The following is a 57671-nucleotide window of genomic DNA, read 5'->3' on the forward strand; positions in this document are numbered from 1 at the left end:
GTCCCATCCCGAACCCGGAAGCTAAGACCCACAGCGCCGATGGTACTGCACCCGGGAGGGTGTGGGAGAGTAGGTCACCGCCGGAACACCATTAACGGTCGAGGACCCCCACCACACGTGGGGGTCCTCCCGCATTTAACCCCCCTCTCCGGCAGGGCCGGGACCCCGGCCCCGGAGCCCGGGCCCACGGCCAGCTGCCCCCGGGGGATCGGCCGCCCGCCAGCCCCCGGGCCGGGCCGGTACACGCCCTGCCATAACAGCGGCCCCGGGCCCGCCACGAGCGCCCCACATCCCCGGGCAGCCGGCAGGGCATCCAAGGCCGGTGCCGGCGTCGCCCCGCCAAGGCATCCCCTCACTGCCCGCCAGGATGCTTCTAAAGTCGTCAAGCCGGGTTCTGATAGCGCAACCAGCGCAGCGGAAGGACAAACCAGCTCCTTGGAACTGGCCCCGCTACGTATTAAGTTCCTGGCGTTGTGCAAGTATGAGTCCACTGACCTTGGGGGGTGTCCGGTGATGATGACAGGCAAGTTCAAGTACGCCGCAACTGCCACAATGCTGGGGCTGATCTGCGTCCTAACAGCCTGTGGCATGGAGGTGCAGCAGTCCTCGAATGCCCAGTCTTCACAGTCCCCGCAGCATACGGAATTCGGCTCTATCGAGGAAGCCCGCCGAGCCGTTGCCGATGTCATTGGCTGCGAGGAAGCGCCCAAGACGGACCCCATCATCAATCCGGAGCCGGCCGGTTACACGGCCGAATACGCCGTCTGTTCAAAGCGTGTCCAGGTCGAGTGGTTCGAGACCGAAGAGGCCCGAAATGCTGAGCAGCAGCTGTATGCGCACAGCACCCAGCCTTTAGCCATCGTGGAGGGTAAAAGCTGGATGGTCGTGGACATGTCCGAGGCACTTCAGGAGTCTCCGAGCGGTAAGGACCTAAAGGGCCTGGCGCAAGAGCTCGGCGGCCAGTTCAAATCCGTGAATGGTGCCAAGCCGTCTTAGAACGCCAAGAGTTAGGCCTCATCAGTACGTGGGAGATTCCTCTCGGAGGCAATATCATGGGTGAGCCACGCCCAAGCCCGGCCACAGCACCAGACTGCCGGCCACTCACAGAGCAGCCGGGTAAAGACTTACAGACCATGGGACGGGTCAGCAGCGGGCAGCGCCCGGGGTGGCTACCTGGCGGCACAAAGTACGTCGGCGGGGACCGCGGCGGAACTCGGTGAAACGGCGCCGACGAGGGGGCTTCCGCTCTCGGCGCAATTTGACGGCGATCGGCGCCCGATTCCAGTGATTTTCCCCAAAAAAGGCCGAAAACACGCGGAATTTGCCACCTCTGAGGCGCCAAGCTGGTAAGTTTTCGAACAGTGGTTTGTACGCATGCCGTGTGCAGGCTCCAAAAATCGTGACCGTCCAGGAGGACATAAATGGCTAAGAACCGTAGTGAACTTGTTGCAGAGGTAGCAGGCAAGGCCGGCACCAGCCAGGCAGCAGTCAACTCCGTGCTCGACGCACTGTTCGAGGTCTTCGAGACCTCCGTCGCCGCGGGCGAGAAGATCACCATCCCGGGCTGGCTCGCCGTAGAGCGCACCGACCGTGCAGCTCGCACCGGCCGCAACCCGCAGACCGGCGAGACCATCCAGATTGCCGCTGGCCACAGCGTCAAGCTGACCGCCGGCTCCAAGCTGAAGGCTGCAGTCGCCAAGAAGAAGTAGTCTTCTTCGCAGGCTTGAAAGGAGCGGCAACCCTCGGGTTGCCGCTCCTTTTGCGTCCCCGGCCAGTCCCTAACCCGGTCCCTAATCGGTCTTAGCCCGGCCGGGCGGCCTTCCCGACCAATCCGCAGTCCTTTGAGGGCCGGGCCGGCTGGGCGGATCCCCAGAGGCCCAGCCGCCGGCGCCGATTCGCTGAGCTAGGCGGCGTAGCGGACAATGGAGGTGTGCCTTCCGCAGTAAATCCCACGCCCACAACCGCAGCGCCCGTTCCCCCCGGGGACGCACGCGGCCCTGGCTCCGGTCCCGCCGGGATTGCCCGGCCTTGGCTGATCGCAGGCCTTGGCGCGTTGTTTATTGGCCTGGTAGCGGCACTTATCTTCTCCGGCGCAGCAGCCGCCCGCGAGGTCTCAGATCCCGGGGCGCTGGTGCGCTGGGGGCTTCCGGTGAGCAAAGCGATCCACAACGTCGCTGTCGCCACCGTGATCGGCGGCCTCATCTTCGCCGTCGGCATCCTGCCGCGAAACAGGAACGGCTCCCGGTCCAAGGAGCAGGACGCCCCGGAACATCCGGCCTTCACCCGGGCGCTGGCCGTGGCAGCGGCCGCCGGCGCCGTCTGGACGCTGTCCGCGATCACCGTGCTGGTCCTGGGCTACGCGGACATTGCGGGGCAGGGCATCTCCGGGGATCCGGAATTCACCCGCTCCCTCGTTTACTTCATGACGGACATCGAAACCGGACGCGCGTGGCTGGCTGTCGTAATCATCGCCGCCGTCGTTACCACCGCCCTGTTCGGAGTGCGCTCCCGCGGCGGCCTGGCACTGACACTGGTCCTTTCGCTGATCGGTCTGGTTCCCGCTGCCCTGATCGGACACTCCTCCAGCTCCAGCGACCACGAGGGCGCCATCAATTCGCTCGGCCTGCACCTGGTCGGCGTATCGGCCTGGGTGGGCGGCATCATCATGCTCGCGGTCCTCTCCGGGGTCCTGGAGGGCACGGGCGCCGGCGGCCGCACCTCGGGGGCAGCTTCGGGGACTGCAGACATCACCGAGCCAACCCTGCGCCGGTTCTCATCCCTGGCCGGCTTTGCCTTCGCGCTGGTCTTCGCCTCAGGCGTGATCAACGCCAGCATCCGCCTCACCACATGGGCAGACCTCTTCGGCTCCGCCTACGGGCAACTGATCCTGGCCAAGACGGCAGCGGTCCTGGTGTTGGGCGGCATCGGGCTCATGCACCGCCGCTGGGTCATCCCGCAGCTGGGCAACCGCGCCATGGGCAGGTCCGCGCGGCGGGTGCTGTGGCAGTTGGTGATCGTGGAGCTGATCATCATGGGAGCGACGTCCGGGATCGCCGTCGCGCTGGGGCGTTCCGCCCCGCCGCAGCCCACCACTTTCGCCCCCGACGCTTCGCCGGCCTTCATCCTCTCGGGCTACGAGCTGCCGCCGGAACTGACCCCGGACCGATGGCTCACGGAGTGGCGGCTCGACTGGCTCTGGATCGCCGTCGTCGTATTTGGCCTGGTGTCCTACCTCCTCGGCGTACGAAGGGTGCTGAAGCGGGGCGACTCGTGGCCCTGGTTCCGGACGGTCAACTGGGTGATCGGACTCATGGTCCTCACCTACGTGACCTCGGGGCCGCCGTCGGTCTATGGCAGGGTGCTGTTTTCGGCGCACATGGTGGACCACATGGCCCTGACCATGGTGGCCCCCATCTTCCTGGTCCTCGGCGCCCCCGTGACGCTGGCACTGCGGGCGCTGACCCCCCGGCGCGACAGCTCCCGCGGCCCGCGCGAGTGGCTCATGATCTTCATCCACTCCAAGTTCTCGCAACTGGTGACCCACCCGCTGTTCGCGGCCGCCAACTTCGCCGGCTCGATCGTTCTTTTCTACTACTCGGACGCGTTCGGCTACGCGATGCGGGACCACGTGGGCCACGAACTCATGAACCTGCACTTCGCCCTCACCGGCTACATCTTCGTGCTCACCATGATCGGCACCGATCCGTTGCCGCGCCGCGCACCGTACCCCATGCGGCTGCTGCTCCTGTTGGCCACCATGGGCTTCCACGCGTTCTTCGGCGTCGCCATCATGGGCGGCACCGGGCTGCTGGCCGCCGACTACTTCGGCAACCTGGGGCGGACCTGGGGCCCCGCGGCCCTGCTGGACCAACAGATGGGCGGTGCCGTGGCGTGGGGGATCGGCGAAGTGCCAACCCTGCTGGTAGCGATCGGTGTCGCCGTGATGTGGTCCCGCTCCGACGCGCGCGAGTCCAAACGCACCGACCGGGCGGCGGACAGGAATAACGACGCCGATCTCACCGCTTACAACGATATGTTTGCCAAGTTGGCCGAGCGCGACGCCAGGCTTGCCGAACGCAATTCAAAGCTGGAAGGACGCTCATGACCGAAACCGTACGCACCCACCTCCGGGTCCGGGCCTCCGAACTGGTGGGCCGCAACTGGCTTAACACCGGTGGCAAGTCCCTGGACCTTGAATCCCTGCGCGGCAAGATCGTGCTGCTGGACTTCTGGACGTTCTGCTGCATTAACTGCCTGCACGTCCTGGACGAACTCCGCCCGCTCGAGCAGCAGTACTCGGATGTCCTCGTGACGGTCGGCGTGCATTCGCCCAAGTTCGAGCACGAGGCCGATCCCGTGGCGCTGGCGGCCGCGGTCGAACGCTACGAGATCCGCCACCCTGTCCTTGACGACCCCGAGCTGGACACCTGGAAGGCCTATACGGCCCGGGCCTGGCCGACCCTGGTGGTCATCGATCCCGAGGGCTACATCGTGGCGCACCTCTCCGGCGAGGGCCACGCGGACGGCCTCGCCGTGCTGATCCCCGAGCTGATCGCCGAACACGAAGCCAGGGGCACCCTGCACCGGGGTGACGGCCCCTATGTGGCGCCGGAACCGACGTCGGGAACACTGCGCTTCCCGGGCAAGGCCCTGTTCCTGCCCGCCGGCCGCGGCGTCGGAGGCGCTGGCGACGGCTCATGGCTGGTGACCGACACCGGCCATCACCGGCTCGTGGAACTCTCTACCGACTTTCAGACCGTGCTGGCCACCTATGGCTCCGGCGAAAAGGGCCACGCCGACGGCAACGCCGCCACCGCCCGGTTCAACGAACCGCAGGGCCTGGTGCTGCTGCCCGATGATGTCGCCGAGGACGCCGGTTACGACGTCGTCATTGCCGACTCCGTGAATCACCGGCTCCGCGGGCTGTCCCTCACGGACGGCACCGTCCGGACGCTGGCCGGCAACGGCGTGCAGCGGCTGCTGGAAACCGGCCCGGCCCGCGTGGACGAGGAAGGCGCCGCCTACGGTACCCGGCTCGAGGCGGACCCGCTCGCGGTGTCCCTGAGCTCGCCGTGGGACGTCGTCTGGTCCACCAAGCTCAACGCCGTGGTGGTCGCGATGGCGGGAGTGCACCAGATCTTCAGCTTCGACCCGACCTCCGGGGCCGTAAAGATCATCGCCGGCAACGGCCTCGAAGGGCTCCTGGACGGCCCGGCCGCTGAAGCCTGGTTCGCCCAGTCCTCCGGCCTCGCCGAAGACGCGGACGGCAACATCTGGGTGGCTGACTCCGAGACCTCCGCCCTGCGCAAACTCGTGATTGATGACGCGGGCAGCATCACCGTCGAGTCGGCGGTGGGCAAGGGCCTGTTCGACTTCGGCTTCCGCGACGGACCCGCCGGGGAGGCGCGGCTGCAGCACCCGCTCGGCGTCACGGTGCTCCCTGACGGTTCGGTGGCCATCGCGGACACGTACAACGGCGCAGTCCGCCGCTACGACCCCGCAACGGGCACGGTCTCCACGCTGGCCCGCGGACTGTCCGAGCCCTCGGACGTGATTGTGGACCACACCCAGGTCGCCGGATCCGAACCGTTGCTGGTGGTGGTCGAGGCCAACAAGCACCAGCTCGTGTACGTGCCCATCCCGAAGGAAGCCCAGCAGGTGGACGAGGGTGCGGCGCAGACCCACCGGCCCAAGAGCCCCGTGGCGCCTGGGCCGCTCGAACTGGCGGTCCGCTTCACGGCGCCCACCGGCCAGAAGCTGGACGACCGCTGGGGCGATCCCACCCAGTTGAAGATCTCGTCCACACCCCCCGAACTGCTGGTCTCCGGCGGCGGGACGTCCGTGGGGCTCCTGCGCACCCTGGAGCTTTCCTCCGACGTCCCCGAGGGCGTCCTGCACATCACCGCCCGCGCGGCCGCGTGTGACGGGCCCGAAGACGCCGACGGCGAGATCCCGGACCATGCGGCCTGCCACCTCTACCAGCAGGACTGGGGAATCCCCGTGCTACTGCAGGCCGACGGAGACACCGAGCTGGTCCTGGACCTGCGCGGAATGGACTGAGCCGCTGCGCCAAGGCTGAGCCGAAGGCTGCCGTCCGTGACCCTGAATCACGGACAGCAGCCTTTTGGCTTTCTTCGGGCCTCCGGCCGCGGAGCCCCGGCGGGTACTAGTAGTCCAGCTGCGGCGTGAGCTTGACGGTGTCGCCGTCGATGTCCAGACGGGTCGTGAAGCTGAAATCGTGGACGGAGTCGATGTCGGACACGGCGCCCGAGAACAGATCCTGTTGGCGGGCCTTGATCCGGGCCTTGCCGTCGAGGGGCGCCACCACCCAGCGGCCGCCGAACGGCTCGATGCTGACGCTCGGGTAGTCCGTGATGCTCCAGTCGATGGTCCCGTCCATCACGCGGTTGTTGGTGGCGTGGTAGAACGGGCAGTTGGGCTGCAGCTTCTGCTGCTTGTCGGCCTCGTCCGCGCAGGAGTCCAGGAACTCCTTGACCTTGCCGCTCACGGCCTCCTTCAGGGCGCCCGTGGCCTCGGTCAGCAGGTTCAGCGGGGCCGGAGGCGCGTCCGCGGCCGACACGGTGGCGCGGGTGGCCGGGGCGGAGAAATACTGGCCGTTCAGGGTCGCCTCGTACTCGCCCGGGTAGAAGACTGCGAAGGAGTTGCGGCCGTTGGGCATGTTCACCGGCACGCCGTTGAGGGTGGCCTCGCTGGAGTTGACCACGGTGACGTCCAGGACGGGCAGCTCAGAGGGGACGAAAGACCATTTGTGGAAGAACAGCCACTCGGTGCCGGAGCGCTCCAACAGGAACTCGGTCCGCAACTTGTTGCCGTCGACTGTGTACTCCATGGGCACCATGACCTGATTGGCACCGCGCTCTTCCGCGGCGCCAAGCTTGACGTCGGAGACGCGTGCCGCCGCGGTTTGCAGGGCCGTGCCGTCGAGCATCGCCGGGTTGCTTTGTGGCACGGAGGCGCGCAACAGGCCCAGCGCCTTTTCGCCATCGCCCTTTTGCAGGGCACTCAAATATTCGCGGACTGGCTGCTGGGGCCCGGCAATGGAGTCGTTCACCAGGTTGATCGACACGATGGCCCCGGCGACGGCAAGCATGAGTCCCAGCAGCCACACTGCTGCGATTTTGACCAACGCCTGACTCATCTGCACCATTCTTACGTTACCTGCACCCCACAGGAATCCCGGTGTCACAGTCCGTATCTGTGACGCGGAGCATGGCTGAAGGCCGCCCGGCCCGCGGGCAGGGAACGTTCGGTTGGATGCCGCCGCGGTGATCCCTAGCGGCGGCGGCGTTTGGAGGAAGTGCCGAAGACGCCGCGGAGCAGTTCCCTGCCAAGCTGGGTCCCCAGCGAGCGGGCCATGCTCTGAAGGCCACCGCCCAGGGCCCCCGCGAGTTCGCCGCCGATGCCCCCGCCGCCGCCGGCCGGCGGCTGCGCCGGCCGGGGGGCACGCCGCTCGGGCACGTTGTCATCGTCGGGCATCCTGGGCGCCGGCGCGGGGCGGCTGCTGGGGCGGCCAAGGATTTCCTCCTCGATCCGCCGGGCTTCGGCGTCGATGGCGCGGGGGTCCAAACCGCCGCCCTGGGCGGATTCCTGGCTGCCGCCGTCCCGGGCGCCGCCGTGGTGTGCGGTCCCGGCCGCCGGCCCGGTCGGGGCAGCGCCTGTGCGGTCACCGCCTTCGGCGGCGATCTTCTCGTACGCTGAGATGTTGTCGACGGCGGTGCCGTACTTGGGCAGCAGGGCGGAAGCGGCGACGGTGCTGGAGATCAGCTCGTCGGTGCTGGGGCCCATCACGGACTCCGGGGCGCGGAGCCGGGTCAGCGCCACCGGGGTCGGCGCGCCCTTCTCATTCAGGACTGTGATGACGGCCTCGCCGATGCCGGCGGTAGTGAGGGTCTCCTCGAGGTCGTAGTCGCTGGTCGGGAAGGTCGAGACGGTGGCCCTGAGGGCCTTGGCGTCCTCCGGGGTATAGGCGCGGAGGGCGTGCTGCACGCGGTTTGCCAGCTGGCCGAGGACGTCGGCGGGGACGTCCTTGGGGGTCTGCGTCACGAAGAAAATTCCGACACCTTTGGACCTGATGAGCCGGACGGTGGTGGTGATCGCATCCAGGAAGGCTTTCGAGGCGCCGTTGAACAGCAAGTGGGCCTCATCGAGGAAGAAGACGAGCTTGGGCTTGTCGAGGTCACCGGCCTCGGGCAGGTCCTCGAAGAGGTCGGCCAGCAGCCACATGAGGAACGTTGAGAAGAGCATGGGCTTGGTCTGCAGCGTCGGAAGCTCCAGGCAGCTCACCACACCGCGGCCGTCCGGCGCGGTACGCAGCAGTTCGGCGGTGTCGAACTCGGGTTCGCCGAAGAACTTCTCCATACCCTGCGCCTCGAGCGTGATCAGTTCGCGCAGGATCACGCCGGCGGTTGCCTTGGAGAGGCCGCCGAGTTCCTCAAGTTCGTCCTTGCCCTCGGCCGAGGTCAGGAATTGGATCACGGCCCGCAGGTCCTTGAGGTCGATCAGCTCCAGGTCTTTCTTGTCCGCGAAATGGAAGACGAGCTGCAGGCTGGATTCCTGGGTCTCGTTCAGGTCCATGATGCGGGAGAGCAGGATGGGGCCGAAGGAGGTGATGGTGGCGCGGACCGGTATGCCCTTGCCGTCGCCGCCGAGGGCCAGGAACTCCACCGGAAAAGTCTTGCCGGACCAGGCCTGGCCGATGCTCTCCGTGCGGGCCAGGAGTTTTTCGGTGCCCGTGGCGGCGGTGGCCAGGCCCGAGAGGTCGCCCTTGATGTCGGCCAGGAACACGGGCACACCGGCGGTGGAAAGCTGTTCGGCCATCATGTGCAGCGTGACGGTCTTGCCCGTGCCTGTCGCCCCGGCCACGAGGCCGTGCCGGTTCATCATCGCGAGCGGCAGCCGGACGGAGGCTTCCTTGTGGAGTTCGCCGTCGACGATCGCCGCGCCGAGCTCGATCGTCGGGCCGTCCAAAGTGTAGCCCTGGACGATCGTGGCGACTTTGTCTGCAGTGGATTTGATGGCCATGCGGTTAGCTTAGCCGGGTCCGGGGTTCCCGGACCCGGCTAGGAGTGGCTTATTCGGCGAGGGCCTTGAGGACCTCCTTGGCCACGTCCTCGCTGGACTGCGGGTTCTGCCCGGTGATGAGGTTTCCGTCCCGCACAACGTGAGACGTCCAGGCCGCGCCGTTCTCCACTACCGCGCCCTTCTCCTTCAGGACATCCTCCACGAACCACGGTGTATTGGGTCCCGTGCCGCCACCCAGCTCCTCCTCATTGGTGAAGACGGTGAGGCGGCGTCCGGCGAAGGTGAACGCGCCGTCGTCGTCCGTGGCGCTCAACAGCCCGGCCGGGCCGTGGCAGAAGGGGGCAATGATCTTGCCGGCCGTGTTGACGGTCGTCAGCAGGCGGCCAAGGTCGGCATCCTGGTACAGGTCGGCCATGGGCCCGTGGCCGCCCGGCATCACGACGGCGTCGTAGGCGGAGGCGTCGACGTCGGCCAGCGCCAGCGGGTTGGACAGTTCGGCGTCGAGGGAATCGATGTAGCGGCGGAAGCTATCCGCACGGTCCTGCCCACCGGCGGACTCGGCCGCGAGGCTCACCTCATCCACCGTCGGCTTCTTGCCGCCAGGAGTGGCGATGTGCACGGTGTGGCCCGCGTCGAGAAGGGTCCGGTGGGAGACGACGAGCTCCTCGGCCCAGTACCCGGTGGGGTGTTCGCTGCCGTCGCGCATCGTCAGGGAATCTGCTGCCGAGACAACCATCAGAATATTTTTAGCCATGGTGCTGCTCCTGTTCTGCCGGCGGGGCCGGCGGACGGTGGATAAGGTGAAATATGGGAAGCGGCGCGGTTCAGCGGGTCGCTTTGAGTTCCGCATAGGTGGCGTCGTCGAGGACGACGCCGGCGGCGGCCAGGTTCTCTTCAAGGTGCTTGACGGAGCCGGTGCCGGGGATCGGCATCATGACGGGGGACCGGCGCAGAAGCCAGGCCAGCGCCACCTGGGAAGTCGTGGCGCCCAGCCGCTTCGCCGCCTCGTCGAGCGGTCCGCCCGGCCGGGCCAGCTCGCCAGCGGAGATCGGCGCCCACGGAATGAAGCCGATGCCGTTCTCCTCGGCGTACTCGAGGACGTCCTCGGAGCTGCGGTCGGTGAGGTTGTAGCGGTTCTGCACCGTGGAGACGGTGAAGTACTTCCCGGCTTCCTCCAGGTCCTCGACGCTGACCTGGGAGAGGCCGAGTGCCTTGACCTTGCCTTCCTTTTGCAGATCGCGAAGCACGGTGAACTGCTCGTCGCGGTCCACCTTGGGGTCGATCCGGTGCAGCTGCAGGAGGTCGAGGGAGTCGACCTTGAGTTTGCGCAGGCTCAGTTCCGTCTGCTGGCGCAGGTATTCGGGCCGGCCGACCGGAACCCAGACGTTGGGGCCGGTGCGGGTGAACCCCACCTTGGTGGCGATCTTGAGGCCGTCCCGGTAGGGATGCAGCGCCTCGGCGAGGATTTCCTCGCTGATGTTGGGGCCGTAAGAGTCTGCGGTGTCAATGAAGTCGACGCCGAGCTCCACGGCGCGGCGCACGACGGCGACCGCGGCGGCGCGGTCTGCCGGCTCGCCCCAGACGCCGTCGCCGACGATCCGCATGGCGCCAAAGCCCAGCCGGTGGACGGTTCCCAGATCCTTGAGGGCGATCGTGGCGGATTTTTCCGGATGCTGTGAATTGTCGTGGCTCATAGGAGAGTGAACATCCTCAGTCTGCTGACTATTCCAAGGCTCCCTAACGGGGCGTCCCCGCCCGTCGATGCGGGGGCGCCTGCAGGCGTGCGTTCCGGGCATTCCGGCGGCAAAACCTGCGCCGTGGCGGAATTACGCCACCGATTAGCGTTTCTGCGATTTTGCCTTAGACTGTGGCATGCCCAACTCGTTCCCGCGCATCGTGCTGGCCTTTGCCGTGACCCTCGGCCTTGTAATGCTGGGCGGAAGCCCCGCTTCGGCCGCTACGGCCAGTACCTCGGGACCCGGAATCGATGTGTCCTGGCCGCAATGCGGGAAGACCCTCCCAAAGCAGCCGGCCTTCGCGATCGTCGGCGTCAACCATGGCCTGGCCAACAACACGAACCCGTGCCTGGCAAGCCAGCTGGCCTGGGCCAAGACCGCAAAGTCCCCGGCAGCGACGGCGCAGCCGAGGGTGGCGCTGTACGTCAACACGGCCAACCCCGCCCGGCAGGGGTCCTGGTGGCCCACGTTGAACACCTACAACGGGGTGAAGGTCACAAACCCCTACGGCAACTGCGCCTTGGGGTCGCTCAAAGCCTGCTCCTATATGTATGGGTGGGCCAAGGCGTCCGACGACGCCAAGCGCCGCGGGGTCAGCAACCCGCAGTCCTACCTCTGGTGGCTGGATGTGGAAACGGAAAACACCTGGCAGGCTGACAAAGCCGCCAACGTCGCCGTCCTGGAAGGCATGGCCGCCTACTTCAAGAAGATCGGCGCCCGCGTGGGCCTCTACTCCACCGCCTACCAGTGGGGGGAGATCGCCGGAACCGTGAAGTTCGCCAGCCCGCTGGCAGGTCTGCCGAGCTGGCTCGCTGGAGCGGGATCGGCGGCCGGGGCCAAGGCGAACTGCGCCCGCCCCGGACTCACCCCGAACAGCCGCGTCTCGATGACGCAGTACATCTCCGGGGGCCTTGACTACAACTACTCGTGCCCCTGAGCCGCCTGCAGAAATATCCCGGGGGCCGCCGTCGTTGACCCCAGTGTGCCCGCGCCGGAAACCCGGTGCCACCCAGGACCGCAGTCCAAACTCCGGCCCGCACACTGCTCCGCTACGAAAGGCCGGCTTTTCCGTGACTGTTCCGCTTTCCATTCTTGATCTCGCAACCATCGGCCCGGGCCAGACGGCGGCGGAAACCTTCGCCGGCAGCGTGGCCATGGCGCAGCTCGCCGAGGACCGGGGTTACCGGCGGATCTGGTACGCCGAGCACCACAACATGTCCGCGATCGCCTCGTCCGCCACGAGTGTGCTGATCGCCCACGTCGCGGCCCACACCTCCAGCATCCGGCTCGGCGCCGGCGGCGTGATGCTGCCCAACCACTCGCCGCTGACCATCGCCGAACAGTTCGGCACGCTTGAGACCCTGCACCCGGGCAGGATCGACCTCGGCCTGGGCCGGGCGCCGGGCAGCGACCAGAACACCATGCGCGCCCTGCGCCGCGATCCGATGTCGGCAGACAGCTTCCCGCAGGACGTCCTGGAGCTCCAGGGCTACCTGAGCGGCCCCACCCGCATCCAGGGCGTGGAGGCCACCCCGGGCAAGGGCACCAACGTGCCGCTGTACATCCTGGGGTCCTCCCTGTTCGGCGCCAGGCTGGCCGCCCAGCTGGGCCTGCCCTATGCGTTCGCCTCGCACTTCGCGCCCAACGCGCTGCAGGATGCGGTGGCGGTCTACCGCCGCGAATTCCGGCCCTCCGCGCAGCTCGAGGCGCCGCACGTGATCGCCGGAGTCAATGTCATTGCCGCCGATTCGGCCGCTGAGGCGCAGGCGATGTTCCAGGCCACCAAGCGGGCCAGGGTTTCCTTGTTCTTCGGCAATGGCCGTGTGTTCAGCGACGACGAGGCGGATATGATCCTGGACTCGCCCCAGGGCCAGCAGATGGCGCAGATGATGAAGTACTCCGCGGTGGGCACCCCCGAGGCCGTCCTGGCGTACCTCGAGGAGTTCACGGCGCACGCCGACGCCGACGAACTGATCGTGGCGCACCAGAGCACCGGGACCGAACCCCGGCTCCGTTCCGTGGAACTTCTGGCCGACGCCGCCCGCCTCGTGCGGGCATAACGACCTGGGGCCTTCCGGGCTACAGTTCCCGGCGGGCGCCCTCGGACGCGGTGACGGGGAAGATGTGCGGGGCCGCGTATCCGGCCCGGGCGAAGTCGCGGGCAACGCCCGCGGCCACCGTTGCAGCGCCGTCGTTGCGGACCAGAGCAATGGCTGCGCCACCGAAACCGCCGCCGGTCATGCGCGCGCCGATGGCGCCCAATCCCTGCGCGCTGGCCACGGCGAGGTCGAGCTCAGGGGTGGAGATCTCGAAGTCGTCGCGCATGGACTCGTGCGATTCGTTGAGGAACGGCCCGATCGCGGCGGGGCCGGAGGTCCGCAGTGCCGTCACGGTGTCGAGCACCCGCTGGTTTTCCGTGATGATGTGGCGGACCCGGCGGTAGGTCTGTCCGTCGAGCTGTGCCGCGGCGCGGGGAAGATCGTCCGGGCCCAGCGCCCGCAGGCTGCCGACGCCCAGGCGGCGGGCGCCGTCCTCGCAGGAACGGCGGCGGCTGGCGTAGCCGCCGTCGGCATGGGAATGGCTGGTGCGGGTGTCGATCACGAGCAGCCCCACTCCGGCACCGGCGAAGCCGAGGGCAACCGGCTCGGTCGACAGGTTCTGGCAATCGAGCAGGATGCCATGATCGGGCTCGCCAAGGAGCGAGGCCGACTGGTCCATGATGCCGGTGGGCGCGCCGACCACCCGGTTCTCGGCCAGCTGGCCGATCCGTGCCAGTTCAGGCCTGCCCAGCCCCAAGTCCCAGAGATCGTTCAGGGCCAGGGCCACCGCGCATTCGATTGCGGCGGAGGAGGACAGCCCGGCGCCGGCCGGGACATCCGAGGTCAGCGCCAGGTCCAGGCCGGACATCCGGGACGCGACGCCGGAACCGGCTGCTGAACCGGACGCGACGTCGGGACCGGCTGCTGAACCGGACGCGACGTCGGAACCGGCGCCGGCTGCTGCCGCCCGGGACATCGCCCAGGCCACGCCGAGGGGGTACGCGGCCCAGCCGGTGAGGCTATCCGGGTCCAGGCGGTCGAGGCTTACCTCTATGACGCCGGGGAAAGAGCTGCTGGTGACCCGGAGCAGACGGTCTGCGCGGACGCGGGCCGCCACCGTGGTGCGCTTGTCGATCGCGATCGGAAACGCGAAGCCCTCGTTGTAATCCGTGTGCTCACCGATCAGGTTGACCCGCCCGGGCGCCGACCACAAGCCGTCCGGCGCGCCCCCAAACTCGCTGGAAAAGTACCCACTTTCCCGTTCAAGGACCTCGTTCATGGCTGGGCTGCTTCCTGTTCTGTTGCTGGGAGTTCTGTGCGGAATGGCTCGAGCCCTGGTGTACGCGGTGGCGGCGATGCTGCCTCCATGGCGTCGCGGAGCCGGGCGGCGGCCGTTTCCGGCGGGATGTCCGCGATGAATGCCCCCATCGCGGCTTCCGACCCTGCCAGGTACTTGAGCTTGTCCTCCTCCCGGCGGGGCGAGGTCAGCTGCAGCATGAGCCGGATGTCGTCCCGGTGGGCGTGGACGGGAGCCTGGTGCCACGCCGAAATGTACGGCGTGGGGCTGTCGTAGAGGGCATCGACGCCACGCAGGAGCTGGCGGTACAGCAGGGAGAACTCATCGCGTTCCTCGTCGGTCGTGGCGGCGAGGTCCGGGACGTGCCGGTGCGGGAGGATATGCACTTCCAGCGGCCAGCGCGCGGCAAACGGGACAAACGCCGTCCAGTGCTCGCCCTGGAGCAGCACCCGCTCGGATTTCTGCTCGAAGCTGAGGATGTCCTCGAACAGCGCGCCGCCGTAACTTTCGATCGTGCGGACCAGCTGGGCCGTGCGCGGCGTGATGTACGGGTAGGCGTAGATCTGTCCGTGCGGGTGGTGCAGCGTCACGCCGATCGCTTCGCCGCGGTTCTCGAACGGAAAGACCTGTTCGACGCCGGGCAGCGCGGACAGCGCGGCCGTCCGGTCCGCCCAGGCTTCCACGACCGTGCGCATCCGGGACAGGGGCAGGCCCGCCAGGGAGCCGGTGTGTTCCGGGGAGAAGCACACCACTTCGCACCGGCCCACGGACTGCCGGCTGCGCCCCAGCCCCACCCGGGCGAGGTCATCCAGGCCTTCCGGTGCGGCGGCCCCCGCCAGGTCCGGCCCGAAGGAGGGGGACTTGTTTTCGAAGACGGCGACGTCGTAGAGGCTCGGAATCTCCGAGGGATTCTCCGGCGACGCCGGGGCCAGCGGGTCCAGGTGCGAGGGCGGCAGGACCACCCGGTTCTGCCGGGCGGCCGCGATCGAGATCCACTCCCCGGTCAGGGCGTCCTGGCGCATGGTGGCTGTGGGCGGCCGGACCGCCGGCGCGCGGAGATCCTCGCCCCGGTGCGGGGGCAGGGCGGTATCGGCATCATCGAAGTAGATGATGTCCCGGCCGTCGGAGAGCTTGTGGGATCGTTTCGTAATCTGGCCCATGCTAGGGGTTCCTCACGGGGTGTGCGCTGTTTGCGGCTGGATAGGCGGCCGGAGCGGCGGCGGTGGCGCGGCGGACTGCCAGGAGCAGCCCGTGTTCCGGGTTCAGGACCGGCATTGGGAGCCCGGATTCGGCCAGGAAGCGTCCCGAGGCCTCGACGCCGCCCGCAAGCCACGCCGGTGGCGCCGCCTGCAGGAACGCCCGCCGGTCCCCGGCCGCCGGGTAGACCGCTTCCACCCGGTACGCGGTGTCCGGGAGCAGCCCGGGCAGGCAGACCTTCCCCGGGACTTCGGCGAACGACGTCGCCACCGAGACCAGGGCGTAGAGGGCCTCGCCGCCGTCGTGGGACACGACCCCGTGCAGCCGGAGGGCGGGATCGGGCTCATCGGCCCGCACCATGCGCCCGCTGTGCAGGAGCGGCCGGTACTGCTTGAACACTGCGATGGCCCGGGCAAGCTCGGTACGTTCGGCATCGTCGAGGCGCCGGACATCCCATTCGAGGCCGAAGTGGCCGAACATCGCCGTGATCGCCCGGAAGGAGAGATCGTGCGTTCGCGCCGTGGTGTGGCTCGTGGTGGGGCCAATGTGCGATCCGACGAGCTCCGGCGGCACCACCACGCCGGTCCAGCGCTGGATGGTCTGCCGTTCCAGGGCATCGTTGCAGTCCGAGGCCCAGATCCGGTCGGTGCGCTCCAGGATGCCGAGATCCACGCGGGCCCCGCCGGAGGAGCAGCTTTCAATCTCGACGCCGGGGTGGGCCTTGCGGAGCTCGTCCAGGAGCCGGTAGACGGCCTGAGTCTGGGCGTGCACGGACGGCCGGCCGGCGTGGCCCATCTCGGCCAGGTCCCGGTTCTGGTCCCATTTGAGGTAACTGATCCGGTATTCGCTCAACAGGGCATCGAGCCTGTCGAAGATGTATTGCCAGGCCGCCGGATTGACCAGGTCAAGGACCTGCTGGTGCCGCCATTGCATGGGCAGCCGGCCAGTCAGCCGGCCGGCCGGGCCGGCGATCCAGTCCGGGTGGGCGCGGGCCAGGTCCGAGTCTTCGTTGACCATTTCGGGTTCGACCCAGAGCCCGAATTCCATGCCGTGGCCGGTAACGGCGTCGATCAGCGGCGTCAGGCCCGCGGGCCACAGGTCCTCGTCGACGTACCAGTCGCCGAGGCCGGCGTGATCGTCGCGGCGGCCGCGGAACCAGCCGTCGTCGAGGACGAAGCGTTCCACGCCGAGCCCGGCGGCCGCTTCGGCGAGTTCGAGCAGCGGCTCGAGGCGGTGGTCGAAGTAGACCGCTTCCCAGACGTTGAGCACCACGGGACGGGCTTTGCCGGACCGCACGCCGGGGTGGTGCGGGCGCCCGCGGAACCAGCTGTAGAAGGCATCGCTGATGCCGTCCAGGCCCGCGGCGGAGTAGGCAGCGTACAGCCACGGGGTCTCGTAGCTGGCGTTCGCTTCCACGCTGATCTCGCCGGCGCCGAGCAGTTCCGAGGCGCCCAGGACGGTCCGGCCGTCCGCGGCGGCGTCAACGAAGCTCTCGTGGTTGCCGCTCCAGCCCAGATGCGCGGCCCAGACCTGCCCGTGGCGGTTCCCGAATCCGGGGGTTCCGGCCGCGAGCAGGAGCGAGGCGTCGTGGCCGGTCCGGCCGTGCCGGCCCGAGCGGACCCATGTGCCTTGGCGCAGCGGCAGGCGCTGGGGGTGGGACTCCCGGCACCAGCGGCCGGTCAGGTCCAGGATTTCTGTGGCGGCGCGGCCCACGGGCAGCACGGCGGCGAGTTCGTCGAGGCTGTACGGACCGGCGCCGTCGTTGTCGAGCCGGTGCCGGAGCTGGAGCAGGCCGCCGTCGTTGATCCTGATCTCCGTGCGGACGCTGACACCGGCCTCGGGGTCGGCCTGGGTGATGACGGCCGAGCAGTCCGCCCCGCGGGACCGCTCGCCGCTGGACAGCTCAGCACTGGAACGTTCGACACTGACAACACGCAGACGGGCCGAGAACGCCTGGCCGTTCCGGTGGCCGCGGAGGCCGGGGCGCCCGCGCCAGCCGGAGGACGCCTGCGGGATCAGTCCCAGCGTCACCGGGACGTCGAGGGCCGAGTGCGGCACGGCCTGGCCCAACAGCGAAAGATCCGGCAGGGCCGGGCCGAGGTCGGCGCCGAAGTGCAGCATGGCGGCCTCGCCCGTGCTGAAGTCGATCAGCAGGGATGTTCCGGAGCGGCGCAGGTACAACGGCTCCACCGGGGGGACGCCCACGGGGGAGAGGGTCTCGGCGGCAAGGGTGAGGTCCGGGTTGTTCACGGCAGCTCCAGGCGTAGTGGTTTGGGTGGGCGGGGGCCGAGCGGTCAGCCTGTGGCTGCTGCGGGGCTGGCTGCGCTGAGGCTCCGGGCGTCGCCGGTATGGGCCAGACGGAGGCGGCCGACGCGCTCGCCGAGGATGCGCCGGGCCTCGCTGCCCAGAAGGTCATCGCTGATGAGTTCGTCAGCGTCCTCCAGGCCGGCGATCGTGCTGATGCCGAGGGTGCCCCACTTGGTGTGGTCCGCCAGCACCACTACCCGCCGGGCCGCGGTGACGAAGGCCCGGTCGGTTTCGGCCTCGAGCACGTTGGGGGTGGTGAACCCGGCGTCGGCGTCGACACCGTGGACGCCGAGGAACAATACGTCCAGGTGCAGCTGTTTGAGCGAGGATGTGGCCAGCGGGCCTACAAGGGCGTCCGAGGGTGTGCGCTCGCCGCCGGTCAGGATCACGGTGGACGGGGAGGCGCTCTGGTGGAAGACGTCCGCGATCCGCACCGAGTTGGTGACCACCGTGATCCGCGGGCCGGCGGACAGCAGCTGGGCCAGCGCCCACGTGGTGGTGCCGGCGCTGAGCCCCACCGCCATGCCCTCGCGCACCTGCGCGGCCGCCTCCTGCGCAATCGCCATCTTCTCGTCCTTGAGCTGGGTCACCTTCAGCTCGAAGCCTGGCTCGTGGGTGCCGGCGCCGCCGGGCAACTTGGCCCCGCCGTGGATCTTCTCCACGGCGCCCGCCGCGTCGAGGGCCTCGATGTCCCGCCGCACGGTCATCAGCGAGACGCCGAGCATCTTGGCGAGGTCCGCGACACGGACGATCCGCTCACGCTGGACCTCCGCGAGGATGGCGGAATGGCGGGCTGCGGCTAGCATGTGGAGTCCTTACAGGGTTGAGTGGCTTGACTGGTTTGAGTGGCTGGCGGAGGTGCCGACCAATCGGGCGGCAGCCGAACGGACGACGGCGGCACCGCCGGCCGCGAGGCCGAGCCCGCCGTCGAGTTCGGCGCCGGTGAGCAGGTCCACGCCTTCCAGCGGCAGCCGGACGTCGTGGGCGCCGTGGTTGATGCAGAACGTCCAGTCGGTCCCGTCCTTGCTGCGCCGGACCACTTCGACGTCGGCCGGCAGGTCCGGGACGAGCGGCTGCACCCTGGCATCGGCGCAGACGACGGCGAGCAGTTCGCCCAGGCCCTCCGGCGCGAGTGACGTGGCGACATAGTAGGAGCGGCCGCTTCCGGCACGGTTACGGGTCACGGCGGGAGAACCGGCGGCCGGTCCCTCTTCCACGGCCGCGAGGACCTCGGCGGTGGTGGCATGCCCCAATTCGTTCCAGCAACTACCCGCCCCGAAGCTGCTGAGCCGGATGCTTTCGCCGCCGCGCAGCGGGAAAAACTCTTCCATCTTCACGCCCAGCAGTCCGCTGAACGCGCCGGGGTAGCTGCCAAGCCTGATGTGGTCATTTTCGTCCACGATACCGGAGAAATAGGTCACCACGAGGTGGCCGCCGGAGCGCACGTACGCGTCCAGATTCGCGGCCCCGGCATCGCTCACGAGGTACTGCATCGGCGCGACGACGAGCCGGTAGCCGGATAGGTCATCGGTGCCCTGGCGGAAGTCGGTGGGGATGCCGGCGCGGTAGAAGGCATCGTGCCAGCGCCGGGTTTCGGCGATGTTGGAGGCGTCCACGCTCGGGTGCGAATCCAGTTCCGAGGCCCAGCGGGCGTCAGTGTCGTGGAGGATCGCGACGTCCACCCGGCCGGACGCGCCCGTAACCACCGAGCCGCTGACTTCGGCCAGGCTCCGCAGCGCCTGGCCCAGCTGGACCACTTCGCGCCAAACCTTCGTGTCCGTGCCGGCGTGCGGCAGCAGCCCGGAATGGAACTTTTCGGCGCCGGCCCGCGAGGCCCGCCACTGGAAGAAGAGCGCACCGTCGGCGCCGCGGGCAACATGCTGCAGGGAGTTGCGCAGCATCTCGCCGGGCGCTTTGGCGATGTTGCGCGGCTGCCAGTTCACGGCAGAGGTCGAATGCTCCATGAGCAGCCACGGCTTGCCCTTGGCCCAGCCGCGGGTGAGGTCTGCGGTTGCCGCCAGTTCCTGGAAGTTCCGCGGATCCTCGGCAATCAGGTAGTGGTCGTTGGAGACCACATCCATCTCCTCGGACCAGCGCCAGTAGTCCACGGGCTGGTGCAGGCCCATGTTGAACCCCATGAAGTTGGTGGTCACGGGATGTCCCGAGTGCGTGCGGATGATCGCGGCCTCGGCCTTGTAGCATTCGAGCAGCTCATCGGAGGAGTAGCGGGCGAAGTCCAGCTGCTGGGTCGGGTTCACCCAGGTCCCGGAGGTGCGCGGCGGCAGGATCTGCTCCCAGGCCGAGTAGCGCTGGGACCAGAAGGCGGTGCCCCACGCGGCATTGAGGGCCTCCAGGCTGCCGTACCGGCGTTCGAGCCAGCGCCGGAAACCCGCGGCGGCACCGTCCGAGAAATCAGGCTGGTTGTGGCAGCCGTACTCGTTGTGGACATGCCACATCACGACGGCGGGGTGGTCCTTGTACCGGGTGGCGATCTGCTCGGTCAGGGCCGCGGCGGCCCGGCGGTATTCGGCACTCGACGCCGCGAAGGCCTGCCGGGAACCGTAGCTGTGCCGCACGCCGTCGGCGGTCACGGGCAGGGAGTCGGGGTACTTGTGGCTGAACCAGGGCGGCGGCGACGCCGTGGCGTTCGCCAGGTCCACCCGGATGCCGTTGGCGTGCAGCAGGTCCAGGACCCGGTCCAGCCAGCCGAACTCGTAGACGCCCTCGGACGGCTCAAGCAGGGACCAGCTGAAGATGCCCACGCTGACCAGGTTGACGCCAGCCTCGCGCATCAGCCGGACGTCCTCGTCCCAGGTCTCCTCGGGCCACTGTTCCGGGTTGTAGTCTCCGCCGAATGCCAGCATCGGGGAGCCTTCGGAGCCGAGGCGGGCGGTGATGTAGTCCATGGCGTTGTTGTGGTTGGAGCTGTTGTCCACGTTTATCCTTTGCTGGAGCCGAGGGTCAGGCCCGCCACGAAGTGGCGCTGCAGGAGCAGGTAGATGATCAGGGCCGGAACGGCCGTGATCATGGCGCCGGCGGCGATCAGGTTGTAGTTGGAGAGGAACTGGCCCTGGAGGTTGTTGATCGCGGTGGTGACCGGAAGCCGGTCTCCGCTTTGGATGAAGAGCAGGGGCCAGAAGAAGTCGTTGTAAATGAAGATCACCTCGAGCGTGCCCATGGCGGCCAGGGCCGGGCGGCACAGCGGCAGGATGATGTCCCAGTACTGGCGCCAGACGCCGGCACCGTCAACCAGGGCCGCCTCGGTCAGCTCGGGGGACAGGGCCTTCATGTAGTTCGAGAGGACGAACGTCACGAAGCCGATCTGGAAGGCGGTGTCCACGGCGATCACGCTGATGTAGGTGTTGAGCAGGTTCCCGGAATCGCTGACGGCGTAGGGAAGCTCGAAGTGCTTGAACATTTCAAAGAGCGGCGCCGCGAGCACCTGCGGCGGCAGCAGGTTTCCGGCGGTGAACATGATCAGCAGGGTGATGTTGAACTTCCAGCTCACCCGGCTCACGGCGAACGCCATCATGGAGGCGAAGAAGAGGATCAGGAACACCGAGGGGACCGTGATGAGCACGGAGTTCCAGAACAGCTGGGAAAAGCCGCCCTGTGTCCAGGCCTGGGCGAAGTTGTCGAAGTTGAAGGCGCCGCCGGTGCTGAAGTAGCCGTATTTGTCGGTGTCGGCTTTGGGCCGCAGGGCAGTGAAAATGGCCCAGGCCAGGGGTACGAGCCAGATCGCCGCCATGACGATGAGGAAGACGTGGGTGCCGTAGTGCTTCTTGCCCTGCTTGTTGTTGGCCGGCCTGCCGGGGCGGGGGCCGGTCTTGCCTGGGCCGGAGCTGCGCTGCCGGGCGTCTGCCGGGCTGCCGGCCGCGGCGGCATCGGTTGGATGGGCGATGCTCATGCCTCTTTGTCCTTTCCGAATGCGCGGGAGAGGTAAAACGTGATGGGGATCAGCGAGATGACGAGCAGGATGACGGCCAGCGCCGAGCCGATGCCGATCACCTGCCCTTCGCCCACCAGGTTCTGGATGACCAGGGCGCTGATCAGTTCCAGCCCGTTGGTGCCGCGGTTGATCACGTAGACGATGTCGAACGCCCGGAGGGATTCGATGACGGTGATGACGATGATGATGACGTTCACCGGGCGCATGGCAGGGAAGATGACTTGGAAGAAGGTCTGGACCGCGTTGGCGCCGTCGATCTGGGCCGCCTCGCGCAGGGTCGGATCCACGCCCTTGAGCCCGGCCAAGTACAGGATCATGACGTAGCCGGCGTGCCGCCAGGTGGCGGCGAAGAGGGCTGCCCAGATGTTGACACCGGAATCCCCGAACCAGTCGACGGCTTGGGGCGTGCCGGCGGTGCCAAGCAGGAAGTTCAGGAGGCCGCTGTCCCGGTTGTAGAACAGCTGCCAGATGATCCCGATCAGGGCCAGGGAGAGCATCACCGGGGCGAAGAAGATGCTCTGGTAGATCCGCGTGCCGCGGATGTTCTGGTCCAGGAGCACGGCCAGGAGCAGCCCCAGCGGGGTGGCGACGAGTGCCAGGAACGCCAGCCACAGCACGTTGTGCTGCATGGCCGGCCAAAACGGCGGGTAATCCTGGGCGATGAACTGGTAGTTCTCGACGCCGGCGGGCTTGATGTCGGTCAGCTCCAGCCCGTTCCAGCGGGTGAAGGACAGTCCGACCGACATGAGGGTGGGGATCCAGACCAGTACGAGCTGGATCAGCGTGGGGATGCCCACCATCAAGCCGAGCACCACTTTGTCGCGGCCGGACAGCCGCCGAACCCGCCGCGCGGGGGCTGCGGCTGCTTTGCGCCCCCGCGCCGACGGGTTGGTAGAGACACTCATGGAGATTCCTTGCCTTGTGAAATTCAGAGCGAAATGCAGAGTGAAATGCAGAAGAAAGAGCCGTGCTGACCGCGCGGTCACCCGCGCGGTCATCAGCGGAGTGAACTTGGAGGTATCGGCGCCCTTGGCGGTGGCGATGTTGGACGAGTCGACCGAGGCGTACACATCCTGTCCTTCCGGGGTACCGACGTAGGCCAGGAAGTCCCGGGCGGCCTGGTTCTGGCCGCCCTTCTTGGAGAGCAGCAGGCCGTCGATGGGTGCCTCGATGGCATCCTGGCCTTCCACCGCGACCTCGGGGAACGGGAAGAAGTCGATGTCGTCGGCGATTGTCTTGTCCGTGAACTGCTGGGTGAGGAAGGAGCCGAGCAGGTACATGCCGGATTTCTTGTCCGCGAGGGACTTCGCCGAGTCCTGCCAGGTCATGCCCAGCGCGTTCGGGTTCTGGAACGGGAGCAGGGCCTTCCAGGTGTCGAAGACGTCGCTGACCTTCTTCTGGTCCCAACTTTCCCGGTGCGCGGTGAGGTCCATGTGGAACTGGTAGCCGTTCAGGCGCATGTTCAGGTAGTCGAACGTGCCCATGGCGGGCCAGCCGTCCTTGTCCGCGAATTCAATCGGGATCAGGCCGTCGGCCTTCATCTTGGTGGCGAGGGTCTTCAGCTCATCGAACGTCGTGGGGACGGTGTACCCCTTTTCCGTCCAGAGGCTCTTGCGGTAGAAGAAGCCCCAGGGGTAGTTGTAGTTCGGGATCAGGTACATCTTGCCGTCGGCTCCGGTCGAGGCCTTTTTCAGGGCATCGGAGTAGTTTCCGCCGACCTTTTCCCAGACGTCATCGATCGGGGCGAGCAGTCCCTTGCCGGCGTAGTACTGCATGCGGTACCCGGCGAACCAGGTGAAAGAATCGTCGGGGCTGCCCTGGAGGTAGGTGTTGATCTTGTTCTGGAAGTCGTTGTGCGCCACCACGTTGGTGGTGACCGCGATGCCGGACTTCTTCTGGAAAGCGTCGGTCACCGCCTTGTAGGCAGCCTTGGGGACCTCGTCGGAGGACCCGGAACCGAACGTGGCCGTCTTGGCGCCGCCGCTGGCAGGTGCGCTGCCGCCCGTGCAGGCCGAGAGCAGGGGAATGCCGGCCATCGCGACTGCTCCGGCGCCGAAGGTCTTCAGCAGCGTCCTCCGGTCCCACCCGCCTCGGCTGGAGGCCCGGAGCAGTGCGTCTTCATGCATGGTCATAATTTCTCCTTTGAAATAACGCGGGTGGAGTGAAGCAGCTCACATCATTAGCTATCATAATCGCACAATAAGGAACGTCAAGTAGCAAAAAAGAACATTTTGATGCGCATGGCCGGACTCGTCCGTTGACTTAGGGCGGGACCGCTCTTAGCGTTAAGCCCCTCAGGGTGCCGATGTGGTCCGCCGGTTGGCGGTGGCGCCCGGAACCGCGGATACATGGCGAAAACCCAGGTGCACCCATGAAGATCAAGTCCACAGCCGCCGCCACGCTGCTCGTCCTGCTGTTCCTGGGAGGATTGCTCGGCGGCCCGTCCGCGTCCGCGCCGGCGTCGTCCGAGGGCGCCACGTATTACGTGAGCGCCGACGGCAGTGACGCCAACGACGGGACGTCGCCGCAATCAGCCTGGGCGACGCTCGACAAGGTCAATGCAACTGCGCTTCGGCCCGGGGACTCGGTCAGCTTTCGCCGCGGAGACATCTTCTCCGGCGGCCTTGTTGTCGGCCAGAGCGGCACCAGCCGGCTCAAGGTCACGCTGAATGCCTATGGAAGCGGCGATCCGCCCGCTGTTACGGGCGGACTGGCAGGAACGTGCGTCAGGCTCGACGGCGACTACATCGCCGTTGACGGCCTGCGGGCGGAGTCGTGCGGCTATGCGGGCTTCAGTATCTACGGCGACCACGGCACCGTGCGGAACTCCGCCGCCAGGAACAATGCCGCGGGCATCAAAGTGAGCGAGGGCTCCGACTTCGGCACCTATACCAACAACACTCTTGCCGACAACAACATCATGAACGTCAATACGCCGGGGGAGCTGTGCGGCACCGCCACGGCCCTGAAGTGCGATGACGACTCGGGCGCCTTTGGCTTCCTGATCAACGGCAGCGACAACGAGTTCGCCGGCAATACCGTCACCGGCTCCACCGCATTGTCCTACGACTTTGGCCACGACGGCAGCGCGTTCGAAATTTTCAACGGCAACCGGAACAGGATCCACCACAACGTGGCCGTCGATAACAACGTCTTCTCCGAACTGGGGCGCGGCAAGGGGGGAACTGCCGACGGCAACACGTACAGCTACAACCTGGTCCGGTCCACCTGCGGCCCCAACTGCTCCCAGGCCATGGGGCTGATCGCGCGCGGCAGGACGTCCTCCTTCGGCCCGACCAACGGCACCACGTTCGAATACAACACCGTGTGGCTGGACGGCGCGGACTCCCAGGCTCTGGTCTGCCACGCGTCGTGCCCGGCCTCCACCGTCGTCAGGGGAAACATCCTGGTGGCCGCCCGCAACGCGCTGTGGATGGACGGCGCCGGCTGGACCGAGCGGGAAAACGTCCTCAACGGGCCCACGAACATCAGTCCCAATGCCACCTCCACTACCGAGCCGGCCGACTTTGTCAACGCACCCGCCGATCTCCACCTCTCCGGCGCGAGCCCGGCCATTGACCGGGCCGGGGTCAGCCCATTCCCCCTGGATCTGGACGGGCGGCCGGCCAACCAGAAGGGCGACTGCCAGGGCGGCGGCGCGGCCGATGCGGGGACCTACGAATACAGGCCAGCCGGCTGCTGAAACGCAACGGCCCGGCGGCGCAGCAAGGAACCAGCACTGGTGCCAGGGTGTCCGGGCGGCCCGGCGGATGTTACACAGTCGCAACTGCCGGGACACCCATGCGAAATCGTCCCGGGGTCATACTTGAAGTGCGTCCTCCCGGGGACGATTCGCATGCAGGCATTGGGGACTACTCGAAGGACCGCGCCGATGCCCACACCGCTCAACCAGGCCCTGGCCGACTCTGCGCTTCTCACCAAATCCCTCCCGCTGGGCCTGCTCCGCGCTTTCGTGCAGACCAACGCGGCCGACGACGGGCTCACGCCGCAACTGCTGGCTGAGCTCAAGATCCTGGCCCGCACTCCTGGGCTGCTCGTGGCCTGCAACTACGGCGGCACGCTGTGCGCGGCAGAAGGCATTTCCACCGAGACCCTGCCTCTGGGCAGCGCGGCGATCGCGTTGAGGGCCCTGGCAGCCCTCCCGAACACGCACGCGGCCGTCATCTCCGGGCGGTCGCTGCGGGATCTGGCCGCCGTCTCACGGCTCCCCGCGGAGGTACACCTGGTCGGCTCGCACGGCGCGGAGTTCGACATGGGCTACGCCCACGGGCTGTCCCTCGCCACCGAATCAGTGCTGCAGCAGGCCAGCCAGGCACTCGCCGAAACCGTTGGCGCCTACCGGGGCATCAGCATTGAGCGCAAGCCGGTCGCCGTATCGGTGCACACCCGCCCGGCCGGCCCGGACATCGTCGCACTGGCCACCTCGAAGGCGGAGGAGATCGCCCGGGCGCACGGGCTGCATTTCGTCGTGGACGGCTCGGTGCTGGATCTCTCCGTGGTGGAACCGTCCAAGGCCTCCGCGCTGGAGCACCTGCGCTCCATGCTAGGCGTGAGTGCCGCCCTCTACGCAGGCGACGCCTCCAGCGATGAGCTGGCCATGGCGACGCTGCGCGGGCCGGACATGGCGCTGCGCGTGGGGGAGGGGCCCACCGTGGCAGCCCACACGCTCCGGGACCCGGAGTCGTTCGCCCGCGTCCTGGCGATCCTGTTCGAACTGCGGCGGGCGTGGCTGTTCGGCGAGGACGCCGTGGGGCTGGAGCGGCACTCCATGATCGGCAACGGCTCGTCCACCGCCCTGATCACCCCGGACGCGAAGATCTGCTGGATGAGCCACCCGCTGCCGGACAGCGGGTCGCTGTTTGCCCATCTGCTCGGCGGCGATGCGGCGGGGCACTTCTCCGTGGAACCGGCGAAGGCCTCGCAGGTCCTGGGCCAGCGCTACGTGGACAGCACCATGATCGTCGAAACCCGCTGGGCCGACGTCACCGTGACGGACTACCTGGAGCCGGCCCCGGACGGCATCACCAGCCTGGTCCGGGTGCTGTCCGGCACCGGCACGGCCCGGGTCGTCTTCGCCCCGCGGCCGGACTACGCGAATGCCCCGTTCAGCATGGAGGCGCGCGGAACTGAACTGCACGTCGTGGGAACCGCGGATCCGATCATTCTCCGGGCTCCCGGCGTGGCCTTTGCCATCACCTCCGACGGCCGGCACGCCACGGCCACGGGCGACGTCGATCTGCGGGACGGACCGGTGGTCCTCAACCTGCGCTGCGGCGACACGGAACCTCAGCCCGCGATGCCGGATGATGAGACCGGGCGCCGCGCCGCCGTCGCCCATCACTCCCGGCGCTGGGTCAACGAACTGCAACTGCCCGGCGTGAAGCCGTCGCTGGTCCGTCGGTCCGCGCTGGTGCTCCGGGCGCTGGTCCATGAACCCACCGGCGCTGTGCTGGCCGCGCCCACCACCTCACTGCCGGAGGGAATCGGCGGCACCCGCAACTGGGACTACCGGTACTGCTGGCTGCGGGACGGGTCCATGACCGTCAACGCGCTCGTGGACCTGGGCTCCACGGCCGAGGCCGAGGGATTCCTGGCGTGGCTGGGCCGGATCCTGGCCCACGCCCCGGGTCCGGAGTGGCTCCATCCGCTCTACTCCGTGACCGGGGCGCCGCTGTCCACCGAGGCCATCATCGAGAGCCTGCCCGGCTACGCGGGATCCCGCCCGGTGCGGATCGGGAACGCCGCCGACCACCAGGTGCAGCTGGACGTGTTCGGCCCGATCGCCGAGCTGATCCACGCCCTCAGCGCCCGCCAGGGCATGCTCTCCGACGGGCACTGGGACCTGCTGGTCCAGATGGCCGCAGCCGTGCTGGCCCGCTGGCACGAGGCCGACCATGGCATCTGGGAGGCCAGGCGGGCGCCGCGGCACCATGTCTACACGAAGGTGATGTGCTGGGTGGCGCTCGACCGGGCGCTGCGCACGGCCGTCCGGCATGGCCGGGAGCCGCTGCCGGCCTGGGAGCCCACGGCGGCGAAGATCCGGGAGGAAGTCCTGCGCGAGGGCTGGGACGAGTCGGCGTCCTCCTACACCGTGGCGTACGACAGCCCGGACCTGGACGCAGCCGTGCTGCACATCGGTCTCTCCGGCCTGCTGGACGTCAACGACCCCCGGTTCCTGGCCACCGTCATGGCGGTGGAGCGGGAACTGCGGGTGGGGCCCACAGTTTTCCGCTACAGGTACGACGACGGACTGCCGGGCCTGGAGGGCGGCTTCCACATCTGCACCACCTGGCTGATCGAGGCCTACATCGCCGTGGGCCGGATCGAGGAGGCCTGGGACCTCTTTGACCAGCTGGTGAACCTGTTCGGTCCCACGGGGCTGCTGCCCGAGGAATACGACCCCGGCACGGAAACCCACCTGGGCAACCATCCCCAGGCGTATTCGCACCTGGGCTTCATCCGCTGCGCCCGGCTCCTGCACGAGCACCAGAAGAACTGACCACCCGACCCGGGGACGGGCCGGCCGCCGCTATTCGCAGCCGACGCCGTCCCCGTCCCGGTCCAGCCTGCGGCTGTACCCCGGCTGGCCGACGCGGATGGGCGCCGCGCCGGCCGCACGGACCGCGGCACAGTTCGCGTACGCCACGCCGGCCGCCGGTGCCGGTGCGGGCGCGGGTGCTGGCGCAGGCGCTGGCGCGGGTGCTGCTTGGGCCGGAGCGGCTGCCGGCTGGGTGGCGGGGGCCAGGGCGTTCGGGCAGTTCGACAGGACCCGGGCCATGGCGTCGTGCTCGGCCTGGGTCACCCAGAGCCCATAGCTGGATTTCACCGAAATCTGGCGGGCGACGTAGTTGCAGCGGTAGGACTTGTTCGGCGGCAGCCAGGTGGCGGCGTCGCCGTCGCTCTTGCTCTGGTTGGCCGGGCCGTCCACCGCCAGCAGGTTCAGGGGATCGTTGGCGAAGGCCAGCCGCCGTGCCGGGCTGAGCTGCTGCGCGCCCTTCTGCCAGGCGTCGCTGAGGGCCACGACGTGGTCGATCTGGACGGCGGTGCTGGTGGCATTGCCGCGCAGGAAGTGGATGGCGACGGCCGTGTAGGGGTCGGCCAGGACGCCGGAGAGCACCACGCAGTCCCGCGTCCCGGGCCGGAGCGCGACAGAAGTAAGGTCGCGGCGGAGCACGTCGTTGCGGGTATCGCAACCATTGTGATCAACGTCGGACCAGGCTGGGCCGAACTGGTCGCGGGAATAGCCCGTCTTGGGGGCGCGGCCCTTGACGGGCAGCGTGGCCAGTACCGCGAGGGCCTTGCCCGCCAAGGCCGGCTGCCGGGGCGCGGCGGCCGCAACATCGGCGCCGGCAACTTCGATGCCTGAAACTTCGGCACTGGGAACTTCGGCGCCGGGAACTTCGACACCGGGGGTGGCGTCCGGATCCAGCGGAGCGCTGTCCGTGCCGGCTGACGCAGCGGCGGGGGTAGCCGTGACGACGGGGAGGATGCCGTTGCCGGCGGCCGGGGGAACAGTACCCGGGCCGGAGCACGCTGACGTCGCCACCAGTAGCAGGCCCGCCACCCCACGCACGATCCAGTCGACCGCACCGATCCTTGGGCTGCGGGCGCTCATACCTTGGGCGCCGCTGGACTGGATGTCGTTGGACTGGATGCTGCCTGATCGCGTGCTGAGCAATTTTCCCCCACCTCATGCTGGCGCGCCGGGTATCCGGGCGCATAAGACCGGCCCCAGCCTACCGGCCCACACGGCAACGCGGGGTCACATCACGCCCATGCCGGGCCCCACCATGGGCGCTATGTGACCCCGCGTTGGCTCTCCGACGGCGTCAGCGGACCCCGGGGCGGGAGGCCGAGAAGACAGCCGGCGCTCCGCCGTCGCCGGTCGCGAGGTCGGCCAGGATCCTGCCCACGACCGGCGTGAACTTGAAGCCGTGCCCGGAGAAGCCGGCGCCGATGACAACCGGCCCGATCCGGTCCAGGACAAAGTTTTCATCAACGGTGGTCGTGTAGGTGCAGCTGATGTCGGTGAGGGAGTCGGCGTCGACCCCGGGCAGCCAGTCCCGGGCGTAGCGCTGCAGGGCCGCCCGCTGCTCGGGCTCCGGCGCGAAGCTCCGCCGGTCCGGGTCCACCACCGGGCCCACCCCGTGCCATCCGGCCTTGATCCCCTCGCCCGGTGTTTGCATGCCGTAGACCGGCGAACGCCAGTACGCGTACGCGTCCCCGTGGCCGGGCATGTGGTTGAACCCCGGCCACTGGGCGCCCTCATCGGTGATGGCGAAGTGTGCGGGTTGTTCCTGCGTGACCGTCAGCCGGGGCAGGGGCGCGACCCCGGCGAGCAGTTTCGTGGTCCAGCCGCCGGCGGTGACCACTGCCTGCCTTGCGGTGAGCACCTCGCTGCGGCCGCCGGCCTCGAGCGTGAGCCGGACGCCGTCGTCGAGGACATTCAACTCGAGGACCTTCACATGATGGCGGATCTCGGCGCCGAGCCCGGCGGCGAGCCGCTGCAGCGCCGGCAGTGCGGCGTCCGGGTTCAACTGGCCGCCATCCGCCATGTGCAGCACGCGCGTATCGAAACGGATGCCCCGCCAGCGCCCGGAGGCTTCCCCGGCGGAGAGGAACTCCGCCCGGAGCCCGGCGGCAAGCAGCGCGTTCCGGATCTCGGGCAACCGCGGATCGGGGCCGTGGTTTACGACGCCGGTGCGCGCCAGCAGCCGCTCGCCGGCGTCCGCTTCGAGCTCCCGCCACAGCCCGGCCGCCTCTGCCAGCATGGCGACGTAGTCCGGATCCGCGTAGCCGGGGTTGAAGTTCCGGGTTGTGCCGTGGGAGGCGCCGTTGCGGTGGCCGGGACCGAACTGCTCCAGCAGGGTCACCTCCCGGCCGCGCCGGGCCAGCGCCCACGCGGCGGCCGAGCCCATCGCGCCGCCGCCGATGACCACAGTGTCCAGGGTTGTTTTCAAGGGTCCTCCTCCGGGTTTGGTGCCGGTCCGCCGATCCCGTTCAGCCGGGCCCGGCTGCCCGGCGAGGTCAGGCCAGCAGCAGGGCCACGCCGATCATGGCGGGCACAGCTACCACCGTAGTGATCAGCACGGTGTCCCGGGCTACCGTTACGCCGGTGCGGTAACGGCTGGCCGCGACAAACACGTTTTGGGCGGTGGGCAGGGCGGCCGTGACGACGGCGGCAAAGAGCGCCTGTTCCTGCATGCCGAGGACAAAATGGGCAAACAGGTAGGCCACCAGCGGGTGGACAACGAGCTTGAAGAAGCTCGCCAGCAGGGCGTCCAGCCGGCGTCCGGCGGCCGCCTGCAGCGGCTTGGAACCGTTCAGGCTCATGCCGAAGGCGATCAGCATGGCCGGGATCGCGGCCCCGCCAATCAAGTGGATGGGCTCCAGGATCAGCGGCGGTACCGTCCAGCCGGTTGCGGCCACGAGGAGCCCGAGTCCGGTGCCCACGATCATCGGGTTGCGCAGGATCATGAGCACGAAACTCAGGGGCGTAGTGCGGTGCGAGCTGGTGGTGGCGTCCAACGCCATGAGGAACAACGGGGTGAAGAAAGCCAGCTGGAAGATCAGTAGGGGTGCCACATAACTGGCATCACCGAGCACGAAGACGGCTATGGGAATGCCGAGGTTGGCCGAGTTGGCCAGCGACGAGCTCATGGAGGAAATGAGGGCTTCCGGCAGGGACCGCTTGAGCGCGAAGCGCACAATGCCAAAGAACAGGACCGCCGTGGTCACCGCCCCGACTGCCGTCACGAGCAGCGGCGCGGCAAAGACGTCGTGGAGTTTCGCCTTGCTGAGGGTCTCGAACAGCAGGGCGGGGCTGGCCACAAAAAACGTCAGGGCGCTCAGGACGGGGCGGGCGTTCTCGCCCAGGATATTGCGCCGGCCCACGAACATGCCGACCAGGATGATGGCCCAGACGACAAAGAATCCTGCCAGTACCCCTAGCACGCGGTTCTCCGCAGCGGGGCGGGTGGGCGGCGGGTGATGGTCACCCGTCCAGAGTAATCAGCTTTATTCCGAGGGCTGTCCTATTACGCCCGACGGCGCGCTGCCGCTAGTTGAGCGCGGCGTTGTTCAGCGAGTGCGGCGGACGCATGAGCCCGGGTGTCATGCCCTCGGCGGGGTCGTTGCCGATCTGGACAATCTTGTTGTCCTGGTCAACGTGGACCACCTTGGGGTTGTACGCCTTGGCCTCTTCCGTGGTCATCTGGGCGTAGGTGATGAGGATGACGATGTCGTTCTCATGCATCAGGTGGGCGGCGGCGCCGTTGATGCCGATCACGCCGGAACCGCGCTCGCCGGCAATCGTGTACGTCTCGAGCCGGGCGCCGTTGGTGACATCGACAATCGCCACGAGCTCCCCGGGCAGGATGTCGGCCGCCTCCAGCAGATCCAGGTCCACGGTGACGGATCCGACATAGTGCAGGTCCGCGTGCGTGACCGTCGCGCGGTGGATCTTGGATTTGAATATTGTGCGATTCATAACGACATCAGTCTAACGCGGGGCCACCGCCCGCGCTGTGGCCCACTGCACATGCCGCGGGCCGTTGCGCGCGCGGTTCCACATGCCGGAAGTCACGCGGGCCGGTCCACGGGGGCCGGACCGAGGACGCCCGCGGCCGCCGCCGGCACGATGGATGCCGCCGTCACCGCCAGGATTTCCCGGGCCGCCAGCAGTGCGGGCCGCCTGGCGCTCGAGCGCCGCACCGAGGTGAACACCGTACGGTGCGGATCCCCGGGCAGGTCCAGGAGTTGCGCGCTGGTGCCGCGGCCGGTCCACACGAGGTCGGGCATCAGGGCCACCGCATTTCCGGATTCGATCAGCCGGATCTGGGCCTGCAGGTCGGCGGTTTCAAAGCGGACGTCGGGCTCAAACCCGGCGCTCCGGCAGGCCTGCTCGGCCCAGTGCCGGGAGGCCGCTCCGCGGGGTTCCATCACCCAGGCCAGCCCTGCGGTATCGGCCAGCGTCCTGATGGGACCGCGGTCGGGCGAGGGGGGCGGAACGGCGAGCCGGATGGCGTCGCGGGTCAGGGCCACGCGGTCCAGTTCGGCGTAGTGCGGGGCGGCGTGGCCCGGGTACTGCTCGGCGATCACGAGGTCGAAGTCGCGGGCCCACGTCTCGTGCAGGGCCGTCTCCGGTTCCCGCTGGGTCATTTCGACCCGGACTTCCGGGTAGCTGGCGGTCATTCTGGTCAGGGTGTCCGGCATGAGCGCCAGCGCGGCAGACTGGAACACCGCAATCCGCACGGTGCCGGTGACCGTGGTCAGCGACGCGGCCAGGTCCGCCTCCGCCTGCTCGAGGGTCTCCAGGAGCTGGGAGGTGTGGGCCACCAGGACTTCGGCCTGCGGGGTCAGCTGCACCCGGCGCCCGGTCTTGCGGAGGAGCTCCACCCCGGCCTCTTTCTCAAGGAGGGCCAGTTGTTGCGAGACTGACGACGGGCTGTACTGAAGCGCTTCGGCCACTTCGGCCAAGGTGCCCCGGATCTTCAGTTCGCGCAACAGTCGCAAACGCCGGACGTCGAGCATCTCTATTCCTTTGTGAATCCTGACGGTTATTCATTAAGAGAATTCACTTTATCTAATGCAACCGGGCTTGCATACTGTTCTCACTCGATAAGCCCCATCACAGGGTGGAGTGATGGGCACCGCACCTAAGCAGGAGGCCCTCATGGCTACACGGGATTTGTCACAGTCGATCATGCGGCGCAAGCCCATCGACGACATCGAGGAAGAAAACAAACACAGCGGTCTGCACAGGAGCCTGGGGCTCTGGCAGTTGACGGCCATCGGCGTCGGCGGCATTATCGGCGTCGGCATCTTCTCCTTGGCGGGCCTTGTGGCCCACGGCAGCGAGTCCGAGCCCGGAGTCGGACCGGCCGTGCTCATCTCCTTCCTGATCGCCGGTCTGGCATCCGCCGCCGCGGCGCTGTCCTACGCGGAGTTCGCAGGCATGATCCCGCGGGCGGGCTCGGCCTACACCTACGGCTACGTTGCCCTCGGCGAGATCATCGGCTGGTTCATCGGGTGGGACCTGCTGCTGGAGTACATCGCCATCGTCGCCGTGGTGGCCATCGGTATTTCGGGCTATTTCGACGCGTTCCTCTCCGGTATCGGCATCCATATGCCCGCCTGGATGACCGCGACGCCGGATGAAGGCACCGGCGGCATCATCAACCTTCCCGCGATCCTCGTCTGCCTGCTCGTGACCTGGATCCTCTCCCGCGGTACCAAGACCTTCGGCCGCTTCGAACTGATCGCCGTCGGCATCAAGGTGCTGCTGATCCTGTTCATCATCGGCTTGGGCATCTTCTACGTGAACACCAACAACTACAACCCGTTCTTCCCCAGCGGTTTCGGTCCCGTGGTGGCCGGCTCCGCTACGGTGTTCTTCGCGGTGTTCGGCTACGACGCCATGAGTACCGCGGCGGAGGAGGCCACCGACGGCAAGAAGCACATGCCCAAGGCGATCATCCTCTCGCTGGTCATCGCCATGCTGCTCTATGCCGCCGCCACCCTGGTGCTCACCGGCATGCAGAACTTCACGGAGATCGACCCCAAGGCCGGCTTCGCCTCCGCCTTCAACAGCGTTGGCCTTCCGGTGATCGCGACGATCATCTCCGTGTTCGCCGTCCTGTCCATCCTCACCGTGATGCTGACCTTCCTCCTCGGCGTCACCCGCGTCTGGTTCTCAATGAGCCGCGACGGCCTGCTGCCCGGCTGGTTCTCGAAGACGGACCGGAACGGCACGCCCCAGCGCGTGACCTGGATCGCCGGCGTCGGGGCCGCAGTCCTGGCCGGAATCCTCCCGATCAAGGCCGTCGCGGACCTGACCAACATCGGCATCCTGGCCGCGTTCGTCGTCGTCTGTGTGTCGGTGATTGTGTTCCGCTACAAGAAGCCCGACGCCCCGCGGACGTTCCGGCTGCCGCTGATGCCCGTGGTTCCGGCGTTCGGCGTGTTTGCCTCGCTCTTCCTGATGTTCCAGCTGCACTGGGAGACCTGGCTGCGGTTCGTCGTCTGGCTCATCGTCGGCCTGATCATCTACTTCACGTACGGCCGCAGGCACTCGCTGATGAACCCGGACAGCCCGCGGCACGAGGAGATCGTGGAGATGCACCGCCCCCTGACCTAGCCACCCCACCCCCCGTTGCGCTATCACTTCCGGCTCCCATTCCCGGCTCTTCCCGGGTTTTAACGCCCGGAAGTGATAGCGCAACGGGTTTTTAAGCGGCAGGGGTGGTTCCCGAACGTTCGGGCGGGAACCGGAAGCGTCGGTTTTTCTAACCGGTATTGCTCAGAAAACTTCGCTTTATCTTATGAAAATCCGGTCGCATACTGTTTCGTAAGAGGTCCACATTTTGAGAAAGAACGTGTTTCAGCCATGACCAACATCTCCACGGAGCCCGGCGCCACCACCGGAAACGCCGCAGGCAACGACGCCACGCACGCCGCCGTTTCGGAAGGCTCCACGGTCCTTGAGGCCGCAGCCCTCGCCGAGGACACCATCGCGCTGGTGCGCCGCTGGCTCACCGAGGCCGCAAAGGTGCCCGTCGACGCCTCGGCCGAGCAGCTCGCCGGGGTCCTGAAGGACCCCAACGGCCTGGACTTCACCGTCGGGTTCGTCGACGGCGTCGTCCGTCCCGAAGACCTGCAGGTCGCCGCCCGCAACCTCGCCGCACTGGCCCCCAAGGTCCCGGCCTTCCTGCCCTGGTACATGCGCAGCGCGGTCCGCCTCGGCGGCACCATGGCCCCGGTCCTGCCCCAGGTGGTCATCCCGGTTGCCCGCCGGGTGCTGCGTGAAATGGTCGGCCACCTCATTGTCGACGCCACCGACGCCAAGCTCGGCCCGGCCATCGCCAAGATCCGCAAAGACGGCATCAAGCTCAACGTCAACCTCCTCGGCGAGGCCGTGCTCGGCGAACACGAGGCCTCCCGCCGGCTCGAGGGCACGCACACCCTGCTGTCCCGGCCCGACGTCGACTACGTCTCGATCAAGGTCTCCTCCACAGTGGCCCCGCACTCCGCCTGGGCCTTCGACGAGGCCGTGGAGCATGTCGTAGAGAAGCTCACTCCGCTCTTCGCCCGCGCCGCCTCCTATGCGTCCACTGGCCAGAAGGCCAAGTTCATCAACCTGGACATGGAGGAATACAAGGACCTGGACATGACCATCGCGGTCTTCACCCGGATCCTGGACAAGCCCGAGTTCAAGAACCTGGAGGCCGGCATCGTGCTCCAGGCCTACCTCCCGGATGCCCTGTCCGCCATGATCCGCCTGCAGGACTGGGCCGCCGCCCGCCGCGCCGACGGCGGCGCCGCCATCAAGGTCCGCGTCGTCAAGGGCGCCAACCTGCCGATGGAGCAGGTCGAGGCCTCCCTGCATGACTGGCCGCTCGCCACCTGGGGCACAAAGCAGGACTCGGACACCAACTACAAGCGCGTCATCAACTACTCGCTGCACCCGGACCGGATCCGCAACATCCGGATCGGCGTCGCCGGCCACAACCTCTTCGACATCGCCTTCGCCTGGCTCCTGGCCAAGCAGCGCGGCATCGCGGATACTGCAGAGCAGAGCATCGAATTCGAGATGCTGCTCGGCATGGCCCAGGGTCAGGCCGAAGCCGTCAAGAAGGACGTCGGCTCCCTCCTGCTCTATACGCCCGTGGTCCACCCTGCCGAGTTCGACGTCGCGATCGCCTACCTGATCCGCCGCCTCGAAGAGGGCGCCAGCCAGGACAACTTCATGTCCGCCGTGTTCGAACTCAGCGAAAACGAAACGTTGTTTGAGCGCGAGAAGCAGCGCTTCCTCGCCTCGCTGGCCAAGCTCGACGACGAGGTCCCGGGCCCGAACCGGCTGCAGAACCGCGCCCTTCCGGCCGCGCCGCTGCCGCACGATTCGTTCGAGAACACTGCCGACACAGATCCGTCGCTGCCCGCGAACCGCGACTGGGGCCGCGCCATCCTGGGCCGCGTCACGACGTCGACACTGGGCAACTCCTCCGTCGAGGCCGCCACGATCAACGATGCCGCGACCCTGAATGCCGTGATCGATACCGCCGTCGAGAAGGGCAAGGCCTGGGGTGCGCTCTCCGGCGCCGAGCGCGCCGAAATCCTGCACCGCGCCGGCGACGTCCTCGAGGCCCGCCGCGCGGACCTTCTTGAGGTCATGGCCTCCGAGACCGGCAAGACGATCGACCAGGGCGATCCGGAGATCAGCGAGGCGGTCGACTTCGCGCACTACTACGCCGAGTCCGCCCGCAAGCTCGACGACGTCGACGGCGCCACCTTCGTCCCGGCCAAGCTCACCGTTGTGACGCCGCCGTGGAACTTCCCGGTCGCCATCCCGGCCGGCTCCACCCTTGCGGCCCTCGCCGCCGGCTCCGCCGTCGTGGTCAAGCCCGCCAAGCAGGCCCGCCGCAGCGGCGCCGTCATGATCGAGGCCCTCTGGGAGGCCGGCGTTCCGCGCGACGTGCTCACCATGGTCCAGTTGGGCGAGCGGGAACTGGGCCAGCAGCTCATTTCCCACCCGGCCGTGGACCGCGTCATCCTGACCGGCGGCTACGAGACCGCCGAGCTGTTCCGCTCGTTCCGCAAGGACCTGCCCCTGCTGGCCGAGACCAGCGGCAAGAACGCCATCATCGTCACCCCGAGCGCGGACCTGGACCTCGCGGCCAAGGACGTCGCGTACTCCGCGTTCGGCCACGCCGGCCAGAAGTGCTCCGCCGCCTCGCTGGTGATCCTCGTCGGCTCCGTGGCGAAGTCGAAGCGTTTCCACAACCAGCTGATCGACGCCGTCACCTCGCTCAAGGTCGGCTACCCCCAGGACCCGGCGAGCCAGATGGGCCCGATCATCGAGCCCGCCAACGGCAAGCTCCTGAACGCCCTCACCACCCTCGGCGAGGGCGAGACCTGGGCCGTCGAGCCGCGGAAGCTCGATGATTCGGGCAAACTCTGGAGCCCCGGCGTGCGCTCCGGTGTCCGCCGCGGATCCTACTTCCACCTCACCGAGTTCTTCGGCCCGGTCCTGGGCGTTATGACCGCAGAGACCCTCGAGGAGGCCATCGCGATCCAGAACCAGATCGAATACGGCCTCACCGCGGGCCTGCACTCGCTGAACAGCGAGGAACTGGGGATCTGGCTGGACACCATCCAGGCCGGCAACCTCTACGTCAACCGCGGCATCACCGGCGCGATTGTCCAGCGCCAGCCCTTCGGCGGCTGGAAGAAATCCGCCGTCGGCGCCGGCACCAAGGCCGGCGGCCCGAACTACCTCGTCGGCCTCGGCGAATGGGTCAGCAAGCCCAGCACCGCCGCCGGCACCCCGGGCGCTGCTCCCGCCCACGCCGGCGTCCGCCGGATCGAGGACGCCGCCAAGGGCTTCCTGACCGCCGACGAACTCGCGCCGCTGCAGCGCGCGCTCGCCTCCGACGCCCGCGCCTGGGCCGAAGAGTTCGGCACCGCGAAGGACGTCTCCGGCCTGAGTGCGGAACGCAACGTCTTCCGCTACCGTGCTCTGCCCGTCACGGTCCGCCTCGCGGAAGGTGAGCCGCTTGCCGGCCTCGTCCGGACCGTCGCCGCCGGCGTCCTGGCCGGGTCCGTCCTGACGGTCTCCACCGCCGTCGAACTGCCCGCCCAGCTGCGCGCCGTCCTGTCCGGGCTTGGCATCGCCGCGACTGTTGAGAACGACGCCGAATGGCTCGCTTCCGCCGGCACCCTCGCCGCGGCGGGCAAGCTCTCCGGCGCCCGGATCCGGCTGATTGGCGGGGACGCCAAGGCGCTGGCCGAGGCCACGGGCGGACGCCCGGACCTGGCGGTGTATGTCCACCCCGTCACGGAAGCCGGACGCGTGGAACTGCTGCCGTTCCTGCATGAGCAGGCCATCAGCATCACGGCGCACCGCTTCGGCACGCCCAACCACATCTCGGACGCCCTGATCTAGCCCGGGGCTGCTAAAACCCCGGCTCGGGCGTGCTAAAACCCTGAAACCCAAAAAACACCGCCGCTGTGCAGGCACCATAAGGTGCGGCACGGCGGCGGCGTTTAACGGCGAAGGCGCTAAGTAGAGCCGGGGCTAGCCGAAGTACCAGCCCGGCGGGACCCAGGAAGCGGGGACCGCGTGGGCGGAGAAATCGTCGCAGCCCGAGCAGAAGTAGGTGACCTCGCCGAGCTTGCTGACCGAGCCGTCCCTCCGGTGCGTGGCCGGGACGAAGGTCTCCAGGTAAATGAACTCGTCCGTGCCGCAGCGTTCGCAGTACGGGCTGGCCACATAATCGGACTCTGCGAGGGTAGCCGGGCGGATTCCCCGTTGGCCCGGGGTGGCCGCGTGCTGGGCCGCGGCTGAGTGCTGCATTCCGGCGGTCGAGTGGTGCATGGCCGCTGCGGGGTGGGCCGGCGCGGTTACCTGACGGGCGGACTTTGTCGCGTGGGCGGCGGGGGCGGGCAATCGGGGGTGATTAATGGCTGGCATCAATGGCGGCCTATCCCGAACGTTCCGACGCCAGCCACAGGCGCCAGCGACGGACAGCGTTCGTTTTTCGAATCGTTGTCGTGGGCCACTGCTTGACCTCGAACGGTGGATCTTAAGTAGTGTCAGGATAGATGAAGTACGTGCACCGTTCAATGGTCAAGTAAGTACTGCTCGGGTCCGGGTAGTCCGCCCCGTAGGTACCGTGGCAGGATCAGCGCTGGCTGCGGGACCGCCCGCGCGTCAGGCCGGTCGCTTCAGGGTCCGGCCCACGATCGCCTGCGTCAGGGCATCGATCACCTCGGTATTGGCCAGCGGATTGCGGATGAGCGTGAAATCGACGTCGCCCACCGGCGGCAGATCGAAGCGGCGGGTGATGATTTTCAGATCCTCCGGCACCAGGGAGGAAGGCATTACCGCCACACCGATGCCGGCCCGGACGGCGGCCAGTACGCCGCTGATCTGGCGCGTGGTGCAGGTGATCCGCCAGGTGCGCCCGGTGGCCTCCAGAGCGTCGATCGCAAGCTTCCGGCTCAGGCTGGGGGAGGGGTAGGCGATCAGCGGGACAGGATCAGCCGGTTCCAGCGCGGTCTGTTCCAGGCCGACCCAGGCGAAGGCGTCCTGCTGGACCACGGTTCCGTCCTTGGCCCCGGCCACCCATTTCACAAAGACCAGATCCAGTTGCCCGGCGTTCAGGCGCTTGTAGAGCTGGTCGCTTTGCCCGACCGTCAGCTCGAGGTTGATCTGGGGATAGATCTGCCGGAACTCCCGGAGGATGCGTGGCAGCCCGGTGATGGCGAGATCATCGGCCGTGCCGAAGCGCAGGCGGCCGCGCATGGCGGAGCCGGAGAAATAGCGGGCGGCGGAGTCGTGCGCGGCGAGGATGCTGCGGGCGAAGCCGGCCATGGCATCGCCGTTGTCGGTCAGGCGTACATCCCGGGTATCCCGGGCAATCAGCACCCGCTTGGCGGCGGTCTCCAGCTTGCGGACGTGCTGGCTGACGGTGGGTTGGGCCAGGCCGAGGCGCTCGGCGGCCTTGGTGAAACTCAAGGTTTCGGCCACGGCCAGGAACGAGCGGAGCTGGGCGGGTTCGAACATGGCGGTCTCCGGATCGGGTGCCGCATACCCTGCATTGCGTTTTGTAATGCGAGTTATGCGTGGAATAGGCTTCCATAATCTCTTGGGGCCAGCCTAGCGTTAAGTCCATCCCACTCACCCGCTCTTTTGAGGACTTTTCCGTGGCACCCCCTCCGCCGCTAGAGGCGAACGCAGCTTCCCTGCCGGACACCATCACCCAACCACTCGCCGTCGTCAGCCAGCCTCTGCCTTGGCGCCACACTTTCATTTCGCTCAAGGTCCGCAACTTCCGCATCTTCGCGATCGGGCACTTCGTCGCCGTCATCGCGCTCTGGATGCAGCGGATCGCCCAGGACTGGCTGGTGCTCCAGCTCTCCGGTTCCGTCACCGCCGTCGGCATCACCGTGGCCCTGCAGTTCCTGCCGTCCCTGTTCCTCGGCCCGTGGGCCGGCATGATGGCGGACCGCTTCGCGAAGCGGAAGATCCTCATGCTGTGCCAGTCGGTGGCCGCCGCGTTGGCCGCGGTCCTTGCCGTCCTGGCGCTCAGCCAGCGGATCGAGGTGGGGCAGGTCTACGCGATCGCGTTGGTTCTGGGCCTCGTGACCGTGCTGGACCAGCCGGCCCGCCAGGTGTTCGTCAACGAGCTCGTGGGCCCCGGCTATCTGCGAAACGCGATCAGCGTGAATTCCACGATCTTCCAGCTGGGCGGCCTGATCGGTCCTGCGATCGCCGGGATCCTGCTGACCGCCGTGGGGGCCGGCTGGGCCTTTGCCGCCAATGCGGTGGCCTGCTGCTTCACGGTGGCCATGCTCCTGAGCCTGCGCAAGGACCAGCTGCATGTCAGCACCCCGGCCGCCAAGCGCCCGGGCATGCTGCGGGAAGGGCTGGACTATGCGCTCAGCAAGCCCACCATCTACTGGCCCTGGCTGATGGCCGGGTTCATCGCGGTGTTCGCGATGAGCCTGCCGGTGCTGCTGGCCGCGTTCGCGGACCACGTGTACGACGCCGGTGCCGGCGGCTACGGGCTGCTCAACACGCTCGTGGCCCTCGGCGCCCTGGCCGGCGCCATCACCTCGGCCCGGCGGCGCGCCCTGCGGCTGCGCTCCGTGGTGCTGGGCGCCGGGATGTACGGGCTCATGCTGTGCCTGGCTTCCCTGGCACCGTCCATGGCCTGGTTCGGCGCGGCCATGGTGCTGGCCGGATTCTGGTGCCTGATGTTCCTGACCGCCGCGAACCAGCTGGTCCAGGTCAGCGCCAACCTGGCCATCCGCGGGCGGGTCATGAGCCTGTACATCATGGTGCTGATCGGCGGCCAGGCGATCGGCGGCCCGATGATGGGCTGGCTGGCCGAGCACGCGGACCCGCACACCGCCGTCCTCGTCTCCGGCGGCGTCCCGGTGCTGGCTGCCGCGACCGTCGCCGTCGTCCTCGCCCGGCGCGGGCAGCTCATGCTCAAAGTGGACCTGAAAGACCGGCGCCGGCTGCTGCGGATCGTCCCGACCGATTTCCGCACCGAAGAAGGACAGCCGCTGCGTGGATCCACGCAGCGGCTGTCCTAATTCGTCGCGGAAACCCCTAGAGCTCCAAGGGGCGGTGCGGGAACTCGGCTTCCCGCTGCTGGAACTGCAGCACATCCGGGTTCAGGACCACGCCGTCGCGGATTTCGATCGCGCGGCGGATGGTCTCGTTTCCCGCCCAGGCTTCGGGGCCGGACACCACGGTCTCGAGGAACGGCAGCAGCGCCTCGCTGATTTCCCAGCTGGCGGAATTCCAGAGGTAGGACGGGCTGTGGTCCACGGCGTAGTAGTCGATGTGGTCACCCACTTTGAACATCGGCTCGGCGAAGGTGGTGGTTTTCGCCCAGCTGAAGCCCATGCCCTCGTCGCAGGAGACGTCCACGATCAGGCTGCCGGGCCGGAAGGCGGCCAGGTCCCCGGTGCGCAGGTAGGTCAGCGGCGCGTTGGGGTCCTGCAGCGTGCAGTTGACCACGATGTCGCTCGCGGCCAGGAACGGCGCCAGCGGCACGCGCCCGCGCTCGGTGATGACCTCGCTCAGGAACGGCGCCTCGCTGTCATGGTCGAACTGCGCGATCCGGACCGAGTGGATGGGAGAGCCAACAGCGGCAACACCGCGGTTGGTCAGCACCTGCACGTCATGGACACCGTGGGCGTTCAGCGCCGTCACGGCGCCGCGGGCGGTGGCCCCGAAGCCGATCACGACGGCGCTCAGCCGGCGGCCGTAGTCTCCGGTGGAACCGGTCAGTGCCAGGGCATGCAGCACGGAACAGTAGCCGGCGAGCTCGTTGTTCTTGTGGAAGACATGCAGGCCGAAGCCGCCGTCGCTGGCCCAGTGGTTCATGGCCTCGAAGGCGATCAGCGTGAGTTTCTTGTCGATCGCCAGCTGGGTGACGGCCCGGTCCTGGACGCAGTGCGGCCAGCCCCAAAGGACCTGCCCGTCCCGGAGTTCGGCCAGGTCCTCGGGCTGCGGCTTGGGCAGGAGGACGACGTCGGCTTCCGCCAGCAGTTGCTGTCGCGGCGCGATGCGCCCCACGAGGGGTGCGAGCTCGGCGTCGGACCGGCCGAAGCGCTCGCCGTAGCCTTCCTCGAGGATCAACCGGTCCCGGATCTCCGGCGCGATGCGGTCCAGGTGCAGGGGGTGGATCGGGAGGCGCCGCTCGTCCGGTTTGCGTGTGCCGGCGAGGATGCCGAGCGTGAGGTAATTCGGTGAACGGGTCACTTCTTTTTGGGGCTCGCCGTCTTTGCGGCGGTCACTTTATCGAGGGAGCTGGCCGGCGCTGAAGCGGCCCTCTTGTCAGCGCGCTTTTCCTTAATGGATTTGCCGGATTTCTTGGATGCTGCTTGACGGGGGGATTTGTCAGCCATGATTGCTCCTGTAGCGGAACCGAAGAGGTTCCTGACTTCCGACGATACAGGTAGCAACCTAATAGGAGCCCGGGATGCTGTGGGGGCATTTGGAGCGGCTGACGGGAATCGAACCCGCGTATCAAGCTTGGGAAGCTAGCGCTCTACCATTGAGCTACAGCCGCAGTGGGACCGGCCTGAATTCCAGCCGTGAGTCCCGATCAACGAGGTTTACATTACCTCAGTCTGAGTTCGAGGTTGTACACGCCGCGCTCGCCTGGCCGGTACCGCGCCGGGGTGGCGTGATTGTGACCGGATGGCGCGCCTGCGGTGTCCCTCGCTCTGAAGATCGCTGATCCCGGCATCCCGCGCCCGTCATTTCCCCGAAACGCTGTGGGAACGCCTCGTTCATCTGCACAGAAAGCGAGCCGAAACCGCACCCCGAAATGGGTAGTGCTGTCTCGAATCCGGGTAATGGGCGCAAGTAGTCCGCCCGTGGCGGCGAATTTGACGAGTGGTCCACCAACTCAAGAGGGGTAGGCCACACTCGTGTGCAGCAGAAAGCCATCGAATTTACTGGAGGAGACCACAGCCAACCGAGTCGCTAGAAGGTCTCACATGTACGACCAAAAGTTGATGGTGGCCCGTCCTTTGTTGCCAACGGGTGGGTTTGCCCACCCAAACGTGCCGGATCAAGGCCACTCGCGGGCCACGCAGTTGGCATGGCATCAGGGCCGCCGGACGGCCGGGTTCAGTGGTCCTGTCGGCGCTATTGGCGGCAAGCATGAGTGAGCTCAAGCAGCGCGTTCCGGTCCATACGGGGTATCGATCCCCGGATCATGTCCGGGTCACCCCACGAACGCAAGATTCACCGAGGTCTGCTGCCGGCGCGGCAGCTTTAGCCCCGCCGTCCATCCCATTTCCCGACTTCAGGTCGGCGAAACTCCGGCTTGCGAGCAGCTCCCGTCGCGAGGGCATTCGTTGGGCAAACCGTTATCGGCATCTGCTGATAGCCGCAGACGCCCTGGTGATTGCGGCAGTGACTGCGGCGGCCCACATCACCCGGTTCGGGTTGAGCACAGTGAGTTCGGTTCAAGTGGGCGAGTTCCGAGTGGATTACCTCTACATTTCCGTGGTCATCGCGGCCGCCTGGATGCTTGCGTTGGGGCTGTACAAGAGCAGGGACACGCGGATCGTCGGAATCGGAATCGACGAATACAGACGGGTCGTCAGCGCAAGCGCAATGCTTCTGGGCCTCATCGCTCTGGTTTGCTTTGTCCTGAATATCGACGTGGCTCGGGGATTCTTCGCGCTCGCCCTGCCCGCCGGGCTGACCGGCCTGCTGGCGGCACGCTGGAGCATGCGTCAGTGGCTGTCCAGGCAGCGGGTTCACGGCCATTACCTTTCGCGTGTGATCGTGTTGGGCCGGCCGAATGACGTCCGGTACGTCGTCAGCCAGATCGAAAAGAAGTCCGGTGCGGCGTACAAGGTCGTGGGTGTCGCACTTTCCGGGTCCGCCGGCGCCGGCACCTTCACCCAGGGCAGCCATGTCCTCAACGTCATTGGAGACGAGCGGAGCGTCGTGGAAGCAGTGGCTTCCGTGGACGCCGATGCTGTCATCGTGGCCGGACCCATGAAGGGCGGCAGCCGTTACATACAACGACTCGGATGGAAGCTGGAACAGTCGTCCACCCAGCTGATCCTCACCACCGGACTGACCAACGTCGCCGGTCCCCGGATCCACTCCCGTCCCGTGGAGGGCCTGCCCCTCATGCACGTGGAACTGCCGCAGTACGCCGGCGCCAAGCATGCTCTGAAGAGGCTATTCGACATCACGTTGGCCGCCGCGGCCCTGGTGGCGCTCATCCCTGTGTTTCTGGTCCTCGGGGTGATGATCAAGCGGGACAGCCCCGGGCCCGTGATCTTCAGGCAGGAACGGGTGGGTCGCGGCGGTGAGAAATTCAACATGCTGAAATTTCGGTCAATGGTCGAAACCGCGGAGGACGATCTCGCCGGGCTCCTGGAACACAACGAGGGCGCGGGTGTGCTCTTCAAGATGCACAACGATCCGCGGGTCACCGGGGTCGGCCTCTGGATGCGCAAGCACTCCCTCGACGAACTGCCGCAGTTCTGGAACGTCCTTAAGGGCGACATGAGCCTGGTCGGTCCACGGCCCCCGCTGCAGCGCGAGGTCGACAACTACCACCACAAGGTGCTCCGGCGGCTCTACATCAAACCGGGCCTGACAGGCATGTGGCAGATCAATGGGAGATCGGAGCTGAACTGGCGTGACAGCGTCCGCCTGGATTTGTACTACGTCGAAAACTGGTCGCTGGCCGGAGACCTGATCATCCTTTGGCGCACAGCAAAGATGCTCATCAATCCGGTCGGGGCCTACTGACAAACCAAGGGTTTCTGTTCTACAAAAATTGAGAAAGGCAAGGCAATGACCACACTTGTTTCGGGGGCTGGTGGATTCATCGGAGGCCATTTGGTGGCCCAACTCCTCAAAGACGGACAATCAGTCCGGGCAGTAGACCGCAAGCCTTTTGCAGAGTGGTACCAGGTGCACCCGGAGGCGGAGAACATCCAGGGCGACTGCTCGCTGCTGGAGACGGCCCGCGAGGTCAACCGGGGCGTGCAGTACGTCTACAACCTCGCCGCCGACATGGGCGGCATGGGCTTCATTGAGAACAACAAGGCGGCCTGCATGCTGACTGTGCTCACCAGCACTCACATGCTCATGGCAGCGCAGGAAGCAGGCGTTGAGCGGTTCTTCTACAGCAGCTCAGCCTGCGTTTATGCTGCCGGACATCAAACGTCCTCTAACGTCATCGCACTGCGTGAAGAAGACGCGTACCCCGCACAGCCGGAGGACGGCTACGGATGGGAGAAGCTCTTTACCGAGCGCATGGCCCGGCATTACCGCGAGGACTTCGGGCTGCAGACCAGAATCGCCCGGTATCACAACGTCTACGGCCCGCACGGCACTTGGGACGGTGGGCGGGAGAAGGCGCCGGCCGCACTCTCGCGCAAGTTCGCACGGGCGGCACTGACAGGCGACACCAATCTTGAGATCTGGGGCGACGGGGAACAGACCCGCAGCTTCATGTACATTGACGACTGCATCCAGGGCACTAAAGACGTCCTGCGCGGCGATTTGACCGAGCCCGTCAATCTTGGATCCTCTGAGTTGGTCTCGATCAACCAGATGGTGGATCTCCTCGAGCAGATCTCCGGCACCGTGGTGACCAGGCACTACAAGCTCGACGCCCCGCAGGGAGTTCGCGGGCGGAACAGCGACAACACTCTCTTCCATGCCACGTACGGCTGGGAGCCGTCCATCACGCTCCGGACCGGACTGGAAAAGACCTACGAGTGGATCTTCGACCAGCTCAAGGCGCAGGGGTGAACCCCCGTGCGCATCCATATTCACGACTTCGCCGGGCACCCGTTCCAGGCGGAGCTCTCCCGGGAACTCGCCGCGCGGGGACACGACGTCGAACACGCCTACGCGACCCAGTATCCCAGTGGCAAGGGAAAGCTGGAGCGCCTGGACGGTGACCCGGACGCGCTGACTTTCCGCGGAATCACCGCCGTGAGGACCTTCGAGAAGTATTCGCCGTTGGGACGGATGCGGTTCGAGAAGTCATTTGCCCAAGCTTGGGTCAGCCACCTCGAACAGGCCCGTCCCGATTGCGTCGTGGCATGCAACGTTCCGTTGTTCGTCCTGAACAGATTCAGCTCAACGATGGCAAAGTCGGGGCAGCCCTGGGTGTTGTGGCATCAGGACCTCTTCAGCAGAGCCATCGGAGAAGAGATCAGGAAACGGCTGCCTGCGGCTGTCGGTCCGGCAGCGCAGCGATGGGTCACGCGCACGGAGAAGAACCTCGTCCGCAGTGCCAGTCAGGTCGTCGCAATCGGCGAGGAATTCCGCCGGGCGTACCGGCGCTGGGGCCTCGATGTGCGCCACGTTTCTGTCATTCCAAACTGGGCGCCGCTCGGTGAGATCCTGCCCGGGCCAAGGGACAACGGGTGGGCGCGCGCCCATCTCCCGCAGGGCCGGGAGATCCGTCTGCTCTATGCCGGAACGCTCGGCCGGAAGCACAATCCGCTGCTGTTGATTGATCTCCTGCGCGCAGCCGTGGGCAAGGGCATCCCGGCGCGTCTCGTGGTCGCCTCGGAGGGGGAAGGGATTGAAGCCGTGCGCCAGATCGCGGAGCGGCAACCGGAATTGCCGATCACCCTGCTGCCGTTCCAGCCTGCTTCCGAACTCTCTGAAATGCTCGGCTCCGCTGATGTGCTCCTGGCCCTCCTGGAGCCCGGGGCGTCAAAGTTTTCGATACCCAGCAAGGTGCTCTCGTCCTTGGCGGCCGGCCGCCCCGTCCTGGGACTCATGCCGCAGGACAATCCAGCGGCCGTGGACATCGGGGCGGCCGGCGGGTATGTCGGGACTCCGGACGCGCAGGGTGTGGTGGGTGCCTCCGATTGGCTCCAAGGGATGGTCCAGTCGCCAGGGGCGCTTGTCTCCGCCGGAGAGCGAAGCCGCCAGCTTTCCGTCGAGCGGTTTGGTATTGGTCCGATCGCCACCCGATTCGAAGAAGTGCTGGCCAAAGCCGTTGCGGACCGCCGTCTGGCACCACAAGGGTCCGCGCAGACTGCCGAGGCGGTGTCCTGATGCCAGCAAAATCATCGCCGGACGCCGGACCAGGGCGGCAGACGCCTGTCATTGATCTGGCTCAGGCGCCGGGCGCCGGTGAGGCCTGGGACCGGCCACGGGCGATTGTCTATCTGTGGGGGGCCTGCGAGCTATTGTTCGTGAGCAACCCCTGGCAGATAAGTTCACGGCTCCGGGTCGCCGTGCTGCGGGCTTTCGGCGCCGAGATCGGTCCGGGCGTCACATTCCGGCCCCGCACCCGCGTCAAGTTTCCGTGGAAGCTGCACATCGGGGCCGGCTGCTGGATTGGTGAGGGCGTCTGGTTCCACAACCAGGACGATGTCTACATCGGCGCCAACGCTGTGGTTTCACAGGAATGCTTCATCACCACGGGAAGCCACCGGGCCCGCAGCGACATGGGCCTGATAACCAGCCCCGTTTACATTGACGATGGTGCATGGGTCACCTCGCGTTGCATGGTGCTCGGCGGAGCCCACATTGGCCAGTCAGCCGTCGTGGAGCCGCTCACCGTCGTCCGTGGTGAGGTTCCGCCGAATGCTGTCTACGGGCGGGTGCCCGGCCCCTCAGTGATCAGAGAACGGTTCCGGGGAAATGATGTCCTGTGATGGCACAATGCATCCTAGGGGGTAGCCATGGTGGCCAGGGTCTTGGAAATCAACGCGTACATCTTGTCGGCGAGGTACTGATGGCCGGCGTCGGTCGGGTGGACGCCGTCGGCGCCGATGAGCTTGGAATCGGCGCCGAAGAACCAGCGCTCGCTCAACGGGTCGACGAACTGAATGCCACCGGCAGACGCTGCCCCGGCGATCGCCTTGCTGTCACTGGTGATGAAGTCCGGCACCCGCTCGTTGACCCAGGCCGGCCCGACGACGATCAGCTTCGCGTGGGGCGCCCGCTCGTGGATCTTTGTGTAGAGATCCGTCGCAGCCGCAGCCATCGTTGCAGGGTCCTGCTTACCGTCGTTCCTGCTCCCAAAGACGAGAACCAGATCTGCCGTCGAGCGCAGGCTGGTGGTGGCGGCTTCGGCGAACGTGACTTTCTCGGTTCCCCTGACGATGTACCCGGCGCCGGGATGGCCGATGACGTTCATGTCGACCGGATGGGATTCCGAGTAAAAGCGGGACCCGACGATCTTTGCCCAGTTTGCTGCTCCGTAGCCACCCTGGTCGGAGCCAACAACGTAGGAGTCGCCGATGATGTCAACGTTTGGGACCGCGGCACGGCTCGATTCCGGCGTGCTGGCAGCTGGAGCCGGCGAGGGAGCGGCCCCGTTGCCCCGCGCGGTGAATGCCAGCACAGCAATCATGACCGCCACGACGGCCAGCAGGCCAAATCCAAGTTCTTTCACGTGACGGAACCGGAAGGATGATCTGGTCCTGTTTGCGCTCTTCAGAAAATCCATTCGCAAAGACTATCGGCAATCCACTCTCGAGGGGGAAGTGAATGCAGAAGATACCAGCTTCGGTCCTGATTCAGACGAAAAATGAAGAGGCGAGCATCGAGAGGTGCCTGGCGGCACTGAGCGACTTTGACGAGGTCATCGTGGTCGATTCAAACAGCGCCGACCGGACCGCGGAACTTGCCGCCGCCGGCGGTGCGACCGTTATCAACTTCACCTGGAACGGGGCCTACCCGCAGAAGAAGCAGTGGCAGCTTGAACATGCGCCGACGCGCCACCCGTGGATCCTGTTCCTTGACGCCGACGAATTTCCGAGCCGGGAACTGATCGAGGAAATCGCCGTGATCGTCTCGGATCCGCTGGAACGCCGTGTGGCTTTCGACATCCCCATCTCCTATCACTTCGCTGGCAAGGTCCTCAAACACGGCCACCGGGTGGTCAAGCGTTCGCTGTTGAAGCGGGGCTTCAACCGCTATGAGGACACTGGTTTGGTGAATCTCCCGGTGATGACAGAGCTGGAAGTGCACTACCAGCCAGAGGCGACAGGTGAGGTGGGACGCACAGCGGGCCTGCTGGCACACCACGATCTGGATCCGGTCCGCACCTGGTTCGACAGGCACAACAAGTACTCCGACTGGGAGGCCTACATCCATGCCGACCCGGCCATGCGGCGCTCGGTGCGCTCGTCGAAAAGCATGCAAGGCCAGCGCTTTGATGTCGTCCCGTTCAAACCAGTTGCCTTCTGGGTCTACAGCTACATCGTCCGGGGCGGCTTCCTGGACGGACGGGCCGGCATGGACTACGCCGTCGCCCTGGCCACGTACTACTGGCAGATCGGCCTGAAGACCCGCGAACTACAGCAAAACGGCAGCCGGCTGGCTGAGCATGTCTGAAAATCGCGCATCGTCGAGGCCGCCCCTGAGCGTGCTGCAGATCGGCGGCCTGGCCGGCCCGGGGGCCGTCGCGGGCGGCGTCTGGGCGGTCGCGCGCATGCAGACTGCAGCGCTGGTGCGCCGCGGTGCCGCTGTTGAACTCGTCGGGGGCTGGCTCGGCGGCCGGCCGGCCACTCGCCCGGAACCGCATGAAAGAATTTTCCGCGTCCGGCGCCCTTTCCGGGGCGCGCGTCTCAGGGGCCTGATTGGGGTTGGCCTCGTCAGGCATGTTTGGGACCGGAGCCGCCAGGTCGACGTCGTCCAGCTGCACCTCTGCCGCGACTTCATCACGACCTTCAGCGCCCTGGTGCTCCGCGGTGCTGCCATTCCCGTCATCGCGCAGGCCCACGGCATGCTGGCAGCGCCGCGTTCGCGCGGGTTGCGGGTGTTCGATGCGCTGATCTTCCGTCGGGCGATGCGGACGCCGCAAATATGGCTGACCCTGACGGAGGCCGAAGAAAAGAACCTTGAGTCCCTCGGCGTGCCGAGGACGAAGATGCGCAGGGTGGTGAACGCTACAGCCGACCCCGGCACCGTGTGGGAAGACCCGCAGACCCCCACCTTTCTGTTTGTTTCGCGGCTGGCGGCGCGCAAGCAGCCCACGGTGTTCGTCGAGGCAGCCATTGCCCTCCTGCGGGGGGGATCGGAAGCCCGGTTCGTGGTTGCCGGACCTGACCAAGGCGAACTGGAGAGCGTGCACCGTTTGATCGAGGCTTCAGGCTTCCGCGACCGGTTCGATCTTCCGGGGGAGTTGACGGAACCCCAGGTGCTGGAGGCGCTGTCCCATGCGACCGCCGTCGTTTTGCCCGCCCGCCACGAGCCTTACCCGATGGTGATTATCGAGGCGGCGGCTGTGGGTACGCCCATCATCCTGACCTCGGAATGTGGACTGGCCGCGCCCTTGCAGAAAGCGGGCGCGGCGGTTGTCGCCGCGCCCACGGCCGGGGCCTTCCACGCAGCCATGGCCACAGTGGCGGCCAGCCAGGATCTGCGGCTCCGGCTGAGTGCGCGGGCCCGTGAGCTGCACCTGGGTCTCTGGTCTGCCGAATCCCTCGCGGAAAGCCTCCTGGGATTGTATGCGGAGGCGATAGATGCTGGCCGGCAGTGACCTCCGGAGCCCGGTCAGCCTGCCGGGCGAGAGGAAGTCAGGAATCGGCGCGGCGCTGGCGATCCTGACTTTCTTGTGTTTTGCCGTCGCCATACCGCTCATCCTGCGGTCGACGTCGGAAGCCACCTACAGCGATACTGACTTCCTCATCCGATATTCGGTGCTCCTTTATGCGGCTTTCCGCATGAGTGCCATTCTCTGGAAAGACCAGGTGCGACCGGTAGCCGGTGTCTTCTGGATGTTCGTCTATGTCTGCCTGGGCGTGGTTCCATTGGCCCAATTGTCGACCGGCGCGTCAACCATCCTTGCCGTCCAGGTCGACGACTCGACCTTGTACGCGGCAACCGCCATCACTCTTCTTGGCTGCGTCAGCTTCGACCTGGCCTATCACCTCAGACTCTTCAAGAACTTGGGCGGCCCGGCGCCCGTGCGCAAGCTGCGGAGCATGGAAACCCTGAGGATCTTTGCGACAGCCGCGATCCTGGGCGGGCTGATATACGTGGCTCAGGTCGGCGGAATCAGCGTGTTCTTTGCCAGCCGGCAGGAGGCGAGCCAGGCCCTGGACCAGGTGAGCCCCGACAGCGGACAAGCCGCCCGGGCGATCATCTCCGCCTTCGGCTCCGTAACCTGCCTGGTGGCGCTCATTTTCTACATCCACATTTTCCGGGTCCTCCGAAGTTCCCTCAACCTGCTTGACTCCGTATTAATAGTCGGCCTGGTGGTGCTCAATGTCGTCGTGAACAACCCGATCTCCAACTCGCGTTACTGGACGCTGGCCGTGCTTTTCGGCCTGGTCATGCCGCTCATCGGGTCACGCAAAGCCCTCTTCAACTTGGCGATCGTCGGCGGGGTAGTGGCGGCGATCTTCCTTTTTCCGCTAAGCGACATCACCCGCCGGGCAGCGGGGACCGGCGTCATGCTCCAGACGGATTCGGTGTGGCGGATGATCTCGACCAAAGACTATGACCAGTTCAGCATGCTCGCGAATACCCTTGGGTTCACCCGGGATGAGGGACTGACCTGGGGGTACCAGTTCCTTGGCGCCGTGCTGTTTTGGGTGCCGCGCGTCGTCTGGCCGACCAAACCGCTCGACAGCGGTGTTGAGGTCGGCCAGTGGATGAGCAGTGCCAACGTCAACCTGTCGTCCCCGCTGTGGGCAGAGGCCTGGATCAATTTCGGAGTCCTCGGGGTGGCGGTCACATTCGCCCTGCTGGGACTGCTGAGCAGAAGGCTCGACGTCGGCTTCGGCACGGGTGCCTTGTCCGCCGGATCGGTGGGCTATCTGGGCGTCGCCATCTTCTCCGGGTACATGTTTATCCTGCTCCGCGGCTCTTTGCTGCAGTCGATGGGGAGGCTGCTGATCCTCGCCCTGGCCATTGCTGTTCTGAGCGTGAGCGCCAAACGAAAGCCAGGTGACACGAAATGAGTACGGACAAGCTCGAGCGTCCACATGCCGCAGGGCCCGGTTTTGCCCAGTCCTTCAGGGAGCTCAGCCTGGCGCAGAAGGGCAAGAAAGGGGTGCCCCTGTACTGCCTGTACGTCAACCGGCCGGCCGGCCGGGTGGTCGCAGCCGCGCTCAGGAACACCCGGTTCGGGCCAAACCAGGTGACTTTCGCTGGGGCGTTCCTTACCTACGGGGCGTTGCTATGGCTGGCCCTCGGGGCAGGAACCGGGGCAGGTTCCGCGCTGGTGGGAGTAGTGCTCGCCGCCGGGTTTGTCCTCGACTCCGCAGACGGGCAGCTGGCAAGGCTCCAGGGACGGAGCTCAAAATTGGGTGAGTGGCTCGACCACGTGCTGGACAGCGGGCGGATCGTCGTCCTGCACGGAGCCGTTTTCTGCTTCCTCCTGCGCACAACTTCCATTCCGGCGCTGCAGCTGGCCGCGCTGTGCGGCGTGTTCCTTTTCGCCAACTCCACAATCTTCTTCGCCGGCGCACTGTTCGATCAGCTGACCCGCCAGGCGGGGCAGCGCCCGTCACCTCCCGGCCACGATGCCTCAACTTCGATAAAGCGATCAATCCTCACGTTGCCAGTCGACTACGGCGTGACGTGCCTGGCCCTGATGACAGTGCCGTGGATCAACATATTCCTGCCCAGCTACGCGGCTTTGGCGATCTTCCATTGCGTCTTCTGCGCCGCCTATGTGGCGAAGTTTTCCCGTGCCCTGGCAAGGATGGACTAGATGGCCCGCCTGAGCAGGTATGTCGCCTTCGGCGATCAGGCCGTATCCAGCATCTCGAACTTCGTCGCGGTAGCCATTACGGCCAATGTCGCGACCCCCGGCCAGTTCGGTCAGTTCTCCTTGGGCTATGCGGGGTTGCTCCTGTTCCTGGGCGCCCAGCGTGCGCTTATCGGAGAGACAATGCTGGTCAAATACTCCGCCGCGGGCTCCCTGAAAGCCCCGGTGAGAAGAGGCGTTTTGGGTGCCAGCGTACTGGTCGCAGCCGCCACCGTTCCGTTGCTGCTGGCCGGCGCCGTCGTGGCTGACCAATCGGCCCGCCTCATCTGGTTTGTCATCGCCGCGAGCCTGCCCTTCGTGCTCCTCCAAGACACACTCCGGTATTTGTTTATCTGCGAGCACCGTCCATGGCGGGCGCTGCTCATCGACGCTGTGTGGGCCGTCTTGTCGATCACGTCCATGGTGGCTGTCGCGGCCACCACCGGAGCCGTGTGGGCCGTCGTTCTGTGCTGGGGCGGCGGCGCAGCGGCAGCATTGGTCCTGGGACTCCTGCTGGGGCGGGTGCTGCCTTCGCTGCGCGACGGCAGGCGCTGGCTGGGCGTCAACCGTAACCCCGGGCTTCGCTATCTCGGGGAGTTTTCAGCGCTCAACGCGTCCAACTTCGTCGTGCTGTATCTCTTGGCGCTGCCTCTGGGTGCTGCTGGCGTGGGTGCGCTGCGGGCGGCGCAATTGCTGTTCTCGCCCCTCAACACCGCCTTTTCCGCCATCAAGATGGCTGTCATTCCCGAGCTCGTGCGCTCCAAGGGCACTGCGGTCTTTCGAATGCGGCTGATCGAAACGGCTGTGGTCGTGGCAGCCATGGCCGGGCTGTGGGGCGCGGCCGTCATGCTGCTGCCGGGCTCCATAGGGGCCCTCGTGCTCGGCGCGTCCTGGGAGGCCGCGTCCGGGCTGCGACTTCCTTACTTGGTGCAATACGTCGCGATGGTTCCCTACACCGTCTTGCTGGCCTACTACAGGTCCGTCCAGGCGAACAGGCTGTCGACGCTCATGCGGGCAGTTCTGGCCCTGCTGACGCTTGTGCTGCCCCTTGCCCTGGCGTATGCGGGCGGCACCGTTGGCGCCGCCTGGGCGTTTGCGCTGGCAGTCGCGGCCGCGGTTGTCGTCGGGGGGACCGCCACCGTTGTGTCGAGATCCCGTTCCCGTTCCCGGACAGAATCGTCGTTGCATCGGCCCGATCCGGCGGAAGTCGAGCTCCGGCGGGCTGCTGACGCCCGGTGAGCGCGGCAGAAACACGGCGGGTGGCCGGCCCTGACCGGCATCCGGTCTAGGTGACCGTGACACCCCTGAACTGGACGGGGACCGGGGCAGGGTAATCCTTGCAGAGACTGATGTAGCCCCCGCGATACTCCCGGTCCATCGTCTCGCCTGACCAGCCGGCGCCGTCTACCCTCGAGAACCGGATGGAGGACGGCGTAACGTCGATTTTGAAGTGCATCCATTCTCCGGGCTTCACGGGTGACGTCGCGATCGTCTGTAGCCGTGTGCCGGCGGGATTGCCTGGGTCGCGCCGGTACAGGACCAGCTCTCCGGCCGGCCGAATGATCAGGTGATATCCCCCGACGCTGCTTGGCACCAACACCCGGTAGGGGTTGTCATCCTGTTGCCCGAACGCGATTCCGGCGTGCTGAAGGTTCGACGGAAGTTCCTGGGGCCAGCACATTTCGAACGTAATGCTGTGGATCTCTTTCGTGACAGGACCCATTGAACCCAGCCGGTAGCTGAAGTTCTCGCTTTTATCCAGCACTACTGATGCCGATGCCGCGTCGATCACCGGTTGGGCTCCCCAGCCTTGGTCAACAGTCCAAGGAAGGTCGCCGGCGGCCCGGGAACCGGTCGAGAACGTGTCTTGAGATTCCGCGGTCGCCGATGTCACATAGGGGATGTTTGAGCACATCAGGCCTTGAACGCCCAGGCTGGTCACGCGGTTGGCAGCGGAACGGGTATGGATTTCCCAGCAAATGACGGGCTTGCCGTAGGCCACGACCTTGCGGACCGTCGCGTCATCGGCGGTGTGGTAAACGCCAAGATAATCGAATCCGGCGGCGAGCTCGTCCAAACGGGGAATGGCATCCGGCATGAAGTACCCCCACGTTTTGTAGCCGCGCTTGGCGGCTGCCGCAACCTGGAGGGCGGGGGCCGGTTGCTTCCAGATGAAATGCTCGGTGGAATTCGGGTAGCTGTCCATCAGGTCAAGAAGCGTTCTCGTGTTCGTGCCTTGTTTGTCTTCGATGAAGATGACATGCGAAGCCGCGAACCGGTCAAGGACGTCCCGTAGCTTCGGAATGGGCTCAAGGGCCGTCGACGGACCAAGCCAAGCGCGGGCATCGACCCGGAGGCCGCTGAGCTCGGCATAGGTAAGTTCCGCGACCTTGCGGTTTTGCCCGGTCACCCTGAGCGCACTTTGGTCGTGATGGCACACCAGCACGCCGTCCTTGGTGGCGTTCACCGAAACTTCGAGCGCCGGAATACCGGAATTCACCGACTGCTCATAGGCATGCATAGTGTGTTCCGGCCAGTTATCTCCTGAGCCGCGGTGAGCCACAATAAAACGATCATTTTCGAATAGCGTGGCTACTGTGTGAATTGGTGGAGCTTGAACAGGCGGACGAGCGGGCGTGCATCCGGCCAGAAATAATCCCGATGCTCCAAGGAAGATGGCCTGGCGCCGGGAGAGCGCTCTGCGATTGTCCGGAATATTCCCAGTGCCGGTTCCTGATTTCCCCGCACTTCGATTTGCCTGCATTTCACGCCTTCAATGACTCGTTGTCTTCAAGGCCGCCATCAAGCAGGTTCAGGGCGCGCCGCAGCAGGGTGCTGGAGGTGTGAACGGTGTAGGGAAAATACACCACCTCGACGCCGAGCGCCAGCATGCCGGCTTCGAGGCGGTTTCCCTTTTCTGTTCCGCGCCAATCATCGCCTTTGAAAATTACGTGGAAGCCAACGGCATGCCAGGCGTCTACTTTGTCCGGGTAGTTGTCGACCACCACCTCGTCGACAAGCCGGATATTCCTGACGATCTCAAGCCGTTCATGAAGAGGCACGACAGGCTCTCTGTTCTTCACGAGCAGTGTCGCTTCAGTGGAAGCCACTCCCGCGACCAGATAGTCGCAGTGCAACCGTGCATGTTTGAGCAGGTTGAGGTGCCCGACATGGAAAAGATCGTAGACACCGGATGCATAGCCGATACGAACAGTCACAACGAACTCGATTCTTCACGAATGCCGAATAGGTCATAGGCACCGGCCGGCCGTCGAGGCGCTGGGCTGGTCCCCCCAATTCCATGCTGAGGGTGTTATTGGCTGACGGAAAGCACTTTGGGGAGAAACGCGTGGGCGGGCGGCTAAAGCAGGTAGCGGGACTAGTAAGACAAGTAGGAGGGGTGGAAAAGCTAGTAGGAGCAACCGTTCCCGCCCTTGGTCTTTGCTGATTTGATCTTGGTAGCTTCAGCCCTGAAGTTCATGATTACGTAACCGGGGGGGACTCCATGCGTCAAAAAATCCCAGCTGTTCTAGCGGGCATAGCGCTAGCGGTGGCGCCGTTAATTGCCACCAGCAGCTCCGCGCTCGCTCTATCTCCGGGAGTTGCGTTTTCCGCCAACGCCCTCCCGACTTGGCAGACAAACGGCGTTGCCTGGACCATGGCCCAGTCAAACGGTGTTGTCTACGCCGGCGGAACTTTCACCCAGATCCGGCCTCCTGGCACCGCCGCCGGTAGCGCCCAGTCAAGAAATGCGGTGAACTTCGCGGCCTTCGACGCGTTCACCGGTAACCCGACTTCCTGCGCCTTGTCAGTGACGGGCGGCACAGGTACAACCGTTCGTGCCCTGGCGGTAACTCCGGACGGCAGTCGGCTCTATGTGGGCGGTCTGTTTGGGGCCATCAACGGCGTCAACACCACCCGCATCGCTGCCGTCAAGCTTCCTGGCTGCACGGTAGACACGACCTTCCGGCCGGCAATCGTCTCGGCCACAGTCCGGACAATCGCCGCAACCGACACCGCCGTCTATTTCGGTGGCGACTTCCAAACGGTCGGGACCGAGGCCCGCAGCCGTTACGCGGCCATGGACTCAAACGGCGCGCTCCTTCCATGGGCGCCGGCCGTCAACGCGTCAGCCCGCGCGCTGGACATCCCCGCCGGCCGCAACGTGGCCGTCCTCGGTGGCGATTTCGCAACTGTGAACGGCGTGGCATCCCAGTCGATCGCCGTCGTCGACACGAACACCGGCGCGAACGTGAGGGCATACGGCGCAACGTTCATCTCGCGCACGTCATTTACAAAATCCATCGTTGACGACGGGCAGAACTTCTACATCGGCAACGAGGG

General features: G+C 66.7%; 44 protein-coding genes, 1 tRNA gene and 1 rRNA gene (1 of these 46 running past the window's edge). 22 read left to right on the forward strand and 24 right to left on the reverse strand.

The features are described from left to right. The 5 genes from rrf to AC1DNG_RS07740 form a co-directional block, all read left to right on the forward strand. Positions 1 to 86, forward strand: a 5S ribosomal RNA gene (gene rrf, locus AC1DNG_RS07720); the annotation flags it as partial. 349 nt (positions 87 to 435) lie between these two features. Next, complete coding sequence (locus tag AC1DNG_RS07725; RefSeq protein WP_476887065.1) at positions 436 to 996, forward strand: hypothetical protein; 561 nt, start codon at positions 436 to 438, stop codon at positions 994 to 996. 425 nt (positions 997 to 1421) lie between these two features. Then, positions 1422 to 1709, forward strand: a complete 288-nt coding sequence (locus AC1DNG_RS07730) for an HU family DNA-binding protein (RefSeq protein WP_011776355.1) — start codon at positions 1422 to 1424, stop codon at positions 1707 to 1709. Positions 1710 to 1930: 221 nt separating this feature from the next. Next, entirely contained in the window at positions 1931 to 4105 is a 2175-nt protein-coding gene (locus AC1DNG_RS07735) for a bifunctional copper resistance protein CopD/cytochrome c oxidase assembly protein (protein ID WP_476860381.1), read from the forward strand. Beyond that, positions 4102 to 6060 carry an NHL domain-containing thioredoxin family protein gene (locus AC1DNG_RS07740; RefSeq protein WP_476887066.1) on the forward strand — a complete coding sequence of 653 codons (1959 nt, stop codon included), beginning with the start codon at positions 4102 to 4104 and terminating at the stop codon, positions 6058 to 6060. The genes AC1DNG_RS07735 and AC1DNG_RS07740 overlap by 4 nt, the downstream gene beginning before the upstream one ends. Positions 6061 to 6166: 106 nt before the next feature. On the opposite strand, the gene AC1DNG_RS07745 is transcribed toward AC1DNG_RS07740, so the two are convergent. The 4 genes from AC1DNG_RS07745 to AC1DNG_RS07760 all read right to left on the reverse strand — a co-directional run bounded on the left by AC1DNG_RS07745 (position 6167) and on the right by AC1DNG_RS07760 (position 10736). Next, positions 6167 to 7159 carry a hypothetical protein gene (locus AC1DNG_RS07745; protein WP_476857287.1) on the reverse strand — a complete coding sequence of 331 codons (993 nt, stop codon included), beginning with the start codon at positions 7157 to 7159 and terminating at the stop codon, positions 6167 to 6169. 134 nt (positions 7160 to 7293) lie between these two features. Beyond that, positions 7294 to 9042, reverse strand: coding sequence for a helicase HerA-like domain-containing protein (locus tag AC1DNG_RS07750; RefSeq protein WP_476873807.1), 1749 nt, complete (start codon positions 9040 to 9042; stop codon positions 7294 to 7296). A gap of 49 nt (positions 9043 to 9091) precedes the next feature. Next, positions 9092 to 9796, reverse strand: a complete 705-nt coding sequence (locus AC1DNG_RS07755; protein WP_476887067.1) for a type 1 glutamine amidotransferase domain-containing protein — start codon at positions 9794 to 9796, stop codon at positions 9092 to 9094. 70 nt (positions 9797 to 9866) lie between these two features. Beyond that, complete coding sequence (locus tag AC1DNG_RS07760) at positions 9867 to 10736, reverse strand: aldo/keto reductase (protein WP_223915094.1); 870 nt, start codon at positions 10734 to 10736, stop codon at positions 9867 to 9869. Between the two features lie 178 nt (positions 10737 to 10914). On the opposite strand from AC1DNG_RS07760, the gene AC1DNG_RS07765 reads away from it, so the two are divergent. After that, positions 10915 to 11715: a glycoside hydrolase family 25 domain-containing protein gene (locus tag AC1DNG_RS07765; RefSeq protein ID WP_476871778.1), complete on the forward strand. Its 801-nt coding sequence runs from the start codon at positions 10915 to 10917 to the stop codon at positions 11713 to 11715. Positions 11716 to 11848: 133 nt separating this feature from the next. Next, positions 11849 to 12838 (forward strand): LLM class flavin-dependent oxidoreductase, encoded by a 990-nt coding sequence (locus AC1DNG_RS07770; RefSeq protein ID WP_476887068.1) that lies wholly within the window; start codon positions 11849 to 11851, stop codon positions 12836 to 12838. Between the two features lie 19 nt (positions 12839 to 12857). Here the strand turns inward: AC1DNG_RS07770 and galK are convergent, their stop codons facing one another. From galK to AC1DNG_RS07805, 7 genes are all read right to left on the reverse strand, one after another. Then, positions 12858 to 14096: a galactokinase gene (galK, locus tag AC1DNG_RS07775; protein ID WP_476887069.1), complete on the reverse strand. Its 1239-nt coding sequence runs from the start codon at positions 14094 to 14096 to the stop codon at positions 12858 to 12860. Further along, positions 14093 to 15274, reverse strand: a complete 1182-nt coding sequence (gene galT, locus AC1DNG_RS07780) for a galactose-1-phosphate uridylyltransferase (protein ID WP_476850788.1) — start codon at positions 15272 to 15274, stop codon at positions 14093 to 14095. Before galT ends, galK begins: the two co-directional genes overlap by 4 nt. A gap of 1 nt (position 15275) precedes the next feature. Beyond that, positions 15276 to 17501: an alpha-galactosidase gene (locus AC1DNG_RS07785; protein WP_476887157.1), complete on the reverse strand. Its 2226-nt coding sequence runs from the start codon at positions 17499 to 17501 to the stop codon at positions 15276 to 15278. A gap of 104 nt (positions 17502 to 17605) precedes the next feature. Beyond that, positions 17606 to 18424 (reverse strand): DeoR/GlpR family DNA-binding transcription regulator, encoded by an 819-nt coding sequence (locus AC1DNG_RS07790; RefSeq protein WP_476887070.1) that lies wholly within the window; start codon positions 18422 to 18424, stop codon positions 17606 to 17608. A gap of 9 nt (positions 18425 to 18433) precedes the next feature. Continuing rightward, positions 18434 to 20554, reverse strand: coding sequence for a beta-galactosidase (locus AC1DNG_RS07795; protein ID WP_476887071.1), 2121 nt, complete (start codon positions 20552 to 20554; stop codon positions 18434 to 18436). 2 nt (positions 20555 to 20556) lie between these two features. After that, entirely contained in the window at positions 20557 to 21525 is a 969-nt protein-coding gene (locus AC1DNG_RS07800) for a carbohydrate ABC transporter permease (protein WP_476871775.1), read from the reverse strand. Continuing rightward, on the reverse strand, positions 21522 to 23699 hold the full coding sequence (locus tag AC1DNG_RS07805; protein WP_476887072.1) for an extracellular solute-binding protein: 2178 nt from the start codon (positions 23697 to 23699) through the stop codon (positions 21522 to 21524). The genes AC1DNG_RS07800 and AC1DNG_RS07805 overlap by 4 nt, the downstream gene beginning before the upstream one ends. A 239-nt stretch (positions 23700 to 23938) precedes the next feature. Here AC1DNG_RS07805 and AC1DNG_RS07810 point away from each other — a divergent pair, with 239 nt between their 5' ends. Together AC1DNG_RS07810 and AC1DNG_RS07815 are read left to right on the forward strand one after the other, a co-directional pair. Further along, positions 23939 to 25270, forward strand: a complete 1332-nt coding sequence (locus tag AC1DNG_RS07810; protein WP_223915113.1) for a right-handed parallel beta-helix repeat-containing protein — start codon at positions 23939 to 23941, stop codon at positions 25268 to 25270. 189 nt (positions 25271 to 25459) lie between these two features. Then, positions 25460 to 28087, forward strand: coding sequence for a trehalase-like domain-containing protein (locus AC1DNG_RS07815; RefSeq protein ID WP_476887073.1), 2628 nt, complete (start codon positions 25460 to 25462; stop codon positions 28085 to 28087). A gap of 30 nt (positions 28088 to 28117) precedes the next feature. Here the strand turns inward: AC1DNG_RS07815 and AC1DNG_RS07820 are convergent, their stop codons facing one another. The 5 genes from AC1DNG_RS07820 to AC1DNG_RS07840 all read right to left on the reverse strand — a co-directional run bounded on the left by AC1DNG_RS07820 (position 28118) and on the right by AC1DNG_RS07840 (position 33120). Then, complete coding sequence (locus tag AC1DNG_RS07820) at positions 28118 to 29266, reverse strand: GmrSD restriction endonuclease domain-containing protein (RefSeq protein ID WP_476887074.1); 1149 nt, start codon at positions 29264 to 29266, stop codon at positions 28118 to 28120. A gap of 151 nt (positions 29267 to 29417) precedes the next feature. Beyond that, the gene (locus AC1DNG_RS07825) at positions 29418 to 30548 is read right to left on the reverse strand and encodes an FAD-dependent oxidoreductase (RefSeq protein WP_476860368.1); all 1131 of its coding nucleotides are present in this window, start codon (positions 30546 to 30548) and stop codon (positions 29418 to 29420) included. A 67-nt stretch (positions 30549 to 30615) separates the two neighbouring features. Next, positions 30616 to 31542, reverse strand: coding sequence for an AEC family transporter (locus tag AC1DNG_RS07830; protein WP_018774009.1), 927 nt, complete (start codon positions 31540 to 31542; stop codon positions 30616 to 30618). A 106-nt stretch (positions 31543 to 31648) separates the two neighbouring features. Then, on the reverse strand, positions 31649 to 32077 hold the full coding sequence (gene panD, locus AC1DNG_RS07835) for an aspartate 1-decarboxylase (protein WP_028275366.1): 429 nt from the start codon (positions 32075 to 32077) through the stop codon (positions 31649 to 31651). Positions 32078 to 32169: 92 nt separating this feature from the next. After that, a complete protein-coding gene (locus AC1DNG_RS07840; RefSeq protein WP_476857298.1) occupies positions 32170 to 33120 on the reverse strand; it encodes a LysR family transcriptional regulator in 951 nt (316 codons plus the stop codon). A 142-nt stretch (positions 33121 to 33262) separates the two neighbouring features. On the opposite strand from AC1DNG_RS07840, the gene AC1DNG_RS07845 reads away from it, so the two are divergent. Continuing rightward, complete coding sequence (locus AC1DNG_RS07845) at positions 33263 to 34726, forward strand: amino acid permease (RefSeq protein ID WP_476887075.1); 1464 nt, start codon at positions 33263 to 33265, stop codon at positions 34724 to 34726. Positions 34727 to 34975: 249 nt separating this feature from the next. Beyond that, the gene (locus tag AC1DNG_RS07850; RefSeq protein WP_476887076.1) at positions 34976 to 38530 is read left to right on the forward strand and encodes a proline dehydrogenase family protein; all 3555 of its coding nucleotides are present in this window, start codon (positions 34976 to 34978) and stop codon (positions 38528 to 38530) included. A gap of 132 nt (positions 38531 to 38662) precedes the next feature. Here the strand turns inward: AC1DNG_RS07850 and AC1DNG_RS07855 are convergent, their stop codons facing one another. Both AC1DNG_RS07855 and AC1DNG_RS07860 read right to left on the reverse strand, forming a co-directional pair. Further along, positions 38663 to 39058 (reverse strand): hypothetical protein, encoded by a 396-nt coding sequence (locus tag AC1DNG_RS07855; protein WP_476857301.1) that lies wholly within the window; start codon positions 39056 to 39058, stop codon positions 38663 to 38665. Between the two features lie 240 nt (positions 39059 to 39298). Further along, positions 39299 to 40153: a LysR substrate-binding domain-containing protein gene (locus tag AC1DNG_RS07860; RefSeq protein WP_230011166.1), complete on the reverse strand. Its 855-nt coding sequence runs from the start codon at positions 40151 to 40153 to the stop codon at positions 39299 to 39301. A 140-nt stretch (positions 40154 to 40293) separates the two neighbouring features. Here AC1DNG_RS07860 and AC1DNG_RS07865 point away from each other — a divergent pair, with 140 nt between their 5' ends. Further along, on the forward strand, positions 40294 to 41691 hold the full coding sequence (locus AC1DNG_RS07865; RefSeq protein ID WP_476887077.1) for an MFS transporter: 1398 nt from the start codon (positions 40294 to 40296) through the stop codon (positions 41689 to 41691). Positions 41692 to 41707: 16 nt separating this feature from the next. Here AC1DNG_RS07865 and AC1DNG_RS07870 read toward each other — a convergent pair whose 3' ends face one another. The 3 genes from AC1DNG_RS07870 to AC1DNG_RS07880 all read right to left on the reverse strand — a co-directional run bounded on the left by AC1DNG_RS07870 (position 41708) and on the right by AC1DNG_RS07880 (position 43178). Beyond that, entirely contained in the window at positions 41708 to 42868 is a 1161-nt protein-coding gene (locus AC1DNG_RS07870; RefSeq protein WP_476887078.1) for a N(5)-(carboxyethyl)ornithine synthase, read from the reverse strand. After that, positions 42865 to 43014: a hypothetical protein gene (locus tag AC1DNG_RS07875; protein ID WP_018774018.1), complete on the reverse strand. Its 150-nt coding sequence runs from the start codon at positions 43012 to 43014 to the stop codon at positions 42865 to 42867. The genes AC1DNG_RS07870 and AC1DNG_RS07875 overlap by 4 nt, the downstream gene beginning before the upstream one ends. A gap of 90 nt (positions 43015 to 43104) precedes the next feature. After that, positions 43105 to 43178: transfer RNA gene (locus tag AC1DNG_RS07880), tRNA-Gly, on the reverse strand. 599 nt (positions 43179 to 43777) lie between these two features. Between AC1DNG_RS07880 and AC1DNG_RS07885 the strand changes: the two genes are divergently transcribed. The 4 genes from AC1DNG_RS07885 to AC1DNG_RS07900 all read left to right on the forward strand — a co-directional run bounded on the left by AC1DNG_RS07885 (position 43778) and on the right by AC1DNG_RS07900 (position 48276). Further along, positions 43778 to 45394 (forward strand): sugar transferase, encoded by a 1617-nt coding sequence (locus tag AC1DNG_RS07885; RefSeq protein WP_476887079.1) that lies wholly within the window; start codon positions 43778 to 43780, stop codon positions 45392 to 45394. 45 nt (positions 45395 to 45439) lie between these two features. After that, complete coding sequence (locus AC1DNG_RS07890) at positions 45440 to 46405, forward strand: NAD-dependent epimerase/dehydratase family protein (protein ID WP_476860363.1); 966 nt, start codon at positions 45440 to 45442, stop codon at positions 46403 to 46405. Between the two features lie 6 nt (positions 46406 to 46411). After that, positions 46412 to 47671, forward strand: a complete 1260-nt coding sequence (locus tag AC1DNG_RS07895; protein ID WP_476887080.1) for a glycosyltransferase family 4 protein — start codon at positions 46412 to 46414, stop codon at positions 47669 to 47671. A 140-nt stretch (positions 47672 to 47811) separates the two neighbouring features. Continuing rightward, a complete protein-coding gene (locus tag AC1DNG_RS07900) occupies positions 47812 to 48276 on the forward strand; it encodes an LbetaH domain-containing protein (RefSeq protein WP_476857305.1) in 465 nt (154 codons plus the stop codon). A gap of 14 nt (positions 48277 to 48290) precedes the next feature. Here the strand turns inward: AC1DNG_RS07900 and AC1DNG_RS07905 are convergent, their stop codons facing one another. Continuing rightward, positions 48291 to 49019 (reverse strand): SGNH/GDSL hydrolase family protein, encoded by a 729-nt coding sequence (locus AC1DNG_RS07905; protein WP_223915153.1) that lies wholly within the window; start codon positions 49017 to 49019, stop codon positions 48291 to 48293. A gap of 95 nt (positions 49020 to 49114) precedes the next feature. Here AC1DNG_RS07905 and AC1DNG_RS07910 point away from each other — a divergent pair, with 95 nt between their 5' ends. Genes AC1DNG_RS07910 through AC1DNG_RS07930 form a run of 5 tightly spaced genes read left to right on the forward strand, consistent with a single transcriptional unit; the run spans position 49115 to position 54566 of the window. After that, positions 49115 to 49963 (forward strand): glycosyltransferase family 2 protein, encoded by an 849-nt coding sequence (locus AC1DNG_RS07910; RefSeq protein ID WP_476857307.1) that lies wholly within the window; start codon positions 49115 to 49117, stop codon positions 49961 to 49963. Next, positions 49956 to 51110 (forward strand): glycosyltransferase, encoded by a 1155-nt coding sequence (locus AC1DNG_RS07915; protein ID WP_476887081.1) that lies wholly within the window; start codon positions 49956 to 49958, stop codon positions 51108 to 51110. Before AC1DNG_RS07910 ends, AC1DNG_RS07915 begins: the two co-directional genes overlap by 8 nt. Next, entirely contained in the window at positions 51094 to 52536 is a 1443-nt protein-coding gene (locus AC1DNG_RS07920; RefSeq protein ID WP_476887082.1) for a hypothetical protein, read from the forward strand. Before AC1DNG_RS07915 ends, AC1DNG_RS07920 begins: the two co-directional genes overlap by 17 nt. Beyond that, positions 52533 to 53291, forward strand: coding sequence for a CDP-alcohol phosphatidyltransferase family protein (locus AC1DNG_RS07925; RefSeq protein WP_476857310.1), 759 nt, complete (start codon positions 52533 to 52535; stop codon positions 53289 to 53291). The genes AC1DNG_RS07920 and AC1DNG_RS07925 overlap by 4 nt, the downstream gene beginning before the upstream one ends. After that, the gene (locus AC1DNG_RS07930) at positions 53292 to 54566 is read left to right on the forward strand and encodes an MATE family efflux transporter (RefSeq protein WP_476887083.1); all 1275 of its coding nucleotides are present in this window, start codon (positions 53292 to 53294) and stop codon (positions 54564 to 54566) included. It begins immediately after the preceding gene. A 46-nt stretch (positions 54567 to 54612) separates the two neighbouring features. Here AC1DNG_RS07930 and AC1DNG_RS07935 read toward each other — a convergent pair whose 3' ends face one another. After that, complete coding sequence (locus tag AC1DNG_RS07935; protein ID WP_476887084.1) at positions 54613 to 56091, reverse strand: glycerophosphodiester phosphodiesterase; 1479 nt, start codon at positions 56089 to 56091, stop codon at positions 54613 to 54615. Position 56092: 1 nt separating this feature from the next. Beyond that, positions 56093 to 56545: an FAD synthase family protein gene (locus tag AC1DNG_RS07940; RefSeq protein WP_476887085.1), complete on the reverse strand. Its 453-nt coding sequence runs from the start codon at positions 56543 to 56545 to the stop codon at positions 56093 to 56095. 440 nt (positions 56546 to 56985) lie between these two features. Between AC1DNG_RS07940 and AC1DNG_RS07945 the strand changes: the two genes are divergently transcribed. Then, positions 56986 to 57671: the 5' end (the start) of a CBM96 family carbohydrate-binding protein gene (locus AC1DNG_RS07945; protein ID WP_476873826.1), read on the forward strand. 2239 nt of this gene lie beyond the right edge of the window; 686 of the gene's 2925 nt are visible here — the first part of the coding sequence; its start codon is at positions 56986 to 56988; its stop codon lies off the right edge, out of view.

The organism is Arthrobacter sp. 01T425, assembly GCF_056398725.1.

Bases quoted from the DNA above. Each gene is read 5' to 3' on its own strand.
- AC1DNG_RS07760 (WP_223915094.1), bottom strand. From the start codon at position 10,736: ATGAGCCACGACAATTCACAGCATCCGGAAAAATCCGCCACGATCGCC.
- AC1DNG_RS07845 (WP_476887075.1), top strand. From the start codon at position 33,263: ATGGCTACACGGGATTTGTCACAGTCGATCATGCGGCGCAAGCCCATC.
- AC1DNG_RS07885 (WP_476887079.1), top strand. From the start codon at position 43,778: ATGAGTGAGCTCAAGCAGCGCGTTCCGGTCCATACGGGGTATCGATCC.
- AC1DNG_RS07915 (WP_476887081.1), top strand. From the start codon at position 49,956: ATGTCTGAAAATCGCGCATCGTCGAGGCCGCCCCTGAGCGTGCTGCAG.
- AC1DNG_RS07800 (WP_476871775.1), bottom strand. From the start codon at position 21,525: ATGAGCATCGCCCATCCAACCGATGCCGCCGCGGCCGGCAGCCCGGCA.
- AC1DNG_RS07765 (WP_476871778.1), top strand. From the start codon at position 10,915: ATGCCCAACTCGTTCCCGCGCATCGTGCTGGCCTTTGCCGTGACCCTC.
- galK (WP_476887069.1), bottom strand. From the start codon at position 14,096: ATGAACGAGGTCCTTGAACGGGAAAGTGGGTACTTTTCCAGCGAGTTT.
- panD (WP_028275366.1), bottom strand. From the start codon at position 32,077: ATGAATCGCACAATATTCAAATCCAAGATCCACCGCGCGACGGTCACG.
- galT (WP_476850788.1), bottom strand. From the start codon at position 15,274: ATGGGCCAGATTACGAAACGATCCCACAAGCTCTCCGACGGCCGGGAC.
- AC1DNG_RS07925 (WP_476857310.1), top strand. From the start codon at position 52,533: ATGAGTACGGACAAGCTCGAGCGTCCACATGCCGCAGGGCCCGGTTTT.
- AC1DNG_RS07850 (WP_476887076.1), top strand. From the start codon at position 34,976: ATGACCAACATCTCCACGGAGCCCGGCGCCACCACCGGAAACGCCGCA.
- AC1DNG_RS07855 (WP_476857301.1), bottom strand. From the start codon at position 39,058: ATGCCAGCCATTAATCACCCCCGATTGCCCGCCCCCGCCGCCCACGCG.
- AC1DNG_RS07805 (WP_476887072.1), bottom strand. From the start codon at position 23,699: ATGACCATGCATGAAGACGCACTGCTCCGGGCCTCCAGCCGAGGCGGG.
- AC1DNG_RS07860 (WP_230011166.1), bottom strand. From the start codon at position 40,153: ATGTTCGAACCCGCCCAGCTCCGCTCGTTCCTGGCCGTGGCCGAAACC.
- AC1DNG_RS07790 (WP_476887070.1), bottom strand. From the start codon at position 18,424: ATGCTAGCCGCAGCCCGCCATTCCGCCATCCTCGCGGAGGTCCAGCGT.
- AC1DNG_RS07935 (WP_476887084.1), bottom strand. From the start codon at position 56,091: ATGCAGGCAAATCGAAGTGCGGGGAAATCAGGAACCGGCACTGGGAAT.
- AC1DNG_RS07910 (WP_476857307.1), top strand. From the start codon at position 49,115: ATGCAGAAGATACCAGCTTCGGTCCTGATTCAGACGAAAAATGAAGAG.
- AC1DNG_RS07840 (WP_476857298.1), bottom strand. From the start codon at position 33,120: ATGCTCGACGTCCGGCGTTTGCGACTGTTGCGCGAACTGAAGATCCGG.
- AC1DNG_RS07875 (WP_018774018.1), bottom strand. From the start codon at position 43,014: ATGGCTGACAAATCCCCCCGTCAAGCAGCATCCAAGAAATCCGGCAAA.
- AC1DNG_RS07730 (WP_011776355.1), top strand. From the start codon at position 1,422: ATGGCTAAGAACCGTAGTGAACTTGTTGCAGAGGTAGCAGGCAAGGCC.
- AC1DNG_RS07920 (WP_476887082.1), top strand. From the start codon at position 51,094: ATGCTGGCCGGCAGTGACCTCCGGAGCCCGGTCAGCCTGCCGGGCGAG.
- AC1DNG_RS07815 (WP_476887073.1), top strand. From the start codon at position 25,460: ATGCCCACACCGCTCAACCAGGCCCTGGCCGACTCTGCGCTTCTCACC.
- AC1DNG_RS07890 (WP_476860363.1), top strand. From the start codon at position 45,440: ATGACCACACTTGTTTCGGGGGCTGGTGGATTCATCGGAGGCCATTTG.
- AC1DNG_RS07930 (WP_476887083.1), top strand. From the start codon at position 53,292: ATGGCCCGCCTGAGCAGGTATGTCGCCTTCGGCGATCAGGCCGTATCC.
- AC1DNG_RS07745 (WP_476857287.1), bottom strand. From the start codon at position 7,159: ATGAGTCAGGCGTTGGTCAAAATCGCAGCAGTGTGGCTGCTGGGACTC.
- AC1DNG_RS07740 (WP_476887066.1), top strand. From the start codon at position 4,102: ATGACCGAAACCGTACGCACCCACCTCCGGGTCCGGGCCTCCGAACTG.
- AC1DNG_RS07750 (WP_476873807.1), bottom strand. From the start codon at position 9,042: ATGGCCATCAAATCCACTGCAGACAAAGTCGCCACGATCGTCCAGGGC.
- AC1DNG_RS07755 (WP_476887067.1), bottom strand. From the start codon at position 9,796: ATGGCTAAAAATATTCTGATGGTTGTCTCGGCAGCAGATTCCCTGACG.
- AC1DNG_RS07810 (WP_223915113.1), top strand. From the start codon at position 23,939: ATGAAGATCAAGTCCACAGCCGCCGCCACGCTGCTCGTCCTGCTGTTC.